The 43,085-nt window shown below is 47.2% G+C and carries 38 protein-coding genes; 13 read left to right on the top strand and 25 right to left on the bottom strand.

Going from position 1 to position 43,085, the window contains the following annotated elements; translation table 11 throughout:
• The first annotated feature begins 114 nt into the window (after window positions 1-114).
• Both JW881_02480 and JW881_02475 read left to right on the top strand, forming a co-directional pair.
• Entirely contained in the window at window positions 115-711 is a 597-nt protein-coding gene (locus JW881_02480; protein ID MBN1696357.1) for a DUF502 domain-containing protein, read from the top strand.
• A 64-nt stretch (window positions 712-775) separates the two neighbouring features.
• Window positions 776-1,102, top strand: coding sequence for an STAS domain-containing protein (locus JW881_02475; protein MBN1696356.1), 327 nt, complete (start codon window positions 776-778; stop codon window positions 1,100-1,102).
• A gap of 84 nt (window positions 1,103-1,186) precedes the next feature.
• Here the strand turns inward: JW881_02475 and JW881_02470 are convergent, their stop codons facing one another.
• Complete coding sequence (locus tag JW881_02470; GenBank protein MBN1696355.1) at window positions 1,187-1,930, bottom strand: PHP domain-containing protein; 744 nt, start codon at window positions 1,928-1,930, stop codon at window positions 1,187-1,189.
• A 224-nt stretch (window positions 1,931-2,154) separates the two neighbouring features.
• Here JW881_02470 and JW881_02465 point away from each other — a divergent pair, with 224 nt between their 5' ends.
• Window positions 2,155-3,327 (top strand): glycosyltransferase, encoded by a 1,173-nt coding sequence (locus JW881_02465; protein ID MBN1696354.1) that lies wholly within the window; start codon window positions 2,155-2,157, stop codon window positions 3,325-3,327.
• Window positions 3,327-4,412 carry a flippase-like domain-containing protein gene (locus JW881_02460; protein ID MBN1696353.1) on the top strand — a complete coding sequence of 362 codons (1,086 nt, stop codon included), beginning with the start codon at window positions 3,327-3,329 and terminating at the stop codon, window positions 4,410-4,412. The genes JW881_02465 and JW881_02460 overlap by 1 nt, the downstream gene beginning before the upstream one ends.
• 20 nt (window positions 4,413-4,432) lie before the next feature.
• On the opposite strand, the gene JW881_02455 is transcribed toward JW881_02460, so the two are convergent.
• Window positions 4,433-5,659: a SpoIIE family protein phosphatase gene (locus tag JW881_02455; protein ID MBN1696352.1), complete on the bottom strand. Its 1,227-nt coding sequence runs from the start codon at window positions 5,657-5,659 to the stop codon at window positions 4,433-4,435.
• A 250-nt stretch (window positions 5,660-5,909) separates the two neighbouring features.
• On the opposite strand from JW881_02455, the gene JW881_02450 reads away from it, so the two are divergent.
• Window positions 5,910-6,617 (top strand): hypothetical protein, encoded by a 708-nt coding sequence (locus tag JW881_02450; GenBank protein MBN1696351.1) that lies wholly within the window; start codon window positions 5,910-5,912, stop codon window positions 6,615-6,617.
• A 94-nt stretch (window positions 6,618-6,711) separates the two neighbouring features.
• On the opposite strand, the gene JW881_02445 is transcribed toward JW881_02450, so the two are convergent.
• The 5 genes from JW881_02445 to JW881_02425 all read right to left on the bottom strand — a co-directional run bounded on the left by JW881_02445 (window position 6,712) and on the right by JW881_02425 (window position 9,411).
• Window positions 6,712-6,948 carry a hypothetical protein gene (locus JW881_02445; GenBank protein ID MBN1696350.1) on the bottom strand — a complete coding sequence of 79 codons (237 nt, stop codon included), beginning with the start codon at window positions 6,946-6,948 and terminating at the stop codon, window positions 6,712-6,714.
• A gap of 373 nt (window positions 6,949-7,321) precedes the next feature.
• On the bottom strand, window positions 7,322-7,993 hold the full coding sequence (locus tag JW881_02440) for a transposase (GenBank protein MBN1696349.1): 672 nt from the start codon (window positions 7,991-7,993) through the stop codon (window positions 7,322-7,324).
• 30 nt (window positions 7,994-8,023) lie between these two features.
• A complete protein-coding gene (locus JW881_02435; GenBank protein ID MBN1696348.1) occupies window positions 8,024-8,431 on the bottom strand; it encodes a hypothetical protein in 408 nt (135 codons plus the stop codon).
• Between the two features lie 33 nt (window positions 8,432-8,464).
• The gene (locus tag JW881_02430; GenBank protein ID MBN1696347.1) at window positions 8,465-8,749 is read right to left on the bottom strand and encodes a hypothetical protein; all 285 of its coding nucleotides are present in this window, start codon (window positions 8,747-8,749) and stop codon (window positions 8,465-8,467) included.
• 170 nt (window positions 8,750-8,919) lie between these two features.
• A complete protein-coding gene (locus JW881_02425) occupies window positions 8,920-9,411 on the bottom strand; it encodes a DUF3604 domain-containing protein (protein MBN1696346.1) in 492 nt (163 codons plus the stop codon).
• 630 nt (window positions 9,412-10,041) lie between these two features.
• Between JW881_02425 and JW881_02420 the strand changes: the two genes are divergently transcribed.
• Window positions 10,042-10,878: a sugar phosphate isomerase/epimerase gene (locus JW881_02420; protein MBN1696345.1), complete on the top strand. Its 837-nt coding sequence runs from the start codon at window positions 10,042-10,044 to the stop codon at window positions 10,876-10,878.
• Between the two features lie 41 nt (window positions 10,879-10,919).
• On the opposite strand, the gene JW881_02415 is transcribed toward JW881_02420, so the two are convergent.
• The 9 genes from JW881_02415 to JW881_02375 form a co-directional block, all read right to left on the bottom strand.
• A complete protein-coding gene (locus tag JW881_02415) occupies window positions 10,920-11,762 on the bottom strand; it encodes a phosphate ABC transporter substrate-binding protein (GenBank protein MBN1696344.1) in 843 nt (280 codons plus the stop codon).
• A gap of 101 nt (window positions 11,763-11,863) precedes the next feature.
• Entirely contained in the window at window positions 11,864-15,148 is a 3,285-nt protein-coding gene (locus JW881_02410; GenBank protein ID MBN1696343.1) for a carboxypeptidase-like regulatory domain-containing protein, read from the bottom strand.
• A gap of 11 nt (window positions 15,149-15,159) precedes the next feature.
• Entirely contained in the window at window positions 15,160-16,353 is a 1,194-nt protein-coding gene (locus tag JW881_02405; GenBank protein MBN1696342.1) for a hypothetical protein, read from the bottom strand.
• 30 nt (window positions 16,354-16,383) lie between these two features.
• Complete coding sequence (locus JW881_02400; protein MBN1696341.1) at window positions 16,384-17,028, bottom strand: energy transducer TonB; 645 nt, start codon at window positions 17,026-17,028, stop codon at window positions 16,384-16,386.
• 17 nt (window positions 17,029-17,045) lie between these two features.
• Entirely contained in the window at window positions 17,046-17,444 is a 399-nt protein-coding gene (locus tag JW881_02395; GenBank protein ID MBN1696340.1) for a biopolymer transporter ExbD, read from the bottom strand.
• Window positions 17,441-18,052 carry a MotA/TolQ/ExbB proton channel family protein gene (locus JW881_02390; protein MBN1696339.1) on the bottom strand — a complete coding sequence of 204 codons (612 nt, stop codon included), beginning with the start codon at window positions 18,050-18,052 and terminating at the stop codon, window positions 17,441-17,443. The genes JW881_02395 and JW881_02390 overlap by 4 nt, the downstream gene beginning before the upstream one ends.
• 2 nt (window positions 18,053-18,054) lie before the next feature.
• Entirely contained in the window at window positions 18,055-19,497 is a 1,443-nt protein-coding gene (locus JW881_02385; GenBank protein ID MBN1696338.1) for a MotA/TolQ/ExbB proton channel family protein, read from the bottom strand.
• Window positions 19,498-19,591: 94 nt separating this feature from the next.
• Complete coding sequence (locus JW881_02380; GenBank protein ID MBN1696337.1) at window positions 19,592-20,380, bottom strand: DUF3450 family protein; 789 nt, start codon at window positions 20,378-20,380, stop codon at window positions 19,592-19,594.
• An 87-nt stretch (window positions 20,381-20,467) separates the two neighbouring features.
• Window positions 20,468-21,841 carry a hypothetical protein gene (locus JW881_02375; protein ID MBN1696336.1) on the bottom strand — a complete coding sequence of 458 codons (1,374 nt, stop codon included), beginning with the start codon at window positions 21,839-21,841 and terminating at the stop codon, window positions 20,468-20,470.
• Between the two features lie 553 nt (window positions 21,842-22,394).
• On the opposite strand from JW881_02375, the gene JW881_02370 reads away from it, so the two are divergent.
• The gene (locus tag JW881_02370) at window positions 22,395-23,021 is read left to right on the top strand and encodes a class I SAM-dependent methyltransferase (protein MBN1696335.1); all 627 of its coding nucleotides are present in this window, start codon (window positions 22,395-22,397) and stop codon (window positions 23,019-23,021) included.
• 289 nt (window positions 23,022-23,310) lie between these two features.
• A complete protein-coding gene (locus tag JW881_02365) occupies window positions 23,311-24,504 on the top strand; it encodes a hypothetical protein (GenBank protein ID MBN1696334.1) in 1,194 nt (397 codons plus the stop codon).
• Window positions 24,505-24,658: 154 nt separating this feature from the next.
• Here JW881_02365 and JW881_02360 read toward each other — a convergent pair whose 3' ends face one another.
• Window positions 24,659-25,774, bottom strand: coding sequence for a dockerin type I repeat-containing protein (locus JW881_02360; protein ID MBN1696333.1), 1,116 nt, complete (start codon window positions 25,772-25,774; stop codon window positions 24,659-24,661).
• Window positions 25,775-25,967: 193 nt separating this feature from the next.
• On the opposite strand from JW881_02360, the gene JW881_02355 reads away from it, so the two are divergent.
• A complete protein-coding gene (locus JW881_02355) occupies window positions 25,968-27,101 on the top strand; it encodes a helix-turn-helix transcriptional regulator (GenBank protein MBN1696332.1) in 1,134 nt (377 codons plus the stop codon).
• Between the two features lie 32 nt (window positions 27,102-27,133).
• Here the strand turns inward: JW881_02355 and JW881_02350 are convergent, their stop codons facing one another.
• Window positions 27,134-27,751 (bottom strand): HAD family phosphatase, encoded by a 618-nt coding sequence (locus JW881_02350; GenBank protein ID MBN1696331.1) that lies wholly within the window; start codon window positions 27,749-27,751, stop codon window positions 27,134-27,136.
• Window positions 27,752-28,409: 658 nt separating this feature from the next.
• Here JW881_02350 and JW881_02345 point away from each other — a divergent pair.
• Window positions 28,410-32,849: a hypothetical protein gene (locus JW881_02345; protein ID MBN1696330.1), complete on the top strand. Its 4,440-nt coding sequence runs from the start codon at window positions 28,410-28,412 to the stop codon at window positions 32,847-32,849.
• Between the two features lie 86 nt (window positions 32,850-32,935).
• Here JW881_02345 and JW881_02340 read toward each other — a convergent pair whose 3' ends face one another.
• The 5 genes from JW881_02340 to JW881_02320 all read right to left on the bottom strand — a co-directional run bounded on the left by JW881_02340 (window position 32,936) and on the right by JW881_02320 (window position 37,609).
• A complete protein-coding gene (locus JW881_02340; protein MBN1696329.1) occupies window positions 32,936-33,961 on the bottom strand; it encodes a phosphotransferase in 1,026 nt (341 codons plus the stop codon).
• A gap of 70 nt (window positions 33,962-34,031) precedes the next feature.
• Complete coding sequence (locus tag JW881_02335) at window positions 34,032-35,375, bottom strand: chorismate synthase (GenBank protein ID MBN1696328.1); 1,344 nt, start codon at window positions 35,373-35,375, stop codon at window positions 34,032-34,034.
• A gap of 225 nt (window positions 35,376-35,600) precedes the next feature.
• The gene (hisA, locus tag JW881_02330; protein ID MBN1696327.1) at window positions 35,601-36,323 is read right to left on the bottom strand and encodes a 1-(5-phosphoribosyl)-5-[(5-phosphoribosylamino)methylideneamino]imidazole-4-carboxamide isomerase; all 723 of its coding nucleotides are present in this window, start codon (window positions 36,321-36,323) and stop codon (window positions 35,601-35,603) included.
• 48 nt (window positions 36,324-36,371) lie between these two features.
• Window positions 36,372-36,614 carry a hypothetical protein gene (locus tag JW881_02325; GenBank protein ID MBN1696326.1) on the bottom strand — a complete coding sequence of 81 codons (243 nt, stop codon included), beginning with the start codon at window positions 36,612-36,614 and terminating at the stop codon, window positions 36,372-36,374.
• A gap of 173 nt (window positions 36,615-36,787) precedes the next feature.
• Entirely contained in the window at window positions 36,788-37,609 is an 822-nt protein-coding gene (locus JW881_02320; protein ID MBN1696325.1) for a DUF2156 domain-containing protein, read from the bottom strand.
• Window positions 37,610-37,769: 160 nt separating this feature from the next.
• Between JW881_02320 and JW881_02315 the strand changes: the two genes are divergently transcribed.
• From JW881_02315 to JW881_02305, 3 genes are all read left to right on the top strand, one after another.
• Window positions 37,770-39,143, top strand: coding sequence for a FecR domain-containing protein (locus JW881_02315; GenBank protein ID MBN1696324.1), 1,374 nt, complete (start codon window positions 37,770-37,772; stop codon window positions 39,141-39,143).
• 261 nt (window positions 39,144-39,404) lie between these two features.
• Window positions 39,405-40,007 (top strand): SHOCT domain-containing protein, encoded by a 603-nt coding sequence (locus tag JW881_02310; GenBank protein ID MBN1696323.1) that lies wholly within the window; start codon window positions 39,405-39,407, stop codon window positions 40,005-40,007.
• A gap of 17 nt (window positions 40,008-40,024) precedes the next feature.
• Window positions 40,025-40,171, top strand: coding sequence for a YHS domain-containing protein (locus JW881_02305; protein ID MBN1696322.1), 147 nt, complete (start codon window positions 40,025-40,027; stop codon window positions 40,169-40,171).
• A gap of 66 nt (window positions 40,172-40,237) precedes the next feature.
• Here JW881_02305 and cadA read toward each other — a convergent pair whose 3' ends face one another.
• Both cadA and JW881_02295 read right to left on the bottom strand, forming a co-directional pair.
• On the bottom strand, window positions 40,238-42,229 hold the full coding sequence (gene cadA, locus JW881_02300) for a cadmium-translocating P-type ATPase (protein ID MBN1696321.1): 1,992 nt from the start codon (window positions 42,227-42,229) through the stop codon (window positions 40,238-40,240).
• Between the two features lie 272 nt (window positions 42,230-42,501).
• Window positions 42,502-43,044, bottom strand: a complete 543-nt coding sequence (locus JW881_02295; GenBank protein MBN1696320.1) for a hypothetical protein — start codon at window positions 43,042-43,044, stop codon at window positions 42,502-42,504.
• Window positions 43,045-43,085 lie beyond the last annotated feature (41 nt).

The raw sequence follows: 43,085 nt of genomic DNA, 5'->3' as shown, positions 1-43,085 counted from the left end.
TCTTAATTACCCTTTTTTAAAAAAAGTGGGGAATCTTGTTTACCCTGATCGGGTAAAAAATGGGGAATTGAGTTTACCCTGGACAATAAAACCACCGGGACCATTATACACAAGATGCGTCAACAGTTTATCTCCGGTTTGATCGCAACTATTCCGGTCAGCGGTACGATATTCATTTTTTACCTGATATTCAACCTTTCGGAACAGATGTTCGGTCATCTGTTAACGGAATATTTCGGTATCTATTTTATTGGAGTGGGGGTCACCGGTCTCATTCTAACGATGATTGTCATCTGGCTGATCGGCATTATTACTTCCAGTTATGTCGGAAAAAAAATAATGGATTTTCAGGAATTTCTTTTTTTAAAAATCCCTTTTTTAAACAGTATTTTCAGAACTCTCAAACAACTTAGTCACGGAATCTTCGATAACGATAAAAAATCCTTTAAATATCCGGTGTTGGTTGAGATTTTCAATCGCCATTGCTACAGTATCGGTTTTGTTACAGGGAAAAAATCTGTTAGAGTGGGTTCTGAAAAAAACAAAGTGTATCATGTCTTCGTTCCGACCGCCCCCAATCCGACATCGGGATTTCTGATTTTAACAAGCCGGGAAAAACTGAAGAGACTCAATATGACGATTGAAGAAGCGTTTAAAACCATCGTGACGGCCGGAATAGTACATAAAAATAAATACCGGCTGAAAAAATAATATATTAACATCATGTTAATGAAAGACATATAATCACCTTTGATAATAACGTATGTATATTAAAATGAGAAAAAGAGACAACGGACATATTATTATACTGGACCTTGAAGGTGAATTGGATCTTTATACATCCGCCGATTTGAAGAAAGTATTTGATTCATTGAGCAAAAAGGATAATATCAACCTCCTTGTGAATATGAAAAATGTCTCCTATATCGACAGTACGGGGGTCGGTGTTATCGTCAGGGCGATCCGGGACATGAAAAATAACGGAAGAAATCTCAAAGTAATTCAGATGCAGCCCCAGGTAAAAAGAGTATTCGAACTTTCGAATATTTTATTTTTAATCGACTATTATAAAGACGAAAATTCCTCCGTTGCCGGTATATAAACAATCCCGCAACAAAGCGTCACTCTTAAAAAAAATCACCGTAACACGGACACACAATTTTTTCATCCTTACACGTTATCGTAATCAGGAGGAATAATATGCCGCGCAACCGGAAACAACCGGCTGTAACATTTTATCCTCCGCCTTGTAAAAAATAAATTGCACCTTTTGTCTTCTTATCCCGTCGAGTATATCATCCTTGTTTTTCTTCGCATCGACGAGGGTTTTCCATGATGTCAATTGCGAAAAATAATGAAAATCGCTGTTCGCGATGACCGGTAGTCCCGTTTTACTCAAATGCTTTGAAAAAAACCATCCGTTTCCTATTTCCCAGGCATCCACATAGTGCCGTAATTCCTTCCTACGCAGCCATAAATGAAATGTCTGCGGTTCGAGTCTTCTGGTAAAAAGCGGATGCGCCGCAATACCGAGCCCGCCGATCGAACGTATTTTTTTCAGAATAACGGCCGAATCATCCTCTGCGGATAGAAATTCTTTCACATCAAGAGCAACGATATGTGAAGATTTCAGCGGTGAAATATTGTTTTTTGTAATCTCAAAACCGGTTACCACAATCATACCGTATTGTCTCCATGCACGTTCACGCTCCTCTTCAATTGTTTCGATATAACTGTCGAAGTTCTTTTTCGTCAATGTGACATCGAGCCTTTCCGTTATTTTTCCTATCAATGTATTCGTTTCAGCGAGATGGTCCGTTATCGCTATGGCATCGAATCCGGCATTGCCGTAAATGTCGACAATATCGTGAATCGAATGCCGGCCGTCGCTGAAATTAGAATGAATATGCAAATCCGTCAATAACATCATCCCCTCCTTTTCATTCAAAACATCTACTTATAGCGTTATGATTGTATTAATAACAGGTTATATTTTCCTTATTCTATTCATGAGGCAAAGGAACGAATGGAGGAGTATATACACGGCATATATTGTAAAAAGAAACGCCCGCTATTATTTACCTATTCATTTATTAATATAAACCTAAAAAAAAAAATACATAGTTCGACAACGATACAACCGGGAGGTATTGCATGATAATTTTTATCCTCATCCTGATTTTCCCCTGCGTCATTTATTTCGGTAATATGCTGCTCGGCAACATCGGGTTGCTGAAATTGAAACAGAAGCGATACAGACACTATGAACCGTTTGTTTCGATTATTATTGCCGCAAGGAATGAAGAAAAACATATCGGTGAGACACTCGAATGTGTGTTGAATCAACAATATCCGGGAGATAAATACGAGGTGGTACTTGTCAATGATGCATCGATCGACGGGACTACCGATATAGCCGGCGCCTATATGCAAAAATACGGAAACCTTCGCATCGTCAACCAGCCCGAAAAATGCCCGTACGGTTCGAGAAAAAAATACGCCCTCAAAAAAGGCATAGAACAGGCCAGAGGTGAAATACTACTTTTTACCGACGCAGACAGTACCATGTCGGATCGGTGGATTAAAACCATTGCCGGGTGTTACGATCCGGAAGGAACAATCGGGGGCGTCTGTTCGTTTGTCTGCCTCCCGCATAAAAGCAAAGATACACCCGTTATGCGTTTTCAGGAACTCGATTATATCGCCTTGAGTCTGTTGTGCGCCGGGTACTTCGGACTTGGATACCCCGCCTGCAATAACGGAAATAATTTTTCATATCGAAAAAGCCTTTTCCTCGAGGTCGGAGGATTCGACGGGATCGAGCATGTGGCTTCCGGCGACGACGACTTGCTTCTTGAAAAATTCGCGACATTAACGGATAAAAAAATAGTGTACTGTTCTGATCCGGACTCCATCGTCGAGACCGCTCCGGCCCCGACTACAAAAGCGCTATTGAATCAACGTTCGCGCTGGGCTTCCAAGGTATTTGTATACAAACGCCTGTCATACACGATTATTATGCTGGGAATCTTTCTGTTCAACCTCATTCTCTGCCTGGCTCCTTTATTCATTCCGTTTTTTGGAAACGCCGCTTTTCTTTTTATATCCCTTTTTATCGGAAAACTAACCGTAGACGGACTGCTCGTGCTGCCCCGGCTGAAAAAACTCAATCGACTTCGGCTTAAAAAAGGATTTGTACTGCTCGAACTGCTGCATCCGTTTTATATCGTTTATATAGGAATATCCGGCGTTTTAAGCAATTTTATTTGGAAACAGCAGGGAATCGGTTCCTTTGTAAAATCGAAATATGTGAAGGAACCTTCGTAATGCAGCGCGATATTCGAATGAAAAAGCAAAAAAAACCCGGTTATCCCCTGCCGCGATTATTATTGACGCTTGGTCTCAGCATGATCGTTATCTTCCTTATCAGTTTATTGACGTTCAACGCCAAAACGATTATGGTCTTTCGTCAAATCAGTATATACTACATGATATTCCTTTTCATGATGTGGGTGGGACTCGGAATTTTCGACACATGTTCCCTCTATTTTTTTGCAAAAGGTTTCAGCTTTGAAGTCACCATTGCCGGCGCCTTCAAAGCCGTGACAAAACGGATATTCTATAATGTTATTACCCCGTTTAATTTCGGGGGGCAGCCCGCCGCAGTAAAGGCATTGACCCAATACAATATCACCTACGGTAACGCGTATTCCATCGTGTTCGGCAAACTGTTTATCTATTCTTGTTTGAATACCGCGGGAGGGATTATATCATTTTTCGCTTACCGCGAACAGATTAATGAATATTCGGGTTTGAGTATTCTGTTCCTATTATCCGGCATTCTCACTATAATTATGGCCGGCATTTTCATACTCGGATTTATTTACCCGTTTTTGGTTGTTCGTATGGCCGGGTTTATCGAAAAATCGCTTAAAAAAACCGGCCTTTTGAAAAAAGATTATCAACTGAAAAAAAGGATAACAAAGGAAATAATCTCAGCACGAAGCGCAGTCTTCCATTTTTTCAATAAAAACCTTTTCAATCTCCTTACCGGTTCAGTGTTTATTTTATTCCTTTATTTCGGTAGACTCGTTATGCTCTGGCTTTTATTTCAAGCTATCGGTATCAATGTCGATTTTATCGACGGCTGCGTATTGAGCGCTTTGCTTCTGTTCCTCATCTCGTTCATCCCCACGCCCGGAAGCGCAGGATTGGGAGAAGCATTATTCACATTTCTGGCCGCCCGCAATATTCCTCTTCACTTGCTCGGCGTCGTTCTTCTTTTGTGGAGATTGTTCTATCAGTATATAGGAGCAGTCATCGGGGGATGCTTTTCGATCAATGATATCTCCGGTTATATATTCGGAAAAGCAAAACCGCAAAACAAGGTAAAGTCGGCCGGTCGCCTTTGATCGCGAATCCTCCGACGATATCAAAATTTCAACATCACAAAAGTAACATCATCAATTTGCGGCTGGCTTTCCCGATATCGATGGAAATCATTCATAATCGAAGTTTTTAGTTTCAAAAGGGGTTCATCTTTCATTTTTTTAACAAGTGCCGCGATTCTTCTTAAAGAATATGCCTTTTTACTGTCATTGGTTTGATCGAAAAATCCGTCCGTCAGGAGAAGAAGGCATTCCCCCTTTTTAAGTGAAATTTGATTTTCACGGAATGCCGTATTCGCTAAAATCCCGAGTGGTAGATTGACTTCCTTGTTTTTTATAGTCGTCAACGAATTATCCTTGAGAATGTACATGTATGAATGACCGAAATCGTAGAAGGTGATGTTTCCTTTATCCTCGTCAAAGTGCAAGAAAATGCCGGTGACAAACCGGTCCAGTCCGAATGTATGATAGATATAATCATTCAGCTTTGATATAAAAAAATCGAGGCCTTTTGAATAATCGAATATATTCATCATTCCGCCTATCACCGATGTGACAAGCGCGGCGGCAACCCCTTTCCCCGAAACATCACAGATCGCGATAATCCATTTTTTTTTCTCATACTCTTTTATATAGTAAAAATCACCTCCTACTTCTTTTGCCATGCAAACGAAACCAAGGAACTTGAAACCTGACGTTTCGATACACTCATGATCCTTTACGATATTTCCCTGAACGGTTTTGGCCAGAATGATATCCTTTCGCGTCATTTCCGAAAGATAGACGAGCATATTACGGGTTGAAAATATTCCGGCAAAGGTCCCGTCGTGTTTGACAAGACAATAATAGGTGGTTTTTACCGCTTTCATCGCCCGATATATCAATTCCGCCACGCTGAGAATATTACGGTCATACAGAAAAATTTGTACCTGTTGTTTTACTTCCGTTACAGGATGATTCCGCAGGACGTCCCTTCCATACGGCCTGCTTAAAAGATTGAGGAGATCATTCACAATAATGGCACCAATCGGTTTGTTTGCTTTATCAACGATACAAATCGCTCTTATTGTATCGTTTTCCTTTATATCGTCCGCAAGATCTTCGATTCTTTCATCGTGACGAACATAATAAAATTGTGTGGCGATTCTCGAAATTTTCCTTCCCGCGGGATCTCTTTCTGGTACGTATCGTTTTAAAACCTTTATTAAATGTTTCCGGTTATTTCCGGATTCGCTTTTATCATCATACTCAATCTTTTTTTTTATAATCATATCGCAGTACTCCTTTGTGAATGACACATTGTCATCGTTATTGTTAGTATCCGATTAATCATGCATGAATTTTTTACTATATCCCATTCCTCTCTGTCGAACCTCGGACATTAATGGAAAGATACATTATACAAACTAGCATAATTCTCAAAATTTAATGATCATTTGCTAATATTTCAATGTAATTATCGATTATATGATTTACGGAGTGCCATGTCTTGCTTTCTCACATCTCCCGGTAACAGAAGCAATGAAGGAAATAAAACAGTCGGGATTCACGGCCGCTGAATTACCGTACGGGCGGCTGATTGAATCCGGTGTATCCGGACATAATATCGGGATTACCGGTCTTGAACTCGGATTACGACTTTCTTTACACTGTTCCCCTTTTAAGAATACACCCCCGTATTCAGAAAATCACCTCATCGATATATCATATACACAGATCGCCCGCATCTTCGAATTTGCATCGATAGTCAAAGCGGATACCGTGGTGATCAATCCCGGCAAACTCGATTTTCCCGTAACCGGCCATGACGATGATATGAAAAGGCTATTTGAGTTGCTTTTTTATCTCGATACGCTGGCGGCTGCTCACGATATATGGATAGCACTTGAAGGAATAAAACCGGAGAGAAACCGTAACAGCGGAGATTATGAAGGATTGTCATTTGTCATGGATAACGCATGGAACAGGATTAAGTACGCACTTGATTGCCCGTCTATGCCTACACTGGAGGACATGTTCGACAGTGTACCATTTGGCCGGATACATTACATTCATCTATATGCCGGTTTCACGCGTGAGGCCGGATGTATGCCGGAGAACGCGGTATTGGAGACGCTGTCATATTACTACGACGGTTATGTTGTTTTCAAGGACAGACTTCAATCAGGCAATTTTCATTTGAATAATCATCATAAAACATGGGATTCCCACTCCGTTTTATCACACTGAAAAGCGATATAAAGTACCACTATCTATTTATATAACAGTCATACATAATTTCGACATAGACCTTCATATCTGATGCGGCCGGTGAACACGGCTTTCAATAGATATGAATCGGTGAAGAAATTGCCTCATCACCATCAACCTGATGAATCCGTACATAATAATAATCTCCCGCATCTACTGTCAATGATTCTGTTATTACAAAGCTTGAACTGTTACCACTCCACCCGCGAATAACCTCGCCATTTTCAAGTAGTTCAAGCCGATCAAAATTTTCATTATCGAAAGCATTAATAACAATATTGCAATTTCCGGCCACTACTTTTCCGCCCATCCTGCTTCCATTCATACAAAACGATAACACAAGTTTTTATCGGCGGTCGAATAAAAACAGCGTTTTTTAGTGCATTATAGATTGCTGCCTTCGTTAATGCCTGTGCGATAACGGCGAGTCGATAATCATTTCGTGTGCCAAAGGTACCCACATGGTTGTCGTCGGACCCGGCTGCGCCTATCTCCCAGTCCCGAAGTAATGCTTCATCAAAATAACCTTTTTTGCCGTCATTGCTAAAATAACCATTCAGGATGTCGATTTAACTCTTTTCATAAAGACAAAAGCCGGACTGATAGAGCCTGCCTGATTATGTTATGTTACGCCGTTATCTTTGTTTATTCTTCAGGTGTTATGCCATATATACAGCGTTGCTTTAATTCGATCCGATTTTGATAATGTTATGAAGCATGAACAAGAGCGCCGCTTCCATCATCACCTTTGCTTTTCCCCTTCTCATGAATATTCTGTATTTCAGATTATGTTTTATTTGACCATATGGTGATTCAACGGTATGCGAACGCTGCTTATATCTTTTCTTGTTTTGCTTCTTTTTCATCCTCTTTCTCATTCGCTCGCGCACCTCTTCATTTTTATCACGTAATATAACCCTGTGAGACGACTTCGTACATAGTGCCCGTTGAGGGCATTTCCTGCATGCTTCGAGATTCGCATAACGAGCGTAATAGCGACCGGATTGCTTCACATCGCCTTTCCTGTCAAGCAGCTTCCCGCACGGACATTTATAGCGATCCTGCTTCTTCTCATATAGAAATCGTGATCTGTCATATTCTCCTTTTGTGGTTTTATTATGAATCTCGACGTCCAGCAGTTTGTCAGGTATCAGCGCTTCCTGTTCGGCTTCATCCAGCTTCTCGTAATTATCCATCGATGCAAATCCGGCATCCGCAACTATTATCCTGTGTCGTCCCCCGGCTTTCTCTTCACTCCCGGTTGCCGCTTCCATTAACGCTTCAGCGTCATTGCATCTGTCGTTCACCTGAAAGTGGATAATGAAATCGCTTCCGCTGTCTGCCGTTGTTGTCACGCTGTATGCCGGATTGATTTCCTTGTTTGCCTATTGCAGAAGAGAACAATCAGAATCGATCATATTGATTTTCATCTTCTCTTCCAACTTATTCTTCTCCGTTTCCGTCCTCCCGGCTCCTTCTTCTTCAATACGTTTCTTGAGGGCTTTTACACCGGCTTCCAGCGTTGCTTTACGCTTTTCAAGCATTTCCTGTTCAATCGTACTCTCTTCATCCGTCTTCTCGATCAATTCCTTGATCCTTTCCCTTATTTTCCTTCGCTCTTCTTTCATTCCGGAGAGTGTCTTGAATCGTTTATATGATGCGTTCGCGCGTATCTTCACGGTGTCGATCGCCAACACATCAAAATTAATCAGATCCTTTTCGATACCAATTTCGACTATCTGTGAAAACAGCTCCACGATCCTTTCTTTGTGTCTCGAAAGAAATTTACCCATCGTTGAATGATCTATCCCTTCATCTCCCGTCAGCTAGCGGTACCCTAAATATGCTGTCGTATCATGCTCGATTTTCCTGAGTGAAAAACGGCAATTGTGTATGGCGTAAAGCGCAACCTTTATGAGTGTCTTCGGATGTATCGGTTCGCGGCCATTCGGCGAATCGAGGTCATATTCAACCTCAATTGAACTTGTGTCGAGTGATTCCACAAGCGCATCAATCGTTCGAAGAGGACTTCCTATCGGAGCGATGCTTTCAAGATCTATAGTCGCAAACAGCAACTGCTGTTCGCGGTTAGGTATGATGAATTGTCTCATGACAAGTATCCTATCACATTATTGAAGATAAATCGACAGCCTGATTATTATAATAATATATCTCAAATCCTTTGTTCTTATTCCACAACTCCATTCCGACAAACTTTTCTGAAGGACGTGAAATAAAGTGGTTGAATTCGACACCTGTTGAATTCCGGCCTCAGGGGTGATTAAAAAAAGCTATGCCCTCTCTCTTCAAGCCAGCCGACAAGACCATAAAACGTATCGGTACCAGACTCGTTAGCCCTGCAGATATCTTCAGTATTTGTCACTGTAACATGGCCATAAGTATTGTGCGACCATTCGAATCCCGAAAAAGCGACGAATACACCGTCCTGATTGTAACGGCCGGCAGTGTTTATCAAGGATTTCCATTCCTTATCAGTCAACCTTTCTGCATGATCGGAAAGGCCAAAAAAATCAAGCCCCACCGTGTCCCTGGCATAACGGTAAGCATCATCCGGGCTTCCTTTCCCGTCCGAATAATTGGAATGATTATGCAGCATGCCGTAATAAACTGTCGCGGGTGTATCGATGGAAATCGATTCCGTTTGAATTACCAGAATTTCTTCTTCCGATAACTGTACATGGCATCCCGGTAACAAAAACAGAAGTACTGCTATTATCAAAATGCCAAGTAATATACATTCACATTGTCCCATTATTCCCCCTCTTTTAATTACAGAAATTTCTTAAACAAAACGTAACGATTAGGAAAAAAATGAAATATTAAGTTGGAATGTATATGTGTTAAGTGTTAGTTTATTATTAGAAAGCTTTGTCTGTTTTTAAGCAAGCTTCTAAAGCAATCCGAATATAATTATTATAAGGAATTTCGGATTGCTTTAAGAAATGTTTGAAAAAATAACCATTTCCTAACGAACAACTAACCTGTTTTAAAAACAATACAGTGAACATTATAGCATGTTAGCAGTAACCATTATCGCGTGTGTTATAAGTCTATGTTTTACCTCTATAGTCGGAGCCGCATATCTGAGATATGCGGAGGAATTCGCGGACAATATCACTGACAAATTGCTTTTGGATAAAAAGAGAGACAAGAAATACCGGGCGCATTTTTCACAATAAACGAGTTTTTAGATCGGGTTGTACGCAGTTTCCTGTACAGCCTGCACTCGTATAAAGATATTCATCCGGATACAAATAATCGAATCATAATCAATACTCCATGGAATCCTTATCCGCGGTTAATTCATCCGTAATACTGACTTGCAATTATTATCATAAGTGAATTGTCAATATATAAATGAAAGTCATACAGGAGGTAACGAATGAAGCTGTCCATAACCACTGCATTCTCAAACAAAGGATCACTCGAGAACAAGATCGAGGCGATCGCCGGCGCGGGATTTACCCATATCAGTATCGATGACGGGCTTACCGAAAATCTGATCCATTGCGGGGAAAAAAGAATCGCGGCGCTTTCAAGGCTGCTGATTCGAAACCGCCTTTCTGTCGACTGGATTCATTCGCCGTTCAGAAACATCCGGTTGTATACCAGAGATATGAAAACATGGACACAATCCATCGCCAAAATACTTCAAACAATCACATTGGCCGGGAAGCTGAATGCCCGCTCGGTCATCGTTCATGCTTTCGACACTATTACGGCGATACCCGACAATCTTCATATGTCAATGCTTCAGCTGAAAAATGCCGTCGAACTGCTGCTCGATGCGGCATACAAAGCAGGCGTTTATCTTGCCCTCGAAAATCTCATTGAATCATACATGAACAATATAATAATCAATGTGATCAACGCCTTTTCCGAGATCGGATTATGCCTCGATACGGGACATGCCGAGATTTCCGGATCGTGGCCGGTCTTTCTTTATACGGATATTCTATCCCGTCTTGTCGCCCTTCATATCCACGATAATCACGGAATCACCGATGAACATCTCATACTTGGCGATGGGCAGATTGATTTTTGCCGCCACATTAAAACGATATACGAAAGCGGATACGACGGGGTCTGGGGCATCGAATGCATACAGGACATCGGAAAATTCAAAGGCACTCCTGTAACCATAGCCGAAAAGGCTTCTTCGAATTTGAAGCATATCCTTTTACTGTGCGATACCCTTATCCCGGCGAGGTATATGTAGCGGGGCACCAGCTATTTAGAGCGACAACACCGTGTTTTTTCTTAACGCACCGGTAAATACCAGAAGAAATCGACGATATGCTGTCCTGCAGGGCTTCTAAGAAAATCGATAAAAAGCACGGCTTCACTTGACGGTTCTCCAACCGTCACCATATTGAGCGGCCGCGTGATCGGGTACTTTCTGTTGAGAATATTCTCATGGGTGAAAGCAACGCCGTTTATATTTAACGCTTTCAAACATTCGTCGGGAAGGCTGTGAAGTTTGGACAGGGGGGCGTATCCGATGGAATTCCTGTTCCTGGAAACAGCCCTCATCATTCCACGGTTCCCCATCGTCTGTATACCGTCACATCGAATACGCGCGTCGTCGCCGTATACTCTCATAAGAACAAGTTCCAGAAAAGCACGGTCCGTATCGCTCCATGGTTTGTTTTTTACCGGTACGATCGGCAGATCCGGTCCGCCGACCCTGCTCCAGTTTGATATTTCTCCGGTAAAAATGGCGGCCGCCTGCTCGAGTGTTATATCATCTACCGGAAAGGAATCCTTCACAATCAGCATGATTCCGTCCATCGCGATTGTTGTCGCACAGAGCCCGTAGCGTATTTCCTGTTTGTAAAGTTCTCTGCTTACGGCGGCGATGTGATATGTGCCGCAGAGCACCCCCTGTATACCGGCCCCCGAACCGGGAAAATCATAATGAAATTCCGCATGTTCGTCTATTTCCTTATATACGTCGAAAGCCCTCTCAAAAATCCATCTCATGGTCGAGGATCCCCCGATGCATAAACGCATCACTCCGCACGGATCTTGTTCTTTTGTTCCGAAACAAAATACATCGATACATACGAAAAGCATCATGACGATGGCAGTTATCCGTTTCATGCTTCACTCCTTTGCTGAATCATCCTCCAAGTATTTTTTATCGATCTCAAACGATCATCAATAGCCTTTTATACAAGTACGCCGCCCCGGATTCATTCAATCTACATCGAAATCGTGACGGATAACTCAAACCGGCGTCCCTTGCGGTATTCTTTTTGCACCCTGTCGCCGACGACTTCGTAGGCGGGAAGATCGAGCAGGTTTTTCATCTTTAATTCCACAGAAACAACCTCGTTACATTGCTGTTTTGCGACAACATCGAGCCTGTGGAATGGTTCCTCATAGAGATCCGGCGTCCCCCATGTCCCTATACTCAGTATTCTCCGGCCGAAGACGTTGTAGTTAAGATAAATCGAGGTTTTAATCGGTCTGAATTTCGACCACGAGACACTGTTTTCGTAACCCAACGATACATTGATCACATAGGGAGACTGTCCCTGAAGCGGACGTTTCTGCGAAGTGTTTCTGATCTCGTTTTCAGGATCAGTAAAATAATTTCCCGGATAAGAAACTTCCGATGCGATGAAGGATACGTTTCCCGCCGTGTAGAGATCGCGAAAAAAACCGCCGACGGAACCCCAGAAAACACGGGTTTTTCTTTCCTCCTCGAATGATTCATAATGATGTGCATCGAGGGACATACGAATCAAATCCGCAACAGCGGCAAAGGTCAATTTCCATTCGAACTCGACACCGATATTATAGGCGGAAGGGGTGTTGATCCAGGAATAAAGCCTTGTGGACCCGGCCTTGACCAGAGCGACTTCCTCGATGGGATTCACAAAATACTTGTAAAAAACACCAAGAGAAAGGCTTTCCTTCTCGGAGGGATATGCTTCGACAGCGAAATCGACGTTATAAATATCTGCTTTTCCCAATTCGGTATTCCCGATGATCTGACCTTCACCGGCATACAAATCCTTTATCGCGTTCGACATCTCGTGAAAATCGGGTCTGTTCAGTGTCTTGCTTGCGCAGAGACGCGCCTGGTAAACTGACAAAAACGGGAGGGTCAGATTTATCGACGGCAGGATATCGAACGTCCGGAGAACGACCCGCTGCGGATTGTTCGTGTAAAGATTAAAGGTATCGACAACCTGTTCGCCGTACTCGAAACGCGAGCCGACATTGCATCTGAGGTGTTTGAAAAGAAGCATATCGAGGGAGATATATCCGGCGAAAATAATACCGTATGATGTATAGTTGTCTGTCGTGAGTGTCGTTTCCTGAAGATTGAAATATTCACCGATATATTCATCGGTAAATATTTCATCCACATCCTGCTCGAGGACATCCCCTGGCACATTCGCCTCGCTGAACGCGAAAATTAACTTTCTCGAATCATTTGTACGGCTTCTATACAGCCCCTGCGCGCCGAATTCGATAAAATCGGAAGGGCTTTTCGAAAAAATCGAGACTGGAAGAAGCCATGAGAGTGATCCGTCATGAATATGATCGACGACATTGACATATACCCTTCTTGAACCCTCAGGGCGGTCGGAAAGCCGGTAAACGTCTCCGTCCTGGGAATCATATCTCGTCGTCCTGTGATCCGGTTCGTAGCGGCTCGCGCACGAGTAGTTATACTGCCATGCGATCATCGATTCATTGAGCGATGAAAACGTGCAGCTTCCCGCGAGCCGTTGATAAAAAAGCGTTTGTTCGATCCATGACTGATCTGTCACACGGATATACTCATCGTCATCCGAATAATATCCCTCATACTGTTCCGTCGTTGCATCGGTAAGCCGGACAAGCAGTGTCGAGAGTTCAATACCAAGGATGTTGTTTATATCGACAATAACATCGATCATTCCACAGATATCCGTTTCCAGGGTAGTCGTGTCGGCTGTGTAATCATAGTTAATAAAGTATTCTCCCGTATTTTCATTATAGATGATTTGTTTCTCGCTTCTCTCCGTCTGTAAATCCGAGGAATTCTTGTAAATAAATGCCATATTGTAACCGAGATTCGATTCACGTGAGATTTCTATTTTATCACTTAACGTCGCGGCAATACCGTAATCCGGCAATAAAAGCCTTTTTTCCGCCATCCACGTCTTGGGCATGATTTCCCCGAGGGCTTCAATTTCCTCCGGTCCCAGGCCGCCGCTTACTTCAGAACCAAGGATAACCTTGTCCTTTTCAGCGACTTCATAGGGGAGTTTTCTCTTCCCGTCATCGATCCCTAGCCAGTCCAGACCGCCGGGCACTTCACTCATGGCTTCGATGAAGGTTTTTTCCGGATCAAAGCCAAGCGACATTTTGATCGTCGAACGCAGCCTCCTCCTGTACCTGTCGTCGGGAATGCCGTTTGTTCTGACCATGACGGCCCCGCCGCTGAAATCTCCCAAAAGATCGGGCGAATATGCCTTCTGTACCGCGATACTCTCGATAATCACCATAGGGAAAAGATCGAGCGGTACCACACGTTTGTCTATTTCCGGACTCGGAAGATAACCGCCGTTGAGATAAGATGAGGAATAACGTTCCCCCATTCCACGGACATACACGAATCTTCCATCCAGAATCGTAAGTCCGGTTACGCGGCTCAGTGCCGAGGCTGCATCGGAATCCCCCATCTTCGATATTTGTTCCACCCCGATAAGGTTGAGAAGGACCGCCGAGTTTTTTGTTTCTTCGAGAAGACTCGCGATTCCGCCCTGCGATTGTACCTCGACCGTCGCGAAAACCGGTACCTCATCGAGTTCCATTGCCGAGGGTGTCAATTCAACAATGACCTCCGTTCCCTCATTGGGCCTGATATTAATCGCCACAATGGTCTGGGTAGAAAAATCGGCATGAATGACCGAAAGGGCATAGGTTCCTGAAGGCAATTCCGCGATGAACGATCCGGATGCATCGGTTTTGAATTCACTTCCAAGCCCCCGAAAAATTATCGTCGCCCCCACAACAGGCTTTCCCGTCTCGATATGGCTCACCTTTCCTGATAGAAACCCCATATCCGTAACACCTGTTTCACCGTCCGGCGAATCGATATCGTCATCTAAAGCCGCGATTTTATCTACTGTTACCGATTCACTATAACCGATATTTACAACATATCCACCTTTATCCTTCTTTGATATAGTCACAATGATCTCGGTAATCTGGTTTTCCCGGACCTCGACGGTCAAATCCGTTATCCCGCTTTCCTTATATATCATTTTGATATCGATTACTCCCGGTTCATGGAAAAATCCGATGTATCCGCCTTTATTCGATGAATATATCATGTTTCCGGTTTCGGCAATGGCACCCTCGATCGGAAGCCCTTCATCCGAAAAAACATACATCCGCACTTCACCCGAAATATCTCCGCTCCAGCCGGAGAAACCTAAACAGAAGAACAAGATGATGAATAAAAATCTCGATTGCCTGAGCATATTCGGCTTCCTTAAAATAGTTGAACGGATTTTGATTTTAGGATTTCGATCGCCTTGCGAAGTTTTACCGCTTCCGTGAAATAATCTTCATCCGTGATTGCCGAAAGACAGGAAAGTGCCTTATCATAAAGCTGTATTTGAAAAAAAGCATACGCGACAGCGTAACGCATCCGATTATCGTCGAGGAGTCCGAGTCTTTGAAGCCTTTCCTCGAGTGCCAGTGCCTCTTCGAATTTTCCGGTTTCAAGAAAAAGCGTAAAACGTTGTTCCGCTTTTAGACGCTGGTCGGAGATGTATCTGTTGAGATAAAGCGCCCTGTCAAAATCGCCCGCCCTGCGATAGAGTTCGGCGGCTTCCGGATAAAATTCTCTATCGTATATCGCAACCTCTTCGACGAGTTTCGCCGCTGTTTGAAACCGGTTTTCCCTTAAATAGATACCGGCTAACGCCAGTCCGATCCTGGAATCCTCCGCAAATTTGAGTTTCGCCGTTTCGAGGACCCGTATGGCGGAGTCGGTTTCACCGCCGCGCCTCAGTGCTTCCCCGATCGTCATATATGCTTCACTTTTATCTCCGAACTGTACAAGGTATTTTTTTGCCTGGAATGCCGCCTCCCGTGTCAGATTGAGTTCCAGAAGAAACGATATACGTTGCAGGTGAAACCGGTTGTTGGACGGGAAGAGTGTTATTGCCCGGCCGAGCGTTTCGAATGCCGCAATCCTTTCTTTCAGGTTCCAGTGACACTGAATTCTCATCCCAACCAGGTCCGGATACATGTTGATATTGCCTGTTTTTTCGATTGAAAGAAGCGCGTTCCGGTAATCCTCGAGCCCGTAATACGCCTGGGCCATGTAGGCATTAATGACGGGATGCTGTCTACCGTGAGAGAATGCGCTTTTAAAATCACTCAACGCTTCTGTAAAAAGTGATTTATTGAGAAAAACGAGACCGCGTACCGTGAAATAAAGCCCCATATCGATGCCGGGCGTATCGGGATTCACCTTTTCGAGAAGTGATTCGGCCTTGGCGTATCTTCCGTCGCGAATCATGACAGCGGCGATACTCAGATAATCTATTTCATTATTCATTGATTCGATATCGGAAAAATCTCCCTCTTCTTGTTCTCCGGTACCAAGAGGAAAAGCCGCTTGCTGAATGATGAACAACAAAAAAATGATGATTCTATTTTTAACCCGTGTTTCCACATACATTCCTTTCATATCCGTGAGCGTAACTCAATTGAGATTGAATTTTATCGGGATGGTAACCCACAGCTGAACATTTCGATTCTTGTATTTCGCAGGCTCGAATGTCCAGGACGGTATCATTTCACGAACCACATTGTCGAAAACCCCGGCGGGACGGGATTCCAGAATCTTCATTTTCTTGATCCGTCCGTCGATACCGATGAGAGCGCTTACGACAACCTCCCCTTCTATTTTCATCTGCTTCGCGCGTTCGGGATATACGATCGCCCTCTGTTTCGGGACAGGTTTCTCGTCGACTGTTTCCTCTGTCATAACAACATCGTCGAGATCACCGAGTAGTGATTCCGCGAGAGACTGCATTGCTTGCGTGGAAAATGTTGGCAGTTCGACGGAAATATCCGACAGGTTTCCCTCAAAACGCGGGACCGGTGCGAGTGAAATATCCTCCCGGGGCTCCCGTTTTTGTCTGTTTTCCATTCTTCTCGGAGGTTCGATCTTCTGTTTCTGTTGTTCGACGGTAAAAACGACATGCCTTTCCGTATTCAATTCATCATGTGATACGATTATCCGGTTCAGAAGGAAGACGCTTCCGAATACGGCGATTGAACCGCCCGCCGTTATCAATAGAACAGCCGCCTTTCTTTTCATCGAAGCTGTAATCGTGGTCTTCATTAATCGATATTCCCCGGTTATCTGGCTTCGGTCGCGACACCGACTTCATCGGCTCCGCCGAGTTTCGCCTGGTCGACGACTTCGACGAGCTTTTCCGTTGCCGTCAGTCTGTCGGCGACGACAAGTACCGATCTGGATGTAGAGGTATCCATGGCTTCACGGACCATCGATTGCAGCATCCACATTTTTACCGGTTGATCGTTCATGTACGGAACACCGTCCCTGTCCAGGTATATCCTGACCGATTTCGTCGATGCCAAAACGGAGTTTTTTGCCTGCGGACGGTTGATATCGATTTTCATGTCCTTGACAAACGTCGATGAAACCGCGAAGAAAATGATAAGCAGAAATACCATGTCGATTAACGGCGATATATTCAGGTCCTGCGGTTCATGTTTTTTCGGTAAAAATTTCACGCCATGCCTCCTTTGATTTTTCCTGCCGCGAATATATCTTTTATCTGCACGAGTTCTTTCTTCATCCGGTCTTCCCGCCGGTCCAGAATTCGTCCGGCGATCAATCCCGGTATGGCGATAAGAAGCCCGAACTGTGTCGTAAACAACGCCTCGGCGATGCCGTTCGCCACTCCTCCCGTTTGAGAATAAAACGTCTGTTCGGCGAGTGAATCGAACATTTCGATCATCCCCGTCACGGTACCGAGCAGGCCGAGAAGGGGTGCGATTATAACAACCGAGTGGATGATACCGCGGTAACGCGACATTGATTCGAGAATCGGGGAAAAAGCATCGTCAAGCCTGCCGTGAATGTTTACGCTTCCGAGGTTTGACGCCCAAACACGGTGCGCGGCGGCAACGGCTTCCCGGATATATCCGTCGGAAATCTCATTTTCCCCCGGACAGAACCGTCCTGCAAGCGTCCTCACGTCTTCTTTCGCGCCTCGCTTCAGATGAACGAAACGGTAGCCGAGTGAATACCACAACATTACAGTACACACGAGAAGCGGCCACATCACGAATCCTCCCTGCGCCATGTAGGACACACATTCATCTAACAACTCGAACACGATCATACCCCCTGGGGCACCATATCGGTCTCTTCATCGATGCCGCTGAGTTTATATTCACCGTCCGAATACGTTTCACCGTCACGGGATTCGCCGGTGTCGTTCGGGCCCGCCGATATGTTGAGTACCCGTAAAGCGGTGACTTCGAGTATCGTCGTGATCCTGTCCGCCCGGGATGTGAGAAGGTTACCGAAGAGAAGAACCGGTATCGCCACCATGAGACCGAATTCCGTCGTTATAAGGGCTTCGGAAATCCCGCCCGAAAGCAGTTTCGGATCTCCGGTCCCGAATTGGGTGATGACTTCGAATGTCGAAATCATTCCGGTGACCGTACCCAGAAGGCCCAGAAGGGGCGCCACTGCCGCGAACACGGTGATGGCCGATCTGAAAGCGGTAAGCCGTTTTTGTTCATTGAGTATGCTTTCGGACACGATATCTTCGATATTGACGCATTTTTCAATGATCCCCCCCAATGTGTCGGCGAGAACCCTCCCGATTGCACCGGGAAGTTTTTCCGCATACGCCAGCGCCCCTATCATGGAACCATTCTCGACATCATTCATGAGTTTTCCGAGAATCGCCGTATTACTTCTTCCCGTTTGAAAAAGAAGAAATGTCCTGACTATAATAAGAAAGAAAGCGGCGCAGCCGATAACAATGATAGTTAATCCGATAATACCGCCTCCCTTTATCGTGTCGAGTATCGTTTTATGCTGCCCGAACGACTGTGCCGGTTTTTCGAGCGATTCATAAAGAAAAACAGGAAGCGAGGACGGAACAGCGCCTTCGGCAAGTTTTTTAGCAAGTGGAGCGGTTTTTTCGTCGATGAGGCTGAGATTTCCCCCTCCTATCGGGGCGAGTGTACCGCCCGTTTCTCCGCTTATTCCGTAGCATGCGATACGGCCGATATTGACAATCTCGCCGTTCGCTTCTTTTCCGTCCTTCATGAAGAAAACACCGGGCACCGTACCGATTTTCCCGTATAATCCCAGAATTTCGATGGATTTTTCAAATACATGGTCGAGTTCAGCCTCCATTTGTTCGGATTCCGTGATAGCGGAATTCTTTTGATAGGGCGTAATCCCGTTTTTCGATAACCGTTGATTTCCCTGATTGATAATCGATGCTGTCATCGCGGCGGTATCATCGGCTTTTTCCATCGCCGCTTCAACGACCCTTCTTTCTTCGATTCGTCTGTCGATGCGGGAAGTAAGATCGAGAAGTTCCGCATCGAGTGACAGAAGCCGTTCTTCCGCATCCGCGATCCTTTGCGCGCCTTCCCGCTCGACTTCCCGAATTCTCTTGTTGAGGATTCGAATTTCATTATCGAGAAAAACAAACTCTTTCTGGTACGCCGCAAAAAAAGGATCAACACCGCTATTGGTTTCCTGGGCAAATACCTTAAAAGACGGCACCATCATAGAAAGGATTACTATGATACTCATGTATAATAAGAACATGTCGTATACCGGCTTTCCCTCTCTACAGGGTAAAGACGCACATCCTGAATGGCAAAATAATCTTCTCGTCGCTTTCATTTCACAAATCCTTTCCCGGATAAGGGATAGTAAAACGGCCTTCGCGTATGTTTTTCCTGAGGGCGTCATACAATCGATCGATCTGGTCTTTTTCTTCCTCATTCCGTACCGATGTAAACTTCCAAGCGCCGCCCTCCTTTACCGCATAGCCGTATTCATTATCCCGGGTCCTGTAGTAAAGAAATACGAATCCCAATCTGATCACTTCCGCAAGAAATGTTTCCTCCCCCCGTTCGATCACCTGGCGGTAAATCCCGCTTTCGGTGGCAAGGCGAAACTCGGATTCGACGAAATTCCACAGACGGGCCAAAATTGCCGCCTCGTCGAGATTTCCGCCTACAAGCAGGTTTTCAAACGTATCGATCTCGGAAATCCTTTCCTCCTTCTGAAAGGGGAGGCTTTCATTTATATAAGCCCGTATTCTCAAAAGAACACGACCGGCGAGCTGTTTGAGAAAATCCTGCGACCCGCCTGCTTCGGAATTGCTTTTTCTGTATTCATTAAGTTCCCGTTCGTATTGCGCAAGCCGTAAATTTTCACGTTTTATCCTGGCTTCCATATCCGCGTGTTGTATCGAGAGGGATCTGAGTCGTTCATTATAATCCGCTTTTTTGTTTTCAAGCTTCGCCGAAAGCGCTTCCACTTCAGCCCGTTTTGAAGCGATTTCGGCGGCAAGATTTTCAAGGGCGCTGTCGGTTGTCTGGCCTAAAAGAAACACGGCCCCGAAAATAATAATGACGAGTATAAAAGTCTTTTTTTTGTTGTTGCTACGGTTTTCAATGGAAATCATCTTCCTCTCCTTGACAAATAATCCGCAGTACCGGATTGATCCGGCACTGCGGCATTGATACTGATCGTTTATCCCTAATCCGGAAAATTATCTTTCGGCGGTGGTTATCCAGCCCGCGGACCAGTCGGTCCCGTCCGGGTCGATCGCGCCGACAAAACCGGCGCCCGAAGAATCAAGCGCCCCGAATAGCGGTGTAATCGTCGTAATATCGTACGCGTCCGCACTCGGATCGTCATCGGGCACCATGTTAAAGGAATATTCGCCGCCGGCCAGGCTTGCAACTGCACCCGCGGGAAGATTGGTCGTCCCCGGTACATCGTTCGAGGCATCGGCTGAGAGATCGGCCGCCGTCACTCCGTCGGCATACGGAACCGTATCGGCGCACACACCCCGGAAAATCACCTCATCCGCGTCCGCGTTGTCCTGCCGTATGGATCCGGTATACCCCTGTATCACCGAATTGAGGACCCGCGCTTTTGTTCCCCTTCTAAAAAGTATTCCCCGCGCCGATGTATCGCTGTTGGCCACAATGGTAAAATTAGAAAGTGTCGGATCGGAAACGGGGGTTCTCGTGTACTCCGCGTTCAGGTTGTCTGCTTCGATCCCATTGTCGCCCGCACCCGGGTATTGCTGAAGAATGACATACTGTGCTGTTCCCCTCCAGCCCGATGTCCAGTCGAGTGAATCATCCTGCGCCCCGGTAATGACGACATGGCTGACCGAGACTGTTCCGCCGAAGAACTCGACACCGTCGTCCTTGTTCTGGTGGACCTGGATATAGTCGACTTCGGTTCCGGAACCGACTCCCTGAAAGGCGATACCGTTCAGTTCGTTTTCGGTGGTAAAGATCCGGCCTGCAAACTCGACCCGGACATATCGGAGCGTTCCGGAATCGTCGTCTTCGACATCGCCGCCGTATAATCCTGAGGCACCTTCGCCCTCGACGTTCATCCCTTCATTGGTCGGCGCCCTGCCGTTGATGACGAGCCCGCCCCAGTCGCCCGAAGCACGGTAGCCCGGTGCCTGAGCAGACGTGAAAATGATCGGATTATCCGCAGTACCGACGGCTTCGATCCTGGAATGCCTTGTAATGACAAGGAGTCCGGGTGTGATATCGTTGATGCCCCTGACCTCCGTCCCCGCTTCGATGGTAAGTGTTGCCGCCGATGAAGCTGAATCATTTCCGATAAAGACCGAGCCCGCCAAAAACCATATTTTGTCCGCCGTCCAGACCCTGTCCGAGGTAAAGGTTCCTATCACCTTGACGAGTGTTTCACCGCCGATCGTTCCTTCGGCCTCATAACCGCCCCCGTCGTCGATATAGGTAACGACAAATCCGTTACCGATCGGATCCCCCTCCTGAAGCCCTTTATTGGATTCTTCCGGTGGTGTACACGAAGCGGCCCAAAACAACATAACCGCCGCAACCAGGACAATTGTTGCATAATGTTTTTTTTTCATAACATTTCGCCTCCTGATAATAATATTTATAGAAGCGATTATGATAGACGGATTATTTTCTCCATGTTTAATAACTATTAAGATTTTATGAAAACGGATGGATTATCGCTATATAATGCATGCATTTATTTTAGGTTATTAGTTATTCCTTATTTTGTATCCGTTGTATTGAATGCATTATAATTATTATTTGATGAAATCGTCCGGGAATTGATTTTGTTTACTATTATTTTCTTTACTATATGAAACCATGCAAGCGTTTTAAGACAAAAGACAAACAAATACCTGTACATCTCCTCGACCTCCCTGATTATAAATGACTGTTTATGCAGTAAAACATAAACACACCTTATAGTTTATCATGGAGGGAACGCGCCGATATTATTTTATTGATAGTATTATATTAATTCTCTGTTATGGTTCCACTCAACAGAATCATCGCCATTACATTTTTTCATGTGGGAAAATATCACCCTCATATAACAGAAATACTATTTTAATTTTTCTATTGGATTGATTGGTTTTATCGAAAACATTTATGGCAGGAAAAACAATGAAGCAAACAAAAACAAATATCTGGAACGATATTTTCAAGAAATACGGAAAATTCTTTATAAACCCTCACGAAGATATGCACAAAATCGTACCTATATTGAAAGAGAGAGCGCATAAAAGAATTCTGGATCTTGGCTGCGGTACCGGAAGGCACATAATTTACCTTGCAAAAAGAGGATTCAATGTCTTTGGACTGGATAATTCTCCAAAGGCACTTTCCGTTGCTTCCAGGTGGGTAAAAGATGAAGGTGTTGAGGCCGTATTCACATCAGGTGACATGAAAGATCCCCTGCCTTTTGAAAACAATTTCCTAGATGCCGTCATTTCCATACAGGTCATCCATCACGCCGGTATTACAACAATAAAAAGCATTATCAGGGAAATAAAACGCGTTTTGCGAAGGGATGGATTGTTATTTATAACAGTTCCAAAATATAAAAACCAAGCGGCCAAATTCAAAATGATTGAACCACGTACATTTATACCCCTTGACGGAGAGGAGAAAGGATTGCCTCACCATTATTTTACTCCCGATGAACTGCATATATTGCTGTACGGTTTTTATATTTCAGACATCCATATGGATACACAAAAACATTATTGTGTCACTGCCTTTAAACGATAAAAACAAGAACCCGGCCTGCACAATTTCATTTGTATGACTGCCGTCATTCCCGTTTACATTATTCACGTAATCTCCATATAGCCAACGTTTGAAAACCGGGGACGGAGGTTCACTATTCCAATGAATTGTATTCTTATCTAAAATATTGTTCCTTGCCTGCTGAAATCCCGCATGCTACACTATCCGCTACGGATCGATAAACCGGTTTACTTTTACCGATCTTTTCAATATTTTTCTCGATCCGGTTCACATCCATCCTGTTCGGGCAGGATGACATAAGGAGAATGTTATGAATAAACGGCTTTTTTTAATTGTCTTTGTTTTTATAATCACGGGAGTACTTTCACTTCCGGCCCAGACCATGGGCGATGTCAACGGGAATTCGAGTATCGACATCGTCGATGCCCTTCTCATCGCTCAACATTACGTGGGCCTCAATCCGGGTGGATTCAATGCGGGCAGCGCCGACGTCAATTGTGAGGGCGGCATCAATATTGTCGATGCGTTGCTCGTCGCCCAATATTACGTGGGGCTTATTTCGTCCTTTCCCTGCGAAAGTCCGACACCCACCTCTCCTCCGGGCCAGATCGATTCGAGCCTCGTCGGTTTCGCGACACTGAACGGGGGAACGACAGGCGGCGCGGGCGGCCCCTCGGTGACGGTCAACACAGGGACGGACCTCCAGAACGCGATCAAAGCGGGCGGCCCCCGTGTCATCTATGTCAACGGGACCATTACCGAATCCAATTCAAGCGGCCTTTCGAAAATCGACATCAAGGATGTCAGAGACATTTCAATCATCGGTGTCGGAACAAGCGGGGAACTCAACGGGATCGGGATAAAGGTATGGCGCGCCGGCAATATCATTATCAGAAACCTCCGCATCCACCATGTCGACATCGGCGACAAGGACTGTATCGGGATCGAGGGACCCTCCGATCATGTCTGGATCGATCACTGCGAGTTGTACAACGATCTCGACCACGACAAGGACTACTATGACGGTCTTTTCGACGCCAAGGCGGAAAGCGAATACATCACCTTTTCCTGGAATTACTGCCACCATTCATACAAGACGTCGCTCGTCGGCTCGTCGGACAGCGACGACTATGACAGAAAGATCACCTACCACCACAACTATTTCGCGGACTGCAATTCACGCCTGCCGTCCTACCGTTTCGGAACGGGGCACATTTACAACAACTATTACATCAATATCGCGACGACGGGGATCAACTGCAGGCAGGGTGCGCAGCTCAGAATCGAAAACAACGTTTTCGAGTCCGCAGACGATCCCATCGGATACTGGGACAGCGACTCGACGGGGTATTGGGATGTAAGGGACAACCGGTTCATCAACTGCACCGGCAGCCGGCCGACCTCATCGACATGCACCTTCAATCCGCCGTACAGCTACCAGCTGCATTCGACGGATCAGGTAACATCGATCGTGACCGGGAATGCGGGTGTCGGGAAAATATAGGGGGAAAATCATTTCGGGGTCCGTCCGGCAAAGCGTATCGCCATCGATCACGCTTGCCGGGAATGCCGGTTGGACCCTTCAGTTTGAACAACGCCGGCCGATCTCCTTGTGCAGGCCGCTTTTATAATGCACGCGACAGTAAATGTCTTCAGCCCTACCGCACATTGATCTCCCGAACGGAAAACATCTTGTACCGGGCCTCCGCCGCGTCGGTGTTCCTGATCATGACCACCCCGCCGCCTTCGGTAATCGGCATGTTTTCGGGGTAGGGACAACCGGACGCAGGAACCGTCCACGATCCGTCGTCGATATACTCGATCGCCTTTTCCCATACCCCCCCGTTCGCTCCCCCGCTTGTTTTGTCGATGTACATTTCCAGCTTTACCTCGGAATCGCCCGATATATTGTACGCGCAGACCTTGACCCCGATCCACCGGCTGGATGGAAGGGGATCCCCGCCCCAGTACTCATGGTGCATCACGTAATCGCCGTCCGGATGCTTCAGTTCCTTGTAAAAATCGACATTCCCGTCATGTCTGAGGCGCGCGTAATAGGTGGTCGCGTCGCAGTAGTCACCCCAGCTCGAATGGCCGTTCGGCCCGCTTCTCACACCGATAACACACCCTCCCCAGTTCGCGCCGTCGGTTCCTATTCTCATGTAGTAAACGGTCACTTCCACGTTCTTGAAAAACATCTCCGGATTCGTTTCCTCCGTCCCCGGATACGGATTAATATAGATCCGCGGCTGGCTGCCGCCCATGGTCAGCATGCCCCTGCCATCGATGGTAAGCACCCCGCTTCCGCGGTATTCGGACCAGAATGTCGGGTCTTCAGGATCGTTCCCGCTCATGATATCGTTGGAAAGCGTTCTCTCGATACCATTGTCCCAGTGACGGGAATCCCAGCCGAGGGACGAGGTGAGGGTCGGATAGAACATCGTGATACCGAACACATCGACCTCCGTCCCCCCGGGGGGCAATGTGGGCACAGGCGTGGCGGAACAGGGGAATTCGTCAACCAGCCCAACGTAATACTGCGCGACAAGCAGGGCGTCCACGATATTTATCGCAGAATCGCAGTTCACATCCGCCGCATCAAGAGAAAACACAGCCGGATTAAGCCCGACATAATACTGGGCAACAAGCAACGCGTCGACAATAGTGACGGTCCCGTCATTATTGACATCGCCCGGGGACTGGGCGTACGGATACACGACAATGCCTGCAAGCACCATTAATATGAACCATATTCGTTTCACAATTCCTTTCATTGGTTCCTCCTTGCTTTTTCTTTCATTATGACACCTTCCGGGGCATTTTCGCATTCAATTTTAACTCCGATTAATGAGATTTTCGGGCCAATTAATGTGGTTTTATGCCGCCCCCGCGCATTCATTCGATGCGGCAGGTCAAACCGGCGATTCGCCGGTTTGACAATTGTCGTAAATCGGTATACGATAGTCCATGGTGAAACCAAAGGACATTCTGCGTTACGCAGCCTTTCTTTTCCCCCTGCTTTTCCTTATCCCCATAATCTATGCCGTCATGCAGCACCCCCTGCACCTCTTCCCGTGGAAACAGCGTGTTTACCGGGTCGACGCATATTCGGACGAAGGGGATCCTTCCCGAAACACGGCCTCTTCAATCGATCTTTTCAAGACCGATGTCAATGCGGTCACCCTGGAATATACCCTCCGCGACGGGGTCACCTTTCCGTATGCTGGTTTCTACTTTTCGACGGATGTCAATGACAAAGGCATCGATGTCTCCGATTTTGATTATGTGAAGATGACGGCCGCCGCAGCGGTAAGGGATGTTTATCAGATCAAAATAAAAACCCATCTCGAGGGACATACGGTCGAAAACGATTCAAACACGAGGTGTCCGCTGGAAAAGGCGATCGTTCTGGAAAACTTCATGAAGGAATACCGCATCCCTTTGTCCGAATTCGAATTTCTCGACTGGTGGTTCGACCGGCAGCACTTATCCCGCAAGGATTATTCTCCCAATAAACTGCTCCGCATAGTCGCGTCGGTCAATATCCAGCAGACGAAAAAAATCACGCAGAAAACGGAAGAACCCGGCGGATTGATTGTCGGTGAATTCTCTTTTCACAGGTCGTTCACCCTCCTTTATATCCTTTCCGGTACCGGATTTCTCCTGTCCTTTGGCATTCTGATCGCATTTCGCGTCCGGGCGGGCGGGAAGAAGGCGGAAAGCGGCGCCCAGTTCCATTTCGACTACAATCCCGTCGATATCGCGAGTCACGCGGAGGAGGACACCAGGCGGCTCGAAGCTTATATCATGGAACATTACACGGACCCGGACATGACCGCCGGCATGTTGCACAGGCACACGGGAATCGCCCGGCGCCGGATCGCCGGCCTGATCAGGAAGAAGCACGGCCTCACCGTCAAACAGCTTGTTTCAAGGATACGCCTTCGAGAAGCCGCAAGACTCCTTTCGGAAACCGACAGAAATATCACGGAGATAGCGTCGGCACTCGGATTTTCGAGTTCTTCCTATTTTTTTCAGGTATTCAAATCCGCATATCACCTGTCCCCCTCCGAATACAGGAAAAAAAACCGCCCGGCATAGTCCCCTTCGCGACACGGCGATAAGCCTTGAGGTCATTCAAAAGACCTGAGCCCCTCCGTGATGCTTTCGAGTCCTTTCACCTGTACGGCTTTGATCCCGATCCGTTGCGCTCCCCTCACATTCTCGGCAAGATCGTCGAAAAAAACGACGTCACTCTTTTTAATCCCGATTTCCGCAAGCACATACTCGAAGGCGTCCTTCTCCGGCTTCCTGAGTCCGATAATATGCGAATAAAATACCCGTTCGAAGCGTCTGAACAAATGGCCGTATTTTTCTTCCATACACGCGTAATGCACTTCGTTTGTATTGCTGAAAGCCGCGAGGCGATAGTTTTTTTCGAGATTTGCCAGCAAACCGTCGATCCCGGCCGTTTCTTCAACATAAATTGAATTCCAGCCTTTCTTGAAATCGTCAGGAAGAAACCTGACGCCGAGCATCCGTTCGATATGATGCGCGTATTCGTCCGTTGTCACCGCGCCCGTTTCATACTTCTCATACATATGATCGACCCTGAATGTACTTCTCAGGAATTCGACGGATTTCCCGCATGTTTCAGCCCAATATTCGAACATGGGCTCGAACGACCATCGAAACACGACATTACCGAGGTCGAAAAGCAGCGTTGTTATATGAATATGTCTCACTCCCATCAGTTATCTTAACACGGATAATGATGAAAGATAAGTATTTGGGATGAAATTTATACACGGAATGGGGACGGAGGTCGAATTTCCTGAAACAGAGGTCGTACATACAGTCTTTGTTGAATAATTTTTATTCTCTCCTGTCATGAAAAACGTCCGCTTCTACCTGCACGGACGACAATAACGGATTTCCTTGCTAACTTTTACTTATCTCTGCAATACTGAATGCAGAAAAAGAATGTTATCCCGGATTGGTTGATATTATTACGATTGCTTTACAGGAACAAATTTTTTATAGGAACAGGATAACAAAACATCAAGCTCGAGCGCTGGCCGGTAAACAGGAAAAGGGAAAGCTTATATCAACCGGCCGTCGGTAAAAAAGATAACTCTTTACTTTATTGATAAATTATGATATAAAAAAAAGCTGTAGTGAAAAAACGTGCTATTTATTTGTAGACACGATTATATTTAGATAGAAAGATAAGATGGTGCTGTACTCAAAGCGGGAAAATGTCCGGCAGGAATGGACTTTCAGTTCACGCGACGGTGAATGTATCAAATCCTGCCCGACCTGAATATTCTCATATATAATGGTAAAACAAGATACCGAATGGTATCGGACTGACAATAAAGTAATATCAATAGTAAAACTGGAGGAATTATGAAAAGTCTGACATTACATTATCGATCTCATCCGTGGGACTATGGAAGAATAAAGGGGACCATTCCAATGGTCATACTGCTTTTCATCGTTACCCTGATTCCCGGTGCCGCATTCGGTACTCCCTGTTGCGATGCATCCATTATCGCGACGGAGCGGCTGACCGTTCAATCCGGGGCAACCCTTCTCGGAGATGTCATTGCCGGAACCGCTTTTATTCATCCTGATGCGACGGTAGACGGGAATTTGGAGTTTAACGGAAGGGATGTCTCATGGAACCACCGGCGCTTCAAAATGCCTTTTTATAGGTCAGGTAAAAGAATCTGCTTCGGTCGTTTTCACGAAACACCCGTGTCCGGAGAAGAAGATATATATATTCCGGTAATTCCGGCCGAGGCGTTTCCCGTAATTAATCGAATGGTAGTTATCAAAAACGGAATGAACGAATATCTTGCCCCGGGGGCTTTCGGCGACACCAGTGTGCATTCCCGTTCATCGATTTGGCTGCGCAGCGGAACGTATAATTTTAAATCCTTGAATATCGGACCTGATGTAACAATAAATTTCGATACCGGCAACGGTCCGGTACGTATCAACGTAGCGGGCAAGGTTTTACTCGGCAGCCGGATTCACTATCATATAAACGGATCGGGCATGATTGTTCTCTACGGACTTGATGATATATCACTCTTTCCGAACCAGGAATTTCCGGGTTCGCTTATCACACCCTTTGGTGAAGTATCGATCATGCCGGGGGTAATCGTGGAAGGGAATGTGGGTGCGCGAAGCATAACGATTTCTTCCGGCTGCCGGGCCGGAAGCACAGACACGGGTTTGTTCGGCACCATGGAGGCCGTGCCCGGAAACACCGGACCTTTTGATCTCTTTGTGGTTGCGGAAGACATCGAACCCTTTGGTTCCGCCAATGAAGGTATCGACGATTTGGCGGGCACCGCCGGAGACGATTATTTTGACGGCGGTGATGGTGCGGATACAATCGACGGTTTTGACGGTAATGATGTAATACGCGGCGGTGAGGGAAACGACACCCTCTTCGGCGGTTATGGTTCGGACAGAATGACTGGAGGAGCCGGGGAGGATTATATCGACGGGGGCAATGGCGATGATGTCGTATCGGGCGGTGACGGCGATGATACGCTGATTGTATCATCGGGCCGGAATATTATAAACGGCGGGAACGGTAACGACAATATTTCCGGAGGAATCGACGCCGACTGGATCTGCGGCGGCGGGGGCGATGACCTTGCAAGCGGTGGTCAGGGTGACGATACCTATGTGTATGCCCCCGGCGACGGCAACGACCGTTTCGACGGAGGACCGGGAGCGGATATCATCGGCCTGGACCGTGTGCTCACCATCAAAGGGTGGAAAATCACGCCCGACGGCGGTTCCCGGCAGCCGCTTTATTCATACTTAATGTTCAGGTCGACATCCGACACGATCAGCGGGGTAATAACAACACCGAAAGGAGAAACCCTCCGGTTCTTCGATGTTGAGGATATTCTTGTTAATTATCCCGTCATGGAATCCGGCCGTTCAATTCCAGTCGCTCTCCCCCGCATGAACCGGCATCTCGATATCCAGACGGTGGTTATCAGCGGATTACCTCAATCGGTTATTGTCAAAGAAGGCAGTATGCCGCAACTCGACAAGAATGGAGAATATTTCCAGCTGCTTGACGCAAAAACGCTGCTCGACAACACGATATGCCTTGACGTGCGTCCCGGTTTTTTCGGAAAACTCAATCTCAAGGTGACAGCATTTTATAAAACACATCGTAAACTGCATAAATGGAGTACACCGCTCCATCTGTATATAACCCCGACGAATGATACCCTTCTTTTTGCACAGTCGGGCGACTTCGGCATCGATGTTGTGAACGGTGAAGCCGTACAGGGCCGTATCCCTCTCGATATTGTCGTCAATCCCCTGTTGAAAAGAAATGTCCGAATCACTCTATCCGGTCTCCCTTCCGGGGTCTCATTGATACGGCCGGATGGAAGCGAAATCCTTTATACCGATGGGTGCGCCGTTCTGGCCAAAGAGGACCTGACGGGTCTTTCTCTGGACATCAACGGGCAATACGAATCATTTCAAATCAATGTGACGCTCGAAGGCTCATCCGATTGCAGGGGCGTAAGGGCCGTCCGGACAATCTTCGTCCCGGTGTCAAATGATATGTATGTGGCGAACAACGGCGATACCGTTATTCGGTTCGACGGCAGACGAAGCGACTTCACCGTCAAACGTATCGGCAATGTACTGGAAATCTCCTCCATTGACGACCCGGGCATGATCACAAGGGTAAACATGATCGTTGTCGATCACCTCCGATTCGACGACGGTTTCGTATCGAGCCGCGATTATACGACGGACATCGATCTTTCGTCTTTCCTGAACCAGCCTCTGGATCCGAACACCTTAATACTCGTCTCGGACCTGCCTGCCGGTGTTATCCCCAATAATTCCATTCCCGTGGACAAAGGCGTCTATGCGATTCCGGTTCGGGACATTCAGAACAACATAATCAGTCTTGACCATTCAACGACATGTTTCAGCGTCAGCGGCGGCATGCATATCAGTGCATATGTCGCAACAGACGCCCAGATGGAAGCATTGAACGGGGCGGCCCGTATCAGCGGTTACGCCAATGCCCGGTTATACGCAGACGCGGGATTCGATGCCGCTTTAACGGTCGGCCCCGATGGAGTACGCATGGGCGCACGGGCATATATTGAAGCCGGAGCCGTGGCGACGGCGGGCGGATCGGTTACCCTGGGGAATGCCGTAACGGCGACGGGCACGGTAACGGCGGAAGCATATGTCTCGGCGGAACTTGAAGCCCATTTCCAGGCGACCGATGAAGACTTTACCGTTGAGGCGTATGCGGGGGTACAGGCGAATGTCTCGCTTTCGGCTGACGGGGAAGTCAGACTGGCGGCCATTCCCGGAACTTCGGCGGGTGCCGGAGGCGCCGTCGGTGCATCGGCTTATGCCTATGTCGACGGACAAGGCGGCGTTCATTACGGCGACGGTGATTACGGTGCCGAGGGGGATATGAATCTCGGCGCCGGCGTATCCGCGAACGCGGCGTATTACGCCGAAGGCCAGGTTGCCGGAATCGGGATGAACGGCGGCGGCGGCGTCAGCGCAGGTGCCGCGGTGGAATTCGGAGTGGGCGGGGAATTCGGCTTCAGCGACGGAACACTCACTGTCGGGATTTCCGGGGAGATCCAGTTGATACTGGGAGTGGAGATCGACCTGAGTTTCCAGATAGATTTCAACGAAATAGCCGATACGGCCGAACTTATCGGTGAAGGAGTTATCGATGTCGCCGAAGCGATCGGGGAGGGATTCATTACCGTCGCCGAGGCGATCGGTGAAGGATTCATCACCGGGGTCGAAGCGGTCGCACAGGGCTTCATTACGGTAGCGGAGGCCATCGGAGAGGGATTCATCACCGGGGTCGAGGCGGTCGCCAACGGATTGATCGATGTCACCTCCGCGATCGCGAACGGATTTATTACCGGGGTCGAGGCGGTCGCCAACGGTTTCATGGATGTCACGACCGCGTTGACCAATGGGTTCATCACGGGTGTCGAAGCCGTGGCCAATGGATTCATGGACGTCACCACTGCCCTTGTCGACGGTTTTATTTCCGGGGCGGATGCCGTCAGGGAAGGTTTTATCTCAATCGGAGAAGCCGCCCTCGGCGGATTTATCGACGCCTCGACGGCAATCGCCGAAGGATTCGTCGATTCGGTTGAGGCCTTTGAGGCCGCCGGCCGCGCCGTGTGGGAAGCGGGCAGCGATTTCGTCGACGGCCTCGGCGACTTCGGTATCGATGTCGCCGAAAATATCGGCGATTTCTTCAGCGATATCGGTGATGCGACGATTATATGCACGGAATTATACAGGCAGGGATTGATGGAGGAATGGGTTTTCAGAGCGGATACTGAATTCGGCGCATTGCTGCATAAAACACGGCCCGATGTCATGACGGGCTACTATGTGCTGGCGCGTCCCATTGTTTCTTTGATGAAGAAATCCGGAACATTCACTCATATCGTCAATTTCTTCGCAAAACCCTGGTCGCATGAAATGGCGTACAGGCTTGGTGCCGCGCCCAAAGGAAATTTAGGCGGGGCGATAATAATGTCCGCCGGAATGCCGTTGTGCGATATTGTCGGAAAAATAACGAACGGAAAAATCAATGTGCTTTTATTATCGTTTACGATGATATGTCTTCTCATGTTCTTGTATTATTTTAAAATGATACAAAAAAATAACAAACGATATATCGCGCTCGAACTCACGGCACAGGGAATACAAAAAAGTTTCGTTGATAAAATAAATGAAAAACTTGTTATCAACAAAGCATGTAACGGAAAAACCGGGTGTATGCATCCGGCCGGCTAACAGGATATGCAACGACGGGAAAACACCCAATCTCCTTATCGAGGTTGGGTGTTTTTTCTCGAAAAAACCGACGACAAACGGCATCATCAGCCAAACAGCTTTTTATCATTCTCCATGATCCGCTTCTTCCAGCGTTTTCGCCAGGCAGGATATTTTGCGGTCTGTTCCTGGAACGGCATGAAGAGAAGACAACGCCTGTATTGAATGAACAACCTCAGATGATCCAGCCACTCCGGCAAGGGACTCCTGAATTGTTCGTACCCCTTCATAAAAGATGAATATAAAAACCGCTTCCGATCTTTATCGAGTGTCCGTATGGTTTCCAGCCCGCCGGTTTCGAGGCTGACGAATGAATACAGGGCCGCCGCGACTTCGCAGGTAAAAAAATGGAATCGTGCCACATCAAAATCAATCAGGGTGAGATCGAATTTATTACGCTCCTGTCCTGTTGCCGAAGCCGGATTGAAGATAAAATTCGCGGCATGGGCATCATTGTGTATGAATCCGTAGACTTTTCGCTCGACATCAAGACGCAGAACGGCATGCTTCAACCTTTCCCAGGCCGAACCCACTTCATCATCCCGGCACCACGAGCGGAAGAACTCCCATTCCTCCGTCCAGTCAGACAGCAGACTCTGCTTCTTTTTATTAGCGGTAAACCCTTCTTCCGGTAATTCCGATGCAACGGTATGTAATTTCCCGAGGATCGTGCCGATATGTCTGTGAAACATGCCGTTCCTGACAACAGTATCGCCCGCATTCACCGGTCTTCCGGGGACATACGGATAAGAATAAGCGAGCCAGTTTTTTCCTTCAAAAGAACATATCTCAAAATGATTCCCGTTGACCGACAATTCGGGTTCAATGACGCTCGTTCCGCTTTCCGACATCCGTTTTATATACAAAATCTTTTCTTCCATGCGGAACAACGCTTTATCATCCGTTTGTGCAAAATCGACAAACTTTATAACACGTTCACCCTCACTATGTTCGAACCGAAACACTATCCCGTCCGACCAGTCCTGACCCCCACCCAAAAAGATAATGGACGGGGGATCGGCACCGAATCGCGGTGACAGCGTGTTTTTTACAAAATCCGGTAAGCTCTTCATCGTTCCATAAGTATAAAGGCGGTTCCTCTATCAATATACCGGTATTTGGTGCATTTATGTGAACGCCATGTTACTGTTTTGATTCCTGCCGCATAATCTCCTGCAATCGTTGGTACCCGAAATGCGCAATGAGATTGTCAAGGACGACAAGGGCCGTATAATTTTCGGCAACGGGCCAGATTCTGGCAACGATAGTCGGGTCACGTCGTGTAATAGCACCGAGATCCCTGTTTTCGAGGGTATATTTGTCGATTGTATGCTGTTTTTTATTGATTGTCGGTGTCGGTTTGACGGTACAACGAATGACGAGGGGTTGTCCGGTGGCAAGCCCCCCCGTGATTCCGCCGGCGTTATTTGAATCGAATATTACCTTCCCCTTTTCCGAACGCATCTGATCATTGCATTCGTAGCCGGTCATATCTTTGACCTTTATTCCGGCCCCTATCTCGACTGCCTTGACCGCTCCGATGCCGAGCATTCTTCCGAGTTCCGCATCGAGTTTATAAAAGACCGGTTCTCCCAGTCCGACGGGAACACCATCGACGATAATCTCGACAATACCGCCGCTCGAATCACCCGTCGCCGTTATCCTGTTTACCGCTTCGACCATTTCCTTTGCGGCCGAAATATCCGGGCAATTGACAATATGATGTACCCTGTACTTTTCAAGAATTTCCTCTTCCTTTATTGCCGGTGCCTTTTCCCTGACCTGATCGATTTCCTTCTCGATCTCTGCAAATACACTCATTTTTTCGAGAAAACGCATATCGGCATGAATCCGTCCTTTTTCATAAATCTCCTGATAAAAGGGATCGTAATCCCGCCGCATTTTTTTATAGGATTCGGTGTATCTGAAGGCGACATCATGGACGATATCACCGCAGTTGACGCCCGCCGCTTCTTTAACATACGAACAAATCCTGATGCCGCAGGCAGCAAGGATTTTCTTGGCCACGGCACCCGCGGCGACGATGGTACTCGAGTATCTCCCGGAGAAAATTCCCGCGCCAATCGCATCATCCGCGAGTCCGTACTTGTTGAACGATGCGAATGAGGCATGTCCCGGCCGCGGGGTCCGGTTTGTATCCTGATATTGTTTTATATGAATGAAATGCCTGTCGAGATTGGGGATGAGAATACAGAGCGGCGTGCCATTGGTCAGATGTTTATTTCCCGCGTTCTCGACCGTATCGGCGGCGTTCACGCCGCAATAGATGACCGGAAGATCCGGCTCCTTTCTCGGTGAAGACAGTTCATCCGCTCCCGGCTTCCTCAAAAGAAGATCCGCGTAGATCTCCGGTTCCGTAATACTCATGCCCGCAGGAACGCCCTGCAAAACCGCGGTCAGTCCTTCCTGATAAGACCCGCCCCCGACAGTTACCTGAAAAATCCGTCCCAGATGGCAACCGATCATAATCAAACACTCCTTTTTTTTAGTATCGATATTGGTGTGTCCCACCTTCCGGAATCAATAGAAAATGAAACAATACCATATTTATCAGGATTTGAACGGGGATGCATGAAATCACCCCCCCGTTGTCTGCAACAATAAAGGGCATTGAAAAAAGAGTCAAGTGGCATCGTCCGAAAGTATTCGTTCACCTGCCGGGAAATTTCGTGATGATGCCGGTGCGTTGCGTCAATGATAGGATTCGAGAAGACCGGGCAGCGAAACCTTTCCCTCATATATCGCTTTACCGATAATAATACCGATAATACCCGGATGGGCCTTCCGTACTACCGCTTCCACATCCGCCTCCGAACCGATTCCACCCGAAAGAATAACGGGTAATTTCGATTGTTCCGCGATCAGGGCTGTCCGGTCAATATCCGGCCCGTCCAATGCCCCGTCATGGGCGATATTCGTATAGATAATTCCGGTAAAACCGATGTCTCTAGCCTCACACGCCAGACCGACATCGTCGACCCCGGCATTGTCTTCCCACCCGGATATCTTCACATTCCCGTTCACAGCATCGATACCCGCGATAAAAACATCCCCATATTCTTTTACCCAGGAAGCGACCGCCGTCGGCTGCTGCGCTAAAACGGTGCCCAGAATAAGTTTATCAATACCGATCGAAAGCAATTCTTCGACATCGATCGGTGTTCGGATACCCCCCCCGACCTCAATGGTCGCACCGACTGCCTTTCTTATGAGTCCGATTTTTTTACGGTTATTCCGTCCTTCACCACGGGCGGCATCCAGATCGATAATATGAATTCTCCGCGCACCCGCATCTTCGAAACTGTGGGCAATCTCCACAGGATCTTTCGAATATACCGTCGCCTGGTTATATTTGCCCTGGTAAAGGCGGACGCAGGAACCATTCAATATATCGATTGAAGGTATAATAATCATTTAAATTATCCTTATTGACGAATAAGTATTTTAAGGAAAGTATTATTTTTATTTTTTTTCTTCCAGATCCCGGAATTCCAGTTTATGTGATTTGTCCACTTCCTCGTACATTTGTCCGAGTTCCGAAAGTCGTTTCAGCCTGTCGAACGTCTCCTGGGTTGTGGTAAACCCCTCTTTCAAGGCGGTTTCGATATCGATTGAAATATCTTCATCATTATCCATACAGAAACCCAGCTCGAGTATCTCCCCCTTTGAACCTTTTCCTTTCATAAGTTTGAGATAAATAGGCATCGTCTCATTTCCTCCTTTGGATAATTATGTAAACCTACCGCATCGTTTCAAAAAGATACTCCCTGATTCCACTTCATATCACACCGAATCACGCAATCTTAATATATGAACATGGTCCCTGTCAAGACCGATTTCTCTTAATTGCCCGCAGGCCGCCCCGCGATCGACCCTTACTATTGAACGGTCCGTGTCACCCTGTATTTCTTGATAAAACCCACAGGACGGTAACTCATTTTTGCCTGCCTTAAGCCCTCGTCTCCCATATCCTGTTCGCGGTTTATCGTCTTGTATTTTTCCGGTAAAAACGACGCGAAACACTTGTTAATGAACTGATAAAGCCCTTTATATTCGCCGATTGCCTTTTCGAAATGGATCGCGAAACACGTTCCCCCCTGGAGTTCCTCACCGAGTGTGTATGCCGCCGGATTGCCGTCAACATAGACGATGGAACCGCAAAGCTTGAGATCCTCGATATGGTAAAGGGCTTCTTTTGCCCCCGCATAGTCTCCGTCCTCCTCTCTCGATTCTCTCCACAGATCGAGCACCCGCAGCGCATCACCCACATTATCCGCCTTGATCCGTTTTCCCGTATAATTATAATTGTTGAGGAATGCGTTGATAAGATTTCTTTTTTTATGATATTTTCTTCCCTCCAGTTCCGCCAGATGTTCCCTCAGATAGATATAATCGAAATTATCTCTGTCTTCCTTCACATGATATCCATACTCCCGGAGCATCCGGGTCTGGGGCTCTGAAACAAGTTTCAATAACGAATAGCGATCGAACATTTCTTCGAGCATCGATTTTTCGGGAATTCCGAAAGGGAGCAGGAAAAATGATTCGTTATTCCTTTTTCCCGTTATAATATATTTCCCTTGTTCCAATTCCGCTATTTGAAATGAATTCTTTTTCCTGAAAAGATATATATTGGCGAACGTAAACTCGGAAATGCCATCGGAAAGCCCGCTGAAACAGGGGTGTAATTCATCGCGCATTGAAATATCGATTTCCGAAAACTCCGGATAGTGTGAAATCATAGCGATATTATATTACAAATAAATTATTGTTGTATCAAGGCCTTCACGTTATTGACTTCGATAATTCAATCCATTAGAATTTAATTACGCATGTATCGCCTCATATAAGGAGCAGATTATGAGAATCTACATATATTTGTTTATAATAACAGCGCTTGTTCTGCCATGGTCATCCTGCCGGGGCAAGCAAGATACGACGGCACCACTTGCCGGCGGGGACCGGAAAGAGGAACTCCCCGATACAACGACACCAGGTGATGAAGAAAAAGCGATACCTGCGGCAGGAGAAGATGAAAGTGAGATAACAGCGGAAAAATCCTCGACATCCGACCGCGCGACAACGAGTAACGGTATTTCCAAAAAGGCCTCTTCGGTACAGGATGATTCCTCGAAGGAAACAATCACAAGAAAAGAACCGGGAGAAGGAGAAGAAGGTGAAATCACCTATCTCGAAGGAAACGTCGGTATTACAAGAAACGCCGTTTCACTCGATGCTTCCCGGATCGATACGGGAACGAGAATAATGAATTACGATCTCGTTTCGACAAAAGAAAATAGTATGGTGGAAATAGAAGTGATCTCGGCGCGATGTCCCGCGACAATTATCACCGTCGAGGAAAACACGGCATTCACATTCGATATCAACAGGATCGATGGAACGGAAACGACACAGCTCGATATGTTTGCGGGTTCTATCGCGTTGAAAGTCGACGCCCTCGCGAAAAGCCAGGATCTTCTCGTGAATACGGGCGAGACCGCCATGGGGGTCAGGGGGACGGCATTTACCGTGACCACACTTCCGACCGGGGAGGTGCTGGTTACCTGCAAGCAGGGACGAGTCGAGTGTAAGGATACCTCGGGAAAACGGCTTTACGCCCAACCGGGAAAGGTCGTCGAAGCGGGAAGTGAAGCCGCCGTACAAGAGGTGAACGTTCCGGTTGCCGATGTCGAGACGTACAGGGACGATTGGTACACGAAAAAGGTAACGCTGTTAAAAGGAAACGCGCTTTTGCAGATCAAAAAGCTTGCCGCCGAATACGAGAAGCGGCTTTCACAGTTCACGGAAGCCTACCGGGCGCTTTTTGCCGAATCGGATATTATCGACAAATGGATACAAGAAGATAAAAAAGGTGCAACGGGTACGAATATGGAGGTGATGAAGGAAAAAAAGACGATCATCGGGCACCTCTACGCGATACAGAAAAGTCTTTTCTGGTTTCAGCGGATTTATTTCAGACTCATCGAACTCAAGCGGTTCCACGATCTCGGTTTCGGAAAGGGGAATATACGTGAAGGCTTATCCACCGATACCTTTTTCAATAATCTTCTTAAACAAAATATCGAAAAAAAACTCGCCGATATCAGGTATATTTATAAATTGTATGCTTTACGCAACAACGGCTCCGTCCCTATCGGAAGCGTTTCGGATGATTTTACAGACGACGATGACTTTTTTGATGACGGCGATTTCTTCGATGACGATGATTTTTAGAAAAAAAACTCAAAATTAATGCCTGCACAGTCAGTTCTCGAAGCGCGGCGGCAAATATATGAAAATATACCGGAAAACAGGACTGCATCGTCAAGATGCCGTTTTCTTACGGTAACGGAACCTTCTCTATGTAATCCTTCCAGTGGATTTTCCTCAAGAATTGTGATGATTTTTTATGTAGTGCGGCGCCAGGGTCGGCTTGACTACTCTACCGGGGTATAGTACATTGCTATTAATGATCTTCACACAAGGAGGTGTATCATGACGTTTTATAAAAGTGTTTTTATTCCTATGATATTGATCGTTATGACGCCGTTCTTCCTCTCCGCGGACGAAGGCTCGCACGATCTCAGTGTCGACGACGTACTCGGGGAGATCAGAGCCGAACAGGGGGTGAATCTGAACAGGGAGATCGACCCGGAGGAGGTAAGCGACCCGCTTCTGGAAAAACTCGGAGAAGCATACATGAACCTGATGGTACCGGATGAAAGGCAGCACGAGTGGATGGACAGAATGATGGGAGGAGAGGATTCCGAAAGCCTCGAGGCGATGCACAGAATGATGGGATACCGGTACCTTACGGGCGGAGGCTTCCGCGGCAGGGAGTACCGCGGGATGATGGGGGGAATGCCGATGATGGGCGGATACGGGTACTACGGCGGAGGAATGCATCCGTTCCTCTTTCAATGGTGGTGGTGGCCTCTTATCGTTCTCATTCTTGCCGGAGTAGTCACCGTCATCGTGGCCGTCTTTCGCCGCGGAAAACATGCAGGGCCCGCTCCCCTCGAAATTCTGAAGGCCAGACTGGCGAAAGGCGAAATAACGAAGGAAGAATTCGATGCATTGAAACAGGATATCCTTTAGAAAGGAGGAATTACATTATGGAAAAAGATATCATATGCGGAATGGATGTCGATCCGAAAAAAACAGGAATAAAAGCGACGTATAAAAACAAGACGTATTACTTCTGCTCACCGGGATGCAAAGCCGCTTTTGAAAAGGAACCGGACAAATACGTCGCCCCCTGAGGGGCGGAGCAGCCGGAATCTCGCTTCACTTTGAGGATTGACGGGCCGCCGAAACGAATCGCCCCGTCAATCCTTTCTGATTTTGATAAACCCGGCGTTGACCGCGACGACCACGGTACTCAGCGACATGAGAAGCGCGCCGATCTCCGGAGAGAGAACAAACCCGGCCCCGTATAACACGCCGGCCGCGAGGGGAATGGCCACGACATTATAACCGGTCGCCCAGACAAGATTCTGTACCATTTTACGGTAGGTCGCCCTGCCGAAGAGAATAAGCTCAGCGACATCGAGGGGATTATTGTTGACGAGAACGATATCGGCGGTTTCCGCCGCGACATCCGTTCCGCTCCCGACGGCGATCCCGACCTGTGCCTGCGCGAGGGCCGGCGCGTCATTCACCCCGTCACCGGTCACCGCCACATACTCGCCCCGCTCCTGTAATTCCCTGACCTTCTCAAGTTTCTGATCCGGCAGCACTTCGGCGAAGAAACCGTCCATGCCGAGTTCCCCGCTTACTTTTTCCGCCGCCCAACGATTGTCACCCGTCATCATCAGGCATTCGATTCCCCTGTCCTTGAGTTTTTTAATCGCTTTACGGGATTCGGGACGTATCGCATCCGAAAGGGCGATAGAACCGACCGGTTTATCGTCTGCAATCAAAAAAACGCGCGTTTCCCCCGTACTCTTTTCTCCCCCGCCCGGTTCCTGTAATCCCGTCTCCTTCAAATACCCCGGACCGGCGACGATGACCCTTCTGCCGTCAACCGATCCTTCCACCCCCCTGCCCTTGATTTCCCTGAATTGCGACACAGGCTCGATACGCACCCCCATCGCTTTCGCCTTTTCGACGATGCCTTTTGCGATCGGATGTCCCGATTGTGTTTCGAGGGCGGCAGCAAGCCCGATTACCGACCGCTCATCGAACGCCCCGTCATATACGGCGACATCCGAGACCTCGAAACTGCCTTTCGTGAGTGTTCCCGTCTTGTCGAAAAGAACGGTCGTTATTTTTCTGGAGTTCTCGAAGGCCGTCCGGTTTCGAATCAGGAGGCCGTTTCGCGCGGACAGGGCGGTCGACCGCGCCGCTACCAGGGGGATTGCAAGCCCGAGCGCGTGGGGACAGGTAATCACCATCACCGTAGCCATCCTCGCGATTGAAAACTGGAGTCCGCGGCCCGAAAGAAGCCACGCGATCAACGTCGTTATTCCGACTGCGATTGCGATAATCGTCAGCCACATCGCCGCCTTGTCGGATAACGCCTGTGTCCGAGATTTTTCGGCCTGCGCATCCCGTACCATGGCGACGACCTTCGCAAGATATGAATCTTCTCCGGTTCCCGAAACGCGCATTTCGAACGAAGCGTCGTCATTCAATGAACCGCCGACGAGTCTGTCCCCTTCTCCCTTTTTAACGGGGCGTGCCTCACCGGTAAGCATCGATTCGTTCACATACCCGGTTCCGGCGACGACGATACCGTCCGACGGAATCTTTTCTCCCGGCTTTACCACAATCACGTCATCCTTTTTTATTTCCTTGAGGGGAACGTCGTTTATCGCGTCTCCCGTTTTACGGTGGGCGATATCCGGCATGAGACCGGCGAGCTTTTCCAAAGCTGCCGAAGCGCTTACCACCGACCGCATTTCTATCCAGTGACCCGCGAGCATGATATCGATAAGGGTCGCGAGCTCCCAGTAAAAGGGAGTTCCTTCGAACCCGAATGTGACGACTCCGCTGTACGCATACGCGACACTTATCGCAACCGCAATAAGCGTCATCATTCCCGGAAGCTTTTTGGAGAGTTCATCCTTGAAGCCTTTCAGAAAAGGCCAGCCCCCGTAAAAATAGATAAACGTGGAGAGGGTGAAAACGATATACCTTGAACCGGGAATAATGAGAGAATAGTGCAGCAAATTCTGTATAAAGTCCGATAAAATCAATACCGGAATGGTGGCGAACAGGGATACGTAAAAACGCCTGCGGAAATCCATGATCATCATCCGGTGATGCGCGACGTGGCCGCCGCCGTGCCCTGAATGGCGAGACCCGTTAATGTCCATTTCGTGGTGACCATGGTTGTTATTTCCATCATGCCCGGTATGGTCATTCATGTCATGTGTATTCATTTCAAATCCTTTCTTTTTCTCTCATCTATTCACACTCCTTTCATTATTACCTTTAGCCGTTCCTTTTTTATATACTTTCATTCACGTTATCATTGACTGTTATCCGCATTATTTATTGTATGAGAATACAAGACAGCCCCTGCCGTCATGTATCCATAGACGTGAAGATAAAAAACGGACTATGCGGTGTAAGCGAGGGTCAGCAGCTATGCCCCGCCGGCATTGTCGCAGCGGCCGGGGGAGCCCAGAACAAGCGATTCGATAACCTCGTATAAACGATCGATATTGTCCTTTGTAATCTTTAGCAGCGCCGTCTGGCGGAGATTCAGTCCGCCCGCGCTTTTATTGCTGATTATATCCACGCCGTTTTCAATCCTGTTCAGTACCGGCCGGATTTTTTTCAGAAGCACTTCATTACCCGTTTTTGACGCCGATACTTTTTGCCGCAACTTCTCGTTCTGGCGTTTGAGGCCGTTGTTGATATCAAACAACTTCACATTCGTCTTTCTCAGACTTACAAGGTAGACGGCGACGATCCCGCCGAGAAGCGCCCCGATAACGGCGAAATACGCCCCCATGGCGAGATGTGAAACGGAAAAGGATTCAATCACAATCGCGAAAAAATCGAAAACGTCTTTTTCAAAAAGGCAGACGACAACCAGAGAGGCCGGGTGAAGAAACGCATACCCGATGATAAAACCCGCCGCTACAAGTACCGCAGGGGATCCCTCCATTCTCTTTGTTTTCATGGGTGCCCCCCTTTATGAATCTATATAATAGAAACATACCC

It is taken from the genome of Spirochaetales bacterium (assembly GCA_016930085.1).
Classification (GTDB): Bacteria; Spirochaetota; Spirochaetia; order SZUA-6; family JAFGRV01; genus JAFGHO01.
Note: the sequence above shows the minus strand (reverse complement) of the source record. Positions and strands in the feature narration are given on the sequence as shown.

Excerpts from the sequence above, each read along its gene's own strand:
- JW881_02425 (MBN1696346.1), bottom strand. The coding sequence starts at position 9,411 with ATGGGACAATGTGAATGTATATTACTTGGCATTTTGATAATAGCAGTA.
- JW881_02400 (MBN1696341.1), bottom strand. The coding sequence starts at position 17,028 with ATGAAGACCACGATTACAGCTTCGATGAAAAGAAAGGCGGCTGTTCTA.
- cadA (MBN1696321.1), bottom strand. The coding sequence starts at position 42,229 with ATGGACATTAACGGGTCTCGCCATTCAGGGCACGGCGGCGGCCACGTC.
- JW881_02360 (MBN1696333.1), bottom strand. The coding sequence starts at position 25,774 with ATGAAAGGAATTGTGAAACGAATATGGTTCATATTAATGGTGCTTGCA.
- JW881_02370 (MBN1696335.1), top strand. The coding sequence starts at position 22,395 with ATGAAGCAAACAAAAACAAATATCTGGAACGATATTTTCAAGAAATAC.
- JW881_02295 (MBN1696320.1), bottom strand. The coding sequence starts at position 43,044 with ATGAAAACAAAGAGAATGGAGGGATCCCCTGCGGTACTTGTAGCGGCG.
- JW881_02335 (MBN1696328.1), bottom strand. The coding sequence starts at position 35,375 with ATGATCGGTTGCCATCTGGGACGGATTTTTCAGGTAACTGTCGGGGGC.
- JW881_02365 (MBN1696334.1), top strand. The coding sequence starts at position 23,311 with ATGAATAAACGGCTTTTTTTAATTGTCTTTGTTTTTATAATCACGGGA.
- JW881_02320 (MBN1696325.1), bottom strand. The coding sequence starts at position 37,609 with ATGCGCGATGAATTACACCCCTGTTTCAGCGGGCTTTCCGATGGCATT.
- JW881_02340 (MBN1696329.1), bottom strand. The coding sequence starts at position 33,961 with ATGAAGAGCTTACCGGATTTTGTAAAAAACACGCTGTCACCGCGATTC.
- JW881_02420 (MBN1696345.1), top strand. The coding sequence starts at position 10,042 with ATGAAGCTGTCCATAACCACTGCATTCTCAAACAAAGGATCACTCGAG.
- JW881_02455 (MBN1696352.1), bottom strand. The coding sequence starts at position 5,659 with ATGATTATAAAAAAAAAGATTGAGTATGATGATAAAAGCGAATCCGGA.
- JW881_02345 (MBN1696330.1), top strand. The coding sequence starts at position 28,410 with ATGAAAAGTCTGACATTACATTATCGATCTCATCCGTGGGACTATGGA.
- JW881_02375 (MBN1696336.1), bottom strand. The coding sequence starts at position 21,841 with ATGAAAAAAAAACATTATGCAACAATTGTCCTGGTTGCGGCGGTTATG.
- JW881_02305 (MBN1696322.1), top strand. The coding sequence starts at position 40,025 with ATGGAAAAAGATATCATATGCGGAATGGATGTCGATCCGAAAAAAACA.
- JW881_02380 (MBN1696337.1), bottom strand. The coding sequence starts at position 20,380 with ATGATTTCCATTGAAAACCGTAGCAACAACAAAAAAAAGACTTTTATA.
- JW881_02465 (MBN1696354.1), top strand. The coding sequence starts at position 2,155 with ATGATAATTTTTATCCTCATCCTGATTTTCCCCTGCGTCATTTATTTC.
- JW881_02470 (MBN1696355.1), bottom strand. The coding sequence starts at position 1,930 with ATGATGTTATTGACGGATTTGCATATTCATTCTAATTTCAGCGACGGC.
- JW881_02480 (MBN1696357.1), top strand. The coding sequence starts at position 115 with ATGCGTCAACAGTTTATCTCCGGTTTGATCGCAACTATTCCGGTCAGC.
- JW881_02415 (MBN1696344.1), bottom strand. The coding sequence starts at position 11,762 with ATGAAACGGATAACTGCCATCGTCATGATGCTTTTCGTATGTATCGAT.
- JW881_02460 (MBN1696353.1), top strand. The coding sequence starts at position 3,327 with ATGCAGCGCGATATTCGAATGAAAAAGCAAAAAAAACCCGGTTATCCC.
- JW881_02355 (MBN1696332.1), top strand. The coding sequence starts at position 25,968 with ATGGTGAAACCAAAGGACATTCTGCGTTACGCAGCCTTTCTTTTCCCC.
- JW881_02315 (MBN1696324.1), top strand. The coding sequence starts at position 37,770 with ATGAGAATCTACATATATTTGTTTATAATAACAGCGCTTGTTCTGCCA.
- JW881_02450 (MBN1696351.1), top strand. The coding sequence starts at position 5,910 with ATGAAGGAAATAAAACAGTCGGGATTCACGGCCGCTGAATTACCGTAC.
- JW881_02410 (MBN1696343.1), bottom strand. The coding sequence starts at position 15,148 with ATGCTCAGGCAATCGAGATTTTTATTCATCATCTTGTTCTTCTGTTTA.
- JW881_02445 (MBN1696350.1), bottom strand. The coding sequence starts at position 6,948 with ATGGGCGGAAAAGTAGTGGCCGGAAATTGCAATATTGTTATTAATGCT.
- JW881_02325 (MBN1696326.1), bottom strand. The coding sequence starts at position 36,614 with ATGCCTATTTATCTCAAACTTATGAAAGGAAAAGGTTCAAAGGGGGAG.
- JW881_02430 (MBN1696347.1), bottom strand. The coding sequence starts at position 8,749 with ATGAGACAATTCATCATACCTAACCGCGAACAGCAGTTGCTGTTTGCG.
- JW881_02385 (MBN1696338.1), bottom strand. The coding sequence starts at position 19,497 with ATGAGTATCATAGTAATCCTTTCTATGATGGTGCCGTCTTTTAAGGTA.
- JW881_02475 (MBN1696356.1), top strand. The coding sequence starts at position 776 with ATGAGAAAAAGAGACAACGGACATATTATTATACTGGACCTTGAAGGT.
- hisA (MBN1696327.1), bottom strand. The coding sequence starts at position 36,323 with ATGATTATTATACCTTCAATCGATATATTGAATGGTTCCTGCGTCCGC.
- JW881_02350 (MBN1696331.1), bottom strand. The coding sequence starts at position 27,751 with ATGGGAGTGAGACATATTCATATAACAACGCTGCTTTTCGACCTCGGT.
- JW881_02310 (MBN1696323.1), top strand. The coding sequence starts at position 39,405 with ATGACGTTTTATAAAAGTGTTTTTATTCCTATGATATTGATCGTTATG.
- JW881_02435 (MBN1696348.1), bottom strand. The coding sequence starts at position 8,431 with ATGGGTAAATTTCTTTCGAGACACAAAGAAAGGATCGTGGAGCTGTTT.